At 55.5% G+C, this 47,293-nt stretch carries 36 protein-coding genes and 10 pseudogenes; 19 read left to right on the forward strand and 27 right to left on the reverse strand.

Going from position 1 to position 47,293, the window contains the following annotated elements; translation table 11 throughout:
- Positions 1-151, forward strand: a pseudogene (gene ssb1 / locus GM30_RS26200) (single-stranded DNA-binding protein SSB1); the annotation flags it as partial.
- A gap of 56 nt (positions 152-207) precedes the next feature.
- Here the strand turns inward: ssb1 and GM30_RS14005 are convergent.
- Positions 208-489 carry a YjcB family protein gene (locus GM30_RS14005; RefSeq protein WP_049849108.1) on the reverse strand — a complete coding sequence of 94 codons (282 nt, stop codon included), beginning with the start codon at positions 487-489 and terminating at the stop codon, positions 208-210.
- Between the two features lie 602 nt (positions 490-1,091).
- Here GM30_RS14005 and GM30_RS14010 point away from each other — a divergent pair.
- Together GM30_RS14010 and GM30_RS14015 are read left to right on the forward strand one after the other, a co-directional pair.
- Positions 1,092-1,937 carry a PAS domain-containing protein gene (locus tag GM30_RS14010; RefSeq protein ID WP_049849109.1) on the forward strand — a complete coding sequence of 282 codons (846 nt, stop codon included), beginning with the start codon at positions 1,092-1,094 and terminating at the stop codon, positions 1,935-1,937.
- A gap of 212 nt (positions 1,938-2,149) precedes the next feature.
- Positions 2,150-3,748, forward strand: coding sequence for an EAL domain-containing protein (locus GM30_RS14015; protein WP_049849110.1), 1,599 nt, complete (start codon positions 2,150-2,152; stop codon positions 3,746-3,748).
- On the opposite strand, the gene soxS is transcribed toward GM30_RS14015, so the two are convergent.
- The gene (gene soxS / locus GM30_RS14020) at positions 3,733-4,062 is read right to left on the reverse strand and encodes a superoxide response transcriptional regulator SoxS (RefSeq protein WP_015368734.1); all 330 of its coding nucleotides are present in this window, start codon (positions 4,060-4,062) and stop codon (positions 3,733-3,735) included. The two genes, GM30_RS14015 and soxS, sit on opposite strands and share 16 nt — an antisense overlap.
- Positions 4,063-4,148: 86 nt before the next feature.
- Between soxS and soxR the strand changes: the two are divergent.
- From soxR to GM30_RS14040, 4 genes and pseudogenes are all read left to right on the forward strand, one after another.
- Positions 4,149-4,614: pseudogene (soxR, locus tag GM30_RS14025) on the forward strand (redox-sensitive transcriptional activator SoxR).
- 269 nt (positions 4,615-4,883) lie between these two features.
- Positions 4,884-5,546: pseudogene (locus GM30_RS14030) on the forward strand (glutathione S-transferase family protein); the annotation flags it as partial.
- Between the two features lie 328 nt (positions 5,547-5,874).
- Positions 5,875-7,224 (forward strand): NCS2 family permease, encoded by a 1,350-nt coding sequence (locus GM30_RS14035; RefSeq protein ID WP_049849143.1) that lies wholly within the window; start codon positions 5,875-5,877, stop codon positions 7,222-7,224.
- Between the two features lie 149 nt (positions 7,225-7,373).
- On the forward strand, positions 7,374-9,020 hold the full coding sequence (locus GM30_RS14040; RefSeq protein WP_049849111.1) for a Na+/H+ antiporter: 1,647 nt from the start codon (positions 7,374-7,376) through the stop codon (positions 9,018-9,020).
- A gap of 35 nt (positions 9,021-9,055) precedes the next feature.
- Here the strand turns inward: GM30_RS14040 and GM30_RS14045 are convergent, their stop codons facing one another.
- A complete protein-coding gene (locus tag GM30_RS14045; RefSeq protein ID WP_049849112.1) occupies positions 9,056-9,946 on the reverse strand; it encodes a LysR family transcriptional regulator in 891 nt (296 codons plus the stop codon).
- A 102-nt stretch (positions 9,947-10,048) separates the two neighbouring features.
- Between GM30_RS14045 and GM30_RS14050 the strand changes: the two genes are divergently transcribed.
- Complete coding sequence (locus GM30_RS14050) at positions 10,049-10,459, forward strand: CidA/LrgA family protein (RefSeq protein ID WP_049849113.1); 411 nt, start codon at positions 10,049-10,051, stop codon at positions 10,457-10,459.
- Positions 10,452-11,134, forward strand: a pseudogene (locus tag GM30_RS14055) (LrgB family protein). The gene GM30_RS14050 and the pseudogene GM30_RS14055 overlap by 8 nt, the downstream one beginning before the upstream one ends.
- Positions 11,135-11,166: 32 nt before the next feature.
- On the opposite strand, the pseudogene GM30_RS14060 reads toward GM30_RS14055, so the two are convergent.
- The 3 genes and pseudogenes from GM30_RS14060 to acs form a co-directional block, all read right to left on the reverse strand.
- Positions 11,167-12,784: pseudogene (locus GM30_RS14060) on the reverse strand (cation acetate symporter).
- A complete protein-coding gene (locus tag GM30_RS14065; protein ID WP_049849114.1) occupies positions 12,781-13,095 on the reverse strand; it encodes a DUF485 domain-containing protein in 315 nt (104 codons plus the stop codon). Before GM30_RS14065 ends, GM30_RS14060 begins: the two are co-directional and overlap by 4 nt.
- 75 nt (positions 13,096-13,170) lie before the next feature.
- Positions 13,171-15,095, reverse strand: a pseudogene (gene acs, locus GM30_RS14070) (acetate--CoA ligase).
- A 415-nt stretch (positions 15,096-15,510) separates the two neighbouring features.
- Between acs and gltP the strand changes: the two are divergent.
- On the forward strand, positions 15,511-16,824 hold the full coding sequence (gltP, locus tag GM30_RS14075; RefSeq protein WP_049849115.1) for a glutamate/aspartate:proton symporter GltP: 1,314 nt from the start codon (positions 15,511-15,513) through the stop codon (positions 16,822-16,824).
- 53 nt (positions 16,825-16,877) lie between these two features.
- Here the strand turns inward: gltP and GM30_RS14080 are convergent, their stop codons facing one another.
- Together GM30_RS14080 and fdhF are read right to left on the reverse strand one after the other, a co-directional pair.
- Positions 16,878-17,549: a tetratricopeptide repeat protein gene (locus GM30_RS14080; protein ID WP_049849116.1), complete on the reverse strand. Its 672-nt coding sequence runs from the start codon at positions 17,547-17,549 to the stop codon at positions 16,878-16,880.
- Positions 17,550-17,820: 271 nt separating this feature from the next.
- Complete coding sequence (gene fdhF, locus GM30_RS14085) at positions 17,821-19,968, reverse strand: formate dehydrogenase subunit alpha (RefSeq protein ID WP_080993434.1); 2,148 nt, start codon at positions 19,966-19,968, stop codon at positions 17,821-17,823.
- 305 nt (positions 19,969-20,273) lie between these two features.
- Between fdhF and yjdP the strand changes: the two genes are divergently transcribed.
- Complete coding sequence (gene yjdP, locus GM30_RS14095; protein WP_049849119.1) at positions 20,274-20,579, forward strand: DDRRRQL repeat protein YjdP; 306 nt, start codon at positions 20,274-20,276, stop codon at positions 20,577-20,579.
- On the opposite strand, the gene phnP is transcribed toward yjdP, so the two are convergent.
- The 12 genes and pseudogenes from phnP to GM30_RS14155 form a co-directional block, all read right to left on the reverse strand.
- Complete coding sequence (phnP, locus tag GM30_RS14100) at positions 20,576-21,334, reverse strand: phosphonate metabolism protein PhnP (protein ID WP_049849120.1); 759 nt, start codon at positions 21,332-21,334, stop codon at positions 20,576-20,578. The genes yjdP and phnP overlap by 4 nt on opposite strands.
- A gap of 31 nt (positions 21,335-21,365) precedes the next feature.
- Complete coding sequence (gene phnN / locus GM30_RS14105; RefSeq protein WP_049849121.1) at positions 21,366-21,935, reverse strand: ribose 1,5-bisphosphokinase; 570 nt, start codon at positions 21,933-21,935, stop codon at positions 21,366-21,368.
- On the reverse strand, positions 21,935-23,071 hold the full coding sequence (gene phnM / locus GM30_RS14110) for an alpha-D-ribose 1-methylphosphonate 5-triphosphate diphosphatase (protein ID WP_049849122.1): 1,137 nt from the start codon (positions 23,069-23,071) through the stop codon (positions 21,935-21,937). Before phnM ends, phnN begins: the two co-directional genes overlap by 1 nt.
- A complete protein-coding gene (phnL, locus tag GM30_RS14115; protein ID WP_049849123.1) occupies positions 23,068-23,748 on the reverse strand; it encodes a phosphonate C-P lyase system protein PhnL in 681 nt (226 codons plus the stop codon). Before phnL ends, phnM begins: the two co-directional genes overlap by 4 nt.
- 114 nt (positions 23,749-23,862) lie before the next feature.
- Positions 23,863-24,621, reverse strand: a complete 759-nt coding sequence (gene phnK / locus GM30_RS14120; RefSeq protein WP_049849124.1) for a phosphonate C-P lyase system protein PhnK — start codon at positions 24,619-24,621, stop codon at positions 23,863-23,865.
- Positions 24,618-25,466, reverse strand: a complete 849-nt coding sequence (phnJ, locus tag GM30_RS14125; RefSeq protein WP_049849125.1) for an alpha-D-ribose 1-methylphosphonate 5-phosphate C-P-lyase PhnJ — start codon at positions 25,464-25,466, stop codon at positions 24,618-24,620. Before phnJ ends, phnK begins: the two co-directional genes overlap by 4 nt.
- Positions 25,459-26,454 (reverse strand): carbon-phosphorus lyase complex subunit, encoded by a 996-nt coding sequence (locus tag GM30_RS14130; protein WP_049849126.1) that lies wholly within the window; start codon positions 26,452-26,454, stop codon positions 25,459-25,461. Before GM30_RS14130 ends, phnJ begins: the two co-directional genes overlap by 8 nt.
- A pseudogene (gene phnH, locus GM30_RS14135) lies at positions 26,454-27,013 on the reverse strand (phosphonate C-P lyase system protein PhnH). The gene GM30_RS14130 and the pseudogene phnH overlap by 1 nt, the downstream one beginning before the upstream one ends.
- On the reverse strand, positions 27,010-27,462 hold the full coding sequence (gene phnG, locus GM30_RS14140; RefSeq protein ID WP_049849127.1) for a phosphonate C-P lyase system protein PhnG: 453 nt from the start codon (positions 27,460-27,462) through the stop codon (positions 27,010-27,012). Before phnG ends, phnH begins: the two are co-directional and overlap by 4 nt.
- Positions 27,463-28,143 carry a phosphonate metabolism transcriptional regulator PhnF gene (gene phnF / locus GM30_RS14145; RefSeq protein ID WP_049849128.1) on the reverse strand — a complete coding sequence of 227 codons (681 nt, stop codon included), beginning with the start codon at positions 28,141-28,143 and terminating at the stop codon, positions 27,463-27,465. It abuts the gene before it with no gap.
- Between the two features lie 189 nt (positions 28,144-28,332).
- Positions 28,333-28,767, reverse strand: coding sequence for a VOC family metalloprotein YjdN (gene yjdN, locus GM30_RS14150; protein ID WP_049849129.1), 435 nt, complete (start codon positions 28,765-28,767; stop codon positions 28,333-28,335).
- Positions 28,768-28,846: 79 nt separating this feature from the next.
- A complete protein-coding gene (locus GM30_RS14155) occupies positions 28,847-29,182 on the reverse strand; it encodes a zinc ribbon domain-containing protein YjdM (protein ID WP_038158283.1) in 336 nt (111 codons plus the stop codon).
- Positions 29,183-29,521: 339 nt separating this feature from the next.
- Between GM30_RS14155 and crfC the strand changes: the two genes are divergently transcribed.
- The 3 genes from crfC (at position 29,522) to proP (ending at position 34,578) form a co-directional block, all read left to right on the forward strand.
- Entirely contained in the window at positions 29,522-31,849 is a 2,328-nt protein-coding gene (gene crfC / locus GM30_RS14160) for a clamp-binding protein CrfC (protein ID WP_049849130.1), read from the forward strand.
- Positions 31,846-32,733 carry a diguanylate cyclase regulator RdcB family protein gene (locus tag GM30_RS14165; RefSeq protein WP_049849131.1) on the forward strand — a complete coding sequence of 296 codons (888 nt, stop codon included), beginning with the start codon at positions 31,846-31,848 and terminating at the stop codon, positions 32,731-32,733. Before crfC ends, GM30_RS14165 begins: the two co-directional genes overlap by 4 nt.
- A gap of 342 nt (positions 32,734-33,075) precedes the next feature.
- The gene (gene proP, locus GM30_RS14170) at positions 33,076-34,578 is read left to right on the forward strand and encodes a glycine betaine/L-proline transporter ProP (protein WP_049849132.1); all 1,503 of its coding nucleotides are present in this window, start codon (positions 33,076-33,078) and stop codon (positions 34,576-34,578) included.
- A 39-nt stretch (positions 34,579-34,617) separates the two neighbouring features.
- On the opposite strand, the gene ampC is transcribed toward proP, so the two are convergent.
- A complete protein-coding gene (gene ampC / locus GM30_RS14175; RefSeq protein ID WP_080993435.1) occupies positions 34,618-35,751 on the reverse strand; it encodes a class C beta-lactamase in 1,134 nt (377 codons plus the stop codon).
- Between the two features lie 143 nt (positions 35,752-35,894).
- On the opposite strand from ampC, the pseudogene ampR reads away from it, so the two are divergent.
- Positions 35,895-36,753: pseudogene (gene ampR / locus GM30_RS14180) on the forward strand (LysR family transcriptional regulator AmpR).
- Here ampR and GM30_RS14185 read toward each other — a convergent pair.
- From GM30_RS14185 to cbpA, 3 genes and pseudogenes are all read right to left on the reverse strand, one after another.
- Positions 36,750-37,636: pseudogene (locus GM30_RS14185) on the reverse strand (nickel/cobalt transporter). The pseudogenes ampR and GM30_RS14185 sit on opposite strands and share 4 nt — an antisense overlap.
- A 108-nt stretch (positions 37,637-37,744) precedes the next feature.
- Complete coding sequence (gene cbpM / locus GM30_RS14190) at positions 37,745-38,050, reverse strand: chaperone modulator CbpM (RefSeq protein ID WP_049849134.1); 306 nt, start codon at positions 38,048-38,050, stop codon at positions 37,745-37,747.
- Positions 38,050-38,967, reverse strand: coding sequence for a curved DNA-binding protein (gene cbpA / locus GM30_RS14195; protein ID WP_049849135.1), 918 nt, complete (start codon positions 38,965-38,967; stop codon positions 38,050-38,052). The genes cbpM and cbpA overlap by 1 nt, the downstream gene beginning before the upstream one ends.
- Positions 38,968-39,524: 557 nt before the next feature.
- On the opposite strand from cbpA, the gene GM30_RS14200 reads away from it, so the two are divergent.
- The 3 genes and pseudogenes from GM30_RS14200 (at position 39,525) to etk (ending at position 43,122) form a co-directional block, all read left to right on the forward strand.
- Complete coding sequence (locus GM30_RS14200) at positions 39,525-40,637, forward strand: polysaccharide export protein (protein ID WP_049849136.1); 1,113 nt, start codon at positions 39,525-39,527, stop codon at positions 40,635-40,637.
- Positions 40,625-40,929 (forward strand): annotated as a pseudogene (locus GM30_RS24495) (arsenate reductase/protein-tyrosine-phosphatase family protein). Before GM30_RS14200 ends, GM30_RS24495 begins: the two are co-directional and overlap by 13 nt.
- Before the next feature lie 21 nt (positions 40,930-40,950).
- The gene (gene etk / locus GM30_RS14210) at positions 40,951-43,122 is read left to right on the forward strand and encodes a tyrosine-protein kinase (protein ID WP_049849138.1); all 2,172 of its coding nucleotides are present in this window, start codon (positions 40,951-40,953) and stop codon (positions 43,120-43,122) included.
- On the opposite strand, the gene GM30_RS14215 is transcribed toward etk, so the two are convergent.
- A complete protein-coding gene (locus GM30_RS14215; RefSeq protein WP_049849139.1) occupies positions 43,119-44,045 on the reverse strand; it encodes a nucleotidyl transferase AbiEii/AbiGii toxin family protein in 927 nt (308 codons plus the stop codon). The genes etk and GM30_RS14215 overlap by 4 nt on opposite strands.
- Positions 44,032-44,814, reverse strand: coding sequence for a type IV toxin-antitoxin system AbiEi family antitoxin domain-containing protein (locus GM30_RS14220; RefSeq protein WP_193391781.1), 783 nt, complete (start codon positions 44,812-44,814; stop codon positions 44,032-44,034). The genes GM30_RS14215 and GM30_RS14220 overlap by 14 nt, the downstream gene beginning before the upstream one ends.
- A 485-nt stretch (positions 44,815-45,299) precedes the next feature.
- Between GM30_RS14220 and GM30_RS14225 the strand changes: the two genes are divergently transcribed.
- The gene (locus tag GM30_RS14225) at positions 45,300-45,767 is read left to right on the forward strand and encodes a hypothetical protein (protein ID WP_049849140.1); all 468 of its coding nucleotides are present in this window, start codon (positions 45,300-45,302) and stop codon (positions 45,765-45,767) included.
- Positions 45,768-46,093: 326 nt separating this feature from the next.
- Here the strand turns inward: GM30_RS14225 and GM30_RS14235 are convergent, their stop codons facing one another.
- Complete coding sequence (locus GM30_RS14235; RefSeq protein WP_049849142.1) at positions 46,094-46,786, reverse strand: hypothetical protein; 693 nt, start codon at positions 46,784-46,786, stop codon at positions 46,094-46,096.
- Between the last annotated feature and the right edge of the window lie 507 nt (positions 46,787-47,293).

The raw sequence follows: 47,293 nt of genomic DNA on the forward strand, positions 1-47,293 counted from the left end.
GCAGCAGGGCGGTTGGGGTCAGCCTCAGCAGCCGCAGCAGCAGGGTGGCGCACAGTTCAGCGGCGGTGCGCAGTCCCGTCCGCAGCAGCAGTCTGCACCGGCGCCGTCTAACGAACCGCCAATGGATTTCGACGACGACATCCCGTTCTGATCCCGAGTTCCGCGGTCATCAGGCAAAAAAACGCTTCCCCTGGGAAGCGTTTTTTATCAGGTTAATACCATCGGCCATTCTGGCGGTGCCTGGTTCATCACTTCAATCATCACGTCTTTAATGTTGCCCCAGGTGGTGGCGATATCAACCAGCGTGATGCCCAGTAAGCCGGTCGCGAACCAGCAGGCGGCGGCCACGCCGAGACCGCTGCAAATCACCGCCAGCCCGGCGTAGTCTGATTTGCGTAACTGAATGTTGAGCGTACTGGCTAAAAACATCAGCACTGCACTGAAAAGTGGCCAGCGCAACAGCACAACGCCGGTGGTGATCGATGCCATGAATCTTTCCTCAGAAAAACAGTTGCCTTTGACAGCGCGAACGTCATTGCAGGCTGGCTATCTCAAGGCATTTAGCGATTGAATGAAACGAAATTTCTTTTGCATTAGGTTGTGTGAACTATATCACATTTGCTGTTTTATTCGCCAGTTCAAAAAATGACTTTTTTCGCCAAATAATGTTGCGAGGCATCACGGGAACAAAGAATATATTCTCCGCTAATCACTCCCTTTATTTACGACCCTTCCATGCCAATTCAGAGGGATAGCCAAATCTGTACCGCCACAGCCCGCCTTGTACACTGTTGACAGGATTTACAGGCTCCTCCAGCTGGATTATGCTGCCGTGGACAGTTATTTTTTACTTGCAATAAGGCAATCAGCGGCTGGATTTACTGGGTTGTTTTGATTTCTTGTAAGCATTGCTGAACACCTTTCTCATGGTTGTATTCATTCCTGAACATTTGCGGCGCAAATAGGTTGCGTAGGCTGGGTCGTCGTCTGATTTTCATTGCAGGTTTATTCACTCCTCTTAACCTGTGATTGATAAAATGAATAATGAAACGCTACACACAGCAATAAATGATGCAGCTTTAGGGCTGCATATGCTAGCGCAACTGATGCCCGGGTTATCCACACATCAGCCGCTGCGTCCCTTGCTTTTTACGATTAACGCCTCGCTCGGTGCCTGCTTAACATGGACGATGATCGACGACGGCAAAGCGCCGCGGCTGGAGGTCGCGGGCGATCTGGCGTGTAATCATCAGCACGTCGCGCGTCTGCTGGCACACATCCGGCGTGAACCGGAACGCAACTGGCGTATTCGATACTGGCGCCATCAGGCGGGCAGATTGCTCTATCCCGAATCCCACCCGGACGCCGGAATAATACAAAGCGCCGCGTTATGCAAAATTCCATTACAGGGCGCCAGCCACAGAAACTATTTATTCGTTGCTTTTCCCCATTCGTTAACCCCCTCTTCGGTGATTAAAAGCATCGCTATTATTCTGGCGGAAAAACTCAAGGGCTATCTTTCAGAGGTTATTCTTAAAGAACGTACCGCCAGCGAATTGAATGCCATTATGGTGAAATATCAACTGATGCTGGACTGCGCGCCGATATTATTAAATTCGTTTGATGCCAGTCGGCGCTGTATATTATGGAACCGGGCCTGTGAACGATCGTTTGGCTGGACGCAAAACGATATTAACCATTACACCGATCCGCTGGCATTATTTTATCCGAACCCGGAGATGCGCGAGCTGGTCCGGCTTTCTTTTAGTCCATTCAATGATACGCCCGTGACGGAAATGCACACCCGTTACCCGGTACGGCGTGATGGCGCAACGCTGACGACGCTGTGGTCCAATATTACGATGAGCGATGGCGCGATATTGAATATTGGCGTGGATGTTACTGGCTTAAAAAAAAGCGCTAACAGGAGAATGTAACGTAAACTGGTGGATAATTATTGCCTCTAATAAAAACGTCGGCTTGTCTTCTGATTTGTCTTACGGTGGAATAAAATCGTCATAACGAAAGATGAAGATAATAGAGCAAAAAGACGGTTGCTAATGTTGTTTGATTCATGCAACGTAATCACCTGCAATCAAAGCCGTGGGCCAGACTTTCAGGCACAATGAAAACAGGGATATCGGGCTGGATGAATCGTAGGGTGCGAGACAAGGTGCTGCGCATTGTCGGCGTTATCATGGTGGTGTTGTTACCCGTGATGCTGGCGCTTTGGTTTGCGCAAATGCGGGCAATGTCGGAAACCACCGGGCAATTGCAGACCTTTGCACAGCTTGCGCTCAATAAAACCGAAATCGTGATTCGCGAAGCGGAGGTCGCCCGCAGCGCTGCCGAAGAATATCGCGGTGCCACCTGTACACCGCAGCATCAACAGGCGATGCTGAATGTTGTTCGCGGCCAGCTATACGTCTCGGATTTAATCTACGCTGACGGTAATCAGTTCTTTTGTTCGACCGCTCTCCATCCGGCGCAGCCATTTACCATGCCGATGCCGAGTTATCAGAAAAAGCCTAACGTCTCGATTTATTACTACCGCGATACACCGTTTTATCCTGGCTACCCGATGATTTACCTGCAGCGGGGTAATTATGTCGCAGTGGTAAACCCGCTCTCTTTTAGCGAAGTGATTTCCGAAGATACCTCATTGAGCTATGGCATTTACGATACTAAAACCAATTCCTTTTTCTCGGTAAGCGCCACGTCTGATCCGGTGGCGTTGCGCCCGTTAATTCTGGATAAAAATGCCTCATTCCGCAAAGAGGGGCGTTTTTATACTGTCGTTCTTTCCGATCGTCGGCCTATCGCGGTGATCGTTTCCACTCAGGATCGCCGTTATTACGAAAATCTTTGGCATCAGGTGACGTTAACGCTGCCATTGGGCGCGATTTGCAGTGTGCTCATTTTGCTGGTCTGGTCGCGGACCCGTCAGCAAATTAACTCGCCGCGACGTAAACTGCAGCGCGCGCTCAATAAGCGCCAGCTGCGTCTGCATTATCAGCCGATCATCGATATTAAAAACCACTGCTGCGTGGGTGCCGAAGCGTTGCTGCGCTGGCCGGGGTTTAATGGGCAGGTGATGAGCCCGGCGGTATTTATCCCGCTCGCTGAGAAAGAGGCGCTAATAGAGCAGGTGACCGATTACGTGGTCGAAGAAATGTTTGCGGAGATGGGGCAATATCTGGCAAATCACCCACATCTTTACGTCTCGATTAATCTTTCCGCGACGGATTTCCATTCGCCACGCCTGATATCGTTAATTTCGGAAAAAGCGCAAAGCCACGGCGTGCGTGCGCAACAAATTAAAATCGAAGTGACCGAACGCGGATTTATTGATGTGCCGAAAACCACGCCGGTGATCCAGGCGTTTCGCCAGGCGGGTTATGAAGTGGCGATCGACGACTTCGGCACCGGTTATTCCAACCTGCACAATCTCTATTCACTGAACGTCGATATTCTCAAAATCGATAAATCGTTTATCGATACGCTGACCACCAACAGCACCAGCCATCTGATCGCGGAACATATTATCGAGATGGCGCAAAGTCTGCGGCTGAAAACCATCGCTGAAGGGGTGGAAACCGTCGATCAGGTTTCCTGGCTGGCGAGGCGTGGCGTGCAGTTCTGTCAGGGATGGCACTTCGCGAAAGCAATGCCACCGCAGGAGTTTATGCAGTGGCTTGAGGTTTCGTCATGCCAGATTCGTCAGCGAATGCCTCAGGCGGAAATCTGATGGCGGTAGTCGCTCGGCGTGCGATCGAATTCACGGCGGAAGACCCGGGAAAAGGTTTGCTGCGAGACGTAACCTAAATCCATCGCGATATCAAAGATAGGGCGTTGCGTGGTCCGCAGCGCTTCCGCCGCCAGTAACAGCCTGCGCTGGCGAATATAATCTCCCAGTGTCTGGTGTGTCACGGTACGGAACATCCGTTGCAGATACCACTTCGAATAACCTGATTTTTTCGCGACCACGTCAATGTTAAGCGGTTGATCGATATGTTCATCAATCCATTCAATAAGCGTTTGAATAATATCCTGATGGGACATACAGGGCCTCTTTTTGCATTTTTCGATTCGTCGAACTGTCTGAGGGCGAGTATAATTCCTCAAGTTAACTTGAGGTAAAGCGCTTTATGGAAAAGAAATCACCCCGCATAAAAACCCTGCTGACGCCCGGCGAAGTGGCGAAGCGAAGCGGTGTTGCCGTTTCTGCTCTGCATTTCTACGAAAGCAAAGGGCTTATCAAAAGCACGCGCAATGCCGGGAACCAGCGGCGTTATCGTCGTGATGTGCTGCGCTATGTGGCCATCATTAAGATTGCCCAGCGCATCGGCATTCCGCTGTCGACCATTGGCGAAGCGTTTGGCGTGCTCCCGGAAGGGCACCGACTGAGCGCCAAAGAATGGAAGGAACTTTCATCACAATGGCGTGAAGAACTGAACAGCCGCATCCACACGCTGGTGGCGCTGCGCGATCAACTGGATGGCTGCATCGGTTGCGGCTGGCGGCTGTCTGTCGCGTACCGACTGCCCGCTGCGAAACCCGGGCGATAAGCTCGGCGAGAAAGGCCCGGGCGCGCATTTTCTGGAAGACGATTAAAAAACTAAAGCGCCACAAAGGGCGCTTTAGTCGTTTTCCGGTCTTTGTCTTTCGCTCTATCCCGCTGGTACGGGAGGGTTTCCCCCGACATCAGCACCCCTCATTGTCTCATCAGGGGTTGGAGGTTCCGGGTTGTGCTGACACTTTAAGTCTATGCAATAGATGCCTCTTCGCCAGCAACACCTGTGACTTTTTCGCCGAAATTTTTACGCCATTCACCCACAGTTCCTATAGTTAATTTGAACAAACTTTCTAAGAGGCTGTGAAACATGCTGATTGTTCATCATCTTAATCAATCACGTTCGCAACGCGTGCTCTGGGCGCTGGAAGAGCTGAACATGCCTTACCAGATTATCCGCTATCAGCGCGAGCCGGACATGCAGGCACCGCCTGCGCTGAAAAAGGTGCATCCGCTGGGAAAATCACCGGTACTGGAAGATAACGGCCACATCATTGCTGAATCCGGCGCGATCCTCGAATACCTGCAGGAGCGTTACGATAAAAGCCACCAGTTCCGCCCGCAGGAAGAGATCGATAAATTGCAGTACCGATTCTGGCTCCACTATGCGGAAGGGTCGCTGATGCCGCTGTTGCTGATGAAACTGATCTTCAGCCGTCTCGGCAAACCGCCGGTGCCTTTTGGGTTGCGCACGCTCGGTAACGCGCTCGGGAAAGGCGTTCAGAAGGCGTATCTCGATAAGCAGATTGCCACTCACGCCAGCTTTATCGAATCGCAGCTCGCCAGCCGTACGTGGTTTGCCGGAGAACATCTCAGCATGGCCGATATCCAGATGAGTTTTCCGCTCTTTGCGCTGCTGTCTCGTGGCGGTATTAACGCATTACCGAACATCGCAGCGTGGAAAAAACGTATTGAGATGCGCCCGGCATGGCAGCGAGCCATTCAACAGGGCGGACCGTTTGAGATCCCCGGCGACTGGTTTTTTGCCGCAAAAGCATACAAAAATGTTGCCGGATTGCGCATCGACGATAACGTTTGCGCATCTTCTGATGGTTTCTTCAGCAGCGGCAGCGATTTTTGGCGAAATGGCGCAAACTTCTGTTGAAAAGGGCCTGCTAAAAGCCAGATAATCGTTTGCCTTTTTTTAACTAGCCGTTTTGTCAGCGCGGAGTTAAACGTTTGCGTTTTCCCGGCACCCCTTGCCGCGAGGCTGCACATGGACAGGACGCTTAACTGGCAGTGGATGTTCCACCACGCCGACAGACGAACGATAAGATAAAAACTCTTAGGGGATGTTTTCTATGTCTACGCCATCTGCGCGTACCGGCGGTTCACTTGACGCCTGGTTTAAAATTTCTGCTCGTGGCAGTACCGTGCGTCAGGAAATCGTTGCCGGTCTGACGACCTTTCTGGCGATGGTCTACTCCGTTATTGTGGTGCCGGGAATGCTCGGCAAAGCCGGTTTCCCGCCTGCCGCCGTGTTTGTGGCGACCTGTCTGGTTGCGGGTGTCGGTTCGCTGGTGATGGGCCTGTGGGCGAACCTGCCGCTGGCGATTGGCTGTGCTATTTCGCTGACCGCCTTTACCGCCTTTAGCCTGGTGCTGGGCCAGCAGATCAGCATTCCGGTGGCGCTCGGTGCTGTCTTCCTGATGGGCGTATTGTTCACCATCATTTCGGCCACCGGCATTCGTAGCTGGATCCTGCGCAACCTGCCGCAAGGGATTGCCCACGGCACGGGGATTGGTATCGGCCTGTTCCTGCTGCTGATTGCGGCGAATGGCGTCGGTCTGGTTATCAAGAACCCGCTGGACGGCCTGCCGGTCTCCCTCGGTCATTTCGCCAGCTTCCCGGTGATCATGTCGCTGATTGGCCTGGCGGTGATCATCGGCCTCGAAAAAATGAAAGTGCCGGGCGGCATTCTGCTGACCATTATCGGCGTTTCCATCGTCGGGCTGATTTTCGATCCGAATGTGCACTTCTCTGGCTTCTTCGCCATGCCGTCGCTGAGCGATGAGACCGGCAAATCACTGATTGGCAGCCTTGATATTATGGGCGCGCTGAGCCCGGTGGTGCTGCCGAGCGTGCTGGCGCTGGTAATGACTGCGGTGTTTGACGCGACGGGCACTATCCGCGCGGTAGCTGGTCAGGCAAACCTGCTGGATAAAGACGGCCAGATCATCAACGGCGGCAAAGCGCTGACCACCGACTCCCTGAGTAGCGTGTTCTCAGCAGTGGTGGGTGCGGCACCGGCGGCGGTGTATATCGAATCGGCGGCCGGTACGGCGGCGGGCGGTAAAACCGGTCTGACGGCGATCACCGTGGGCGTGCTGTTCCTGCTGATCCTGTTCCTCTCTCCGCTCTCGTATCTGGTTCCGGCTTACGCCACCGCGCCTGCGCTGATGTATGTCGGTCTGCTGATGCTGAGCAACGTCGCGAAAATCGATTTCAATGATTTCGTCGATGCGATGGCCGGGTTGATTACCGCCGTATTTATCGTCCTCACCTGTAACATTGTTACCGGGATCATGATCGGTTTCGCCACCCTGGTGATTGGCCGCGTGGTATCCGGTGAATGGCGTAAGCTGAATATCGGCACCGTGGTGATTGCCCTGGCGCTGGTGATTTTCTACGCGGGCGGCTGGGCGATTTAAGTCGTCGAACCGTCAGGATAAAGGGTGGCTCAGGCCACCCTTTCTGCTTTTAGGGCACATCCTGTTTCCCTTGCAGGGATTATCATGTTTTATTATCAGACATGGACGAGTCCGTCTTTTTATAAGAAAACATCGCACACAGGGATAGCATGGAAATTTTCTTCACCATACTCATTATGACCCTCGTGGTCTCGCTGTCGGGGGTGGTTACTCGCGTATTGCCCTTCCAGGTGCCGCTGCCATTGATGCAAATCGCCATCGGTGCGCTACTGGCATGGCCGACGTTTGGCCTCCACGTTGAATTCGATCCAGAACTGTTTCTCGTGCTGTTCATTCCGCCGCTGCTGTTTGCCGATGGCTGGAAAACGCCGACCCGCGAATTCCTTGAGCACGGGCGTGAGATCTTAGGATTAGCGCTGGCGCTGGTGCTGGTGACCGTGGTGGGCATTGGTTTTCTCATTTACTGGGTGGTGCCGGGGATCCCGCTGGTTCCTGCGTTTGCGCTGGCGGCGGTGCTGTCACCAACCGATGCGGTGGCGCTGTCGGGGATCGTCGGCGAAGGGCGCATTCCGAAGAAAATCATGGGCATTTTGCAGGGCGAAGCGTTAATGAACGACGCGTCGGGCCTGGTGTCGCTGAAATTTGCCGTCGCCGTGGTGATGGGCACGATGGTGTTTACCGTCGGCGGCGCAACAATAGAATTTCTCAAAGTGTCGATTGGCGGCATCCTTGCCGGGTTTATCGTCAGCTGGCTGTATGGCCGTTCGCTGCGTTTTCTCAGCCGCTGGGGCGGTGATGAACCCGCGACGCAAATCGTGCTGCTGTTCCTGCTGCCGTTCGCCTCTTACCTGATTGCAGAACACATCGGCGTCTCCGGCATCCTGGCCGCAGTAGCCGCCGGGATGACCATCACCCGTTCCGGCGTGATGCGCACCGCGCCGCTGGCGATGCGCCTGCGCGCCAACAGCACCTGGTCGATGCTGGAGTTTGTTTTTAACGGCATGGTGTTCCTGCTGTTAGGACTGCAGTTTCCCGGCATCCTTGAGTCCTCGCTGGTGGCGGCAGAAGCCGATCCAAACGTCGAACTGTGGATGCTGTTCACCGACATCATGCTGATTTACGTCGCGCTGATGCTGGTGCGTTTTGGCTGGCTGTGGACGATGCAGCGTTTCAGTCAGCGTTTCCTGAAGAAAAAGCCGATGGAGTTCGGATCATGGACCACCCGCGAGCTGCTGATTGCCTCGTTTGCGGGCGTGCGCGGGGCGATTACCCTTGCCGGTGTGCTCTCCATTCCACTGCTGTTGCCGAATGGCGAGGTGTTCCCGGCGCGCTATGAGCTGGTTTTCCTCGCCGCCGGGGTGATCCTGTTTTCGTTGTTTGTCGGCGTCATTATGCTGCCGATTCTGTTGCAGCACATTGAGTCAGGCGACCATACCCGGCAGCGTGAAGAAGAGCGTCTGGCGCGGGCGGCGACCGCTGAAGTGGCGATTGTGTCGATTCAGAAAATGGAAGAGCGCCTGGCGGCGGACAGCGACGAGAATATTGATAATCAGCTGCTGACGGAGGTCAGTTCGCGTGTGATCGGCAACCTGCGCCGTCGTGCGGACGGGCGAAACGATGTCGAAACGTCGATGCAGGAAGAGCGCCTTGAGCGCCGGTTCCGACTCGCCGCGCTGCGTTCCGAACGTGGGGAGCTGTACCATTTGCGTGCGACAAGGCAGATCAGCAACGAGACGCTGCAGAAACTGCTGCACGACCTTGATCTGCTGGAAGCGCTGCTGATTGAAGACAAATAGCCACGTGTGGCCCGGTGGCGCAATGCTTACCGGGCTCACGGTTGTTTCGGTAGCCAGAACCCCTCACAACATTCCAGCCAGGCCTGCGCGCTGTGCGACAGGTAAACGCCTTCCCGCCAGATCATCCCCAGTTGCCAGCGCAGATCGCTGTCCAGCGGGATCCAGCACAGCGTTTGTTTATCCAGCCGCTGGCAAATCGGTTCGGGCAAAATCGCCACGCCGACGCCCGCCTGTACCATCGCCGCGAGAAAATCCCACTGCCCGCTGCGCACCGCAATGCGTGGCTTCACGTTGTGGCGGGTAAACAACTGCATCAGCTGACGGCTGAGGGCGAAATCTTCGTTGTAGATAAGCAGCGGATGCCGGGCGAGCTGCTCCGGGGTCACGCGATCGGTGTTAATCCATTCGCCGGAGCGCGGCGCCAGCACACACAGCGGATGGCTGAACAGCGGCAGCGTCGCCATGCCGTTTTCCTCTTCGACCGGTAGCGCGGTCATGGCGACATCCAGCTCACCGTTCATCACCGCCTGCTGCACCGTCAGCCCGCCAAACTCGGCGATTTTTAGCTCAACACCCGGATAGCGCTGGCGAAACAGGCTGATCGGTCCGGCCATCAGCATGCCGACCATCGGCGGGATACCGAGGCGCAGCACGCCGCTGTGGAGATGGTTGATGTCGCTGAGTTCCGCTTCCAGCTGACGAAATTCGCCAAGTATTGCCAGCCCGCGTTCAAACACTACGCGGCCGGTATCGGTCAACAGCAGCTTGCGGCCGTCGCGGATCAGCAGCGTGCAGTTCAGCTCATCTTCGAGGTTTTTCAGCATCTTGCTGATCGTCGGTTGGGTAACGAACAGCTTTTCTGCCGCACGGGTAAAGCTTTGCTGGCGGACCACTTCAACGAAATAGCGCAGCGTTCGGATGTCCATGATTATTCCTTCAGACTATGCTAATGATGATTTTAATTCATTTCAGTCATTGTCGCGTGCTCTCTATACTGAGCGTCTTCTCTTTCCGCAGGATTTCCTTTCATGGCTCTGGCCTTAGGGCGCGTTACGCCGCGAGTGTTGCATCATATTCAGGTTCCGGTTCAGGTTTTACTGTATGCAGGGTTATTTGTCGTCGCTGAGTATATGGTGAGCTGGCTGCATCTGCCGCTGCCCGCCAACCTCGTCGGCATGGTGATGCTGCTGGCGCTGATTGTCTGTCGCATCGTTCCGTTAACATGGGTCAGGGCAGGGGCGCGCTGGCTGCTGGCGGAAATGCTGCTCTTTTTTGTTCCGGCGGTGGTGGCGGTGGTGAATTACGCGCAACTACTGATGGTGGACGGCTGGCGTATTTTTCTGGTGATCGCCATCAGCACGATGCTGGTGCTTGGCGCGACGGCCTGGGTGGTCGACAGGGTGTATCGCTTTGAAATGCGCAGGCTGAATCATGACTAATTTTCAGCTTAGCGTGCTGTGCCTGGTAATAACGCTCGGGCTCTATTTTGCCAACAAGCGGCTGTATCGCCGCTTTCGAAAACTGCCGCTGATGCCGCTGGTGTTTACCCCCATTCTGCTGGTACTGCTGCTGGTGTTCGGCCATATCTCGTATCAGAACTATATGGGGGAAGCCCACTGGCTGCTGTGGCTGCTCGGCCCGGCAACCATCGCGTTTGCGGTACCGGTTTATGACAATCTGGCGATCATCAAACGCCACTGGATGTCGCTGTCCGCCGGGGTGATCACCGCCACGCTGGTGGCCGTCACCAGTTCCGTCTGGCTGGCGCGACTATTTACCCTGCCGGAAGCAATCCAGCGTAGCCTGGCGGTGCGCTCGGTCACCACGCCGTTTGCGCTGGCGGCGGCAAAACCAATCGGTGGTCAGCCGGATCTGGTGGCGCTGTTTGTGGTGGTGACGGGCGTGTTCGGGATGGCCGTTGGCGACATGTTGTTTCTGCGCCTCGCCATTCGCGAAGGGATGGCGAAAGGGGCCGGATTCGGCGCGGCATCGCACGGGGCGGGAACGGCACGGTCTTATGAGCTGGGGCAGCAGGAAGGTGTTGTGGNGTGATGATGCTGTCCGGCGTGGCGATGGTGCTGACAGCGCCGCTGGTGGGATGGCTGATGTTCTGACATGCCCCGGCCCGCAGGCCGGGGAATAACGCTTAGTGTGCGTGACCCTGCTCGATACCGAGTCCGGTCTGAGAACGAATAAACTGTGCGCGGAACTGCTCGCGTTCGCGAGCGCCTTCGGCGGAGTTATCCGTCGCAGAGAAGAACCAGATGCCGATAAACGCAATGGCAATGGAGAACAGCGCCGGGTACTCGTACGGGAAAATCGCTTTTTCGTGACCGAGGATCTGCACCCAAATTGTCGGGCCGAGGATCATCAGTATCACCGCCGTCAGCAGACCGAGCCAGCNACCAGTACATGGAGAGCAGAATGATCGGGAAGTTACAACTGGCGGCGATGGAGAACGCCAGGCCAACCATGAACGCGATGTTCTGATTCTCAAACAAAATCCCCAACAGGATCGCCACGATGCCCAGCACCAGAACGGTGATTTTGGACACCTTCAGCTCCTGACGTTCGGTCGCGCCTTTGCGGATCACGTTGGCGTACAGGTCATGGGACACCGCCGATGCCCCGGCCAGCGTTAACCCGGCCACTACCGCCAGGATGGTGGCGAACGCTACCGCAGAGATAAAGCCAAGGAACAGGTTCCCACCGACCGCATCGGCCAAGTGTACCGCCGCCATGTTGTTGCCGCCAATCAGCGCGCCTGCCGCATCTTTAAAGGCCGGATTCGCACCGACCAGCATGATTGCGCCGAAGCCGATGATAAAGGTCAGAATGTAGAAGTAACCCATAAAGCCGGTGGCATAGAACACGCTCTTACGCGCTTCGCGGGCATCGCTGACGGTAAAGAAACGCATCAGGATATGCGGCAGCCCTGCGGTACCAAACATCAGACCCAGGCCGAGCGACAGCGCGGAAATCGGATCTTTCACCAGCCCGCCAGGGCTCATGATCGCCGCCCCTTTCGGGTGTACCGCCATCGCTTCGGTAAACAGGTTGTTGAAGCTGAAACCAACATGCTTCATGACCATGAAGGCCATAAAGCTGGCGCCAAACAGCAGCAGCACCGCTTTGATGATTTGTACCCATGTCGTGGCGAGCATCCCGCCGAACAGGACGTACATCACCATCAACACGCCGACCAGCACCACGGCGACGTGGTAATTGAGGCCGAAAAGCAGCTCGATAAGCTTGCCCGCACCCACCATCTGAGCGATCAGATACAGGGCGACCACGACCAGCGATCCGCAGGCAGAGAGAGTGCGAATCGGGCCTTGTTTCAGGCGGTAGGAGGCGACGTCGGCGAAGGTGTAGCGGCCGAGGTTGCGCAGGCGTTCAGCAATCAGGAACAGGATGATGGGCCAGCCGACCAGGAAGCCGAGCGAATAGATCAGCCCGTCATAACCGGAAGTGTAAACCAGCGCGGAGATGCCGAGGAACGACGCGGCAGACATAAAGTCTCCGGCAATCGCCAGACCGTTCTGGAAACCGGTGATGTTGCCGCCTGCGGTGTAGTAATCGCGACGTGAGCGAACACGTTTGGAGGCCCAGTACGTGATGTACAGCGTCAGCGCCACGAAAATCAAAAACATGATGATCGCCTGCCAGTTCGTGGGCTGGCGTTGAACCGCGCCGGTAATGGCGTCGGCGGCATTTGCTGCCAAAGGAAGCGTGGCGGCAAGCGCCGTCAGAACTTTCTTCATGATACTTTCACCTCGTGCATTACGGCTTTATTCAGACGGTCAAACTCCCCGTTCGCCCGCCAGACATAAACACCGGTCAGTACGAAGGAAATCACGATGACACCAATTCCAATCGGGATGCCGCGCGTCACGCTGGTTCCGGCGTGAAGCGGCGTGCCCAGCCAGCCAGGCGCGAAGGCAATCAGCAAAATAAAACTGACGTAGATAATCAGCATGATGATGGACAGCACGAAGGCAAACCGTTGCCGTTTTTCGACTAACTCCCTGTAATGCGCACTATTCTCTATCTGCTGACAAATATCGTTATTCATCACAGAGTCTCCAGAGGTAGGTAGGGCTTTTGTTTTATCCCCTCTCCCTTGCAGGGAGAGGGTTGGGGTGGGGGATCAGGAAGGCATAGTGATGGCCTGCTTCTCTTCGAGCAGTTTTTCCACTACGCCCGGATCGGCCAGGGTCGAGGTATCGCCGAGATTGCTGGTATCGCCAGCCGCAATTTTGCGCAAAATACGGCGCATGATTTTGCCGGAACGCGTTTTCGGCAAGGAGTCAGTCCAGTGGAGCACGTCCGGCGTCGCCAGCGGCCCAATCTCTTTACGCACCCAGTTACGCACTTCGGCGTACAGTTCTGGCGTCGGTTCTTCTCCATGGTTAAGCGTCACATAGGCATAAATCGCCTGGCCTTTGATGTTGTGCGGGATCCCGACAACGGCCGCTTCCGCAATCTTCGGATGTGACACCAGTGCAGATTCAATTTCTGCCGTACCCAGACGGTGACCGGAGACGTTCAGCACGTCATCGACGCGGCCGGTGATCCAGTAGTAACCGTCTTCGTCACGGCGCGCGCCGTCGCCGCTGAAATACATATTCTTAAAGGTTGAGAAGTAGGTCTGCTCGAAACGCTCGTGGTCACCAAACAGCGTACGCGCCTGACCCGGCCAGGAGTCGGCGATCGCCAGATTCCCTTCGGTAGCGCCTTCCAGCGGATGGCCTTCGTTATCCACCAGCACCGGCTTAACGCCAAAGAACGGACGGGTGGCAGAACCGGCTTTCAGTTCGATAGCGCCGGGCAGCGGGGTTATCATGAAGCCGCCGGTTTCGGTCTGCCACCAGGTGTCCACTACCGGGCACTTCTCGTTACCGATTTTTTTCCAGTACCACTCCCAGGCTTCCGGGTTGATCGGCTCGCCGACGGAACCGAGAATGCGCAGGGAAGAACGGTCGGTCCCTTCGATGGCTTTATCCCCTTCCGCCATCAGCGCGCGGATCGCTGTCGGCGCGGTATAGAGGATATTGACCTTATGTTTGTCCACCACCTGGCACATGCGCGCCGGGGTCGGCCAGTTTGGTACGCCTTCAAACATCAGCGTGGTGGCGCCGCAGGCCAGCGGCCCATACAACAGATAGCTGTGTCCGGTTACCCAGCCCACATCTGCCGTACACCAGTAGATTTCGCCCGGGTGATAATCAAAGACGTATTTAAAGGTGGTCGCGGCATAGACCAGATAACCGCCGGTAGTGTGCAGCACACCCTTCGGNNCGGATCTTCGGCGTTCAGCTCAGCCGGGGTGTTTTCATCGCTCGCCGTGTTGATGAGGTCGCTCCACCACAGGTCGCGACCGTCGTTCCAGTCGACGTTGCCGCCGGTACGTTTCAGTACCACAACGTGCTCCACGCTCTTCACGTTCGGGTTTTTCAGTGCGTCGTCGACGTTTTTCTTCAGCGGAATACCGCGTCCGGCGCGGATACCTTCGTCGGCGGTGATCACCAGACGGGAGTTTGAGTCGATAATGCGCCCGGCGACCGCTTCCGGCGAAAAGCCGCCAAAGATGACCGAGTGAATGGCGCCGATCCGCGCGCAGGCCAGCATCGCCACCGCCGCTTCTGGCACCATCGGCATATAGATAGCGACAACGTCGCCTTTCTTAACGCCGAGGTCGAGCAGAACGTTGGCAAAACGACAGACATCGCGATGCAGCTCGCGATAGGTAATGTGTTTGCTCTGGGTGGCGTCATCCCCTTCCCAGATGATGGCGGTTTGATCGCCACGTTTGGCCAGATGGCGGTCGAGACAATTTGCCGCCAGGTTCAGCGTGCCGTCTTCGTACCATTTAATCGAGACGTTGCCTGGCGCAAAGGAGGTGTTCTTTACCTTTTGATACGGCGTGATCCAGTCAAGGATCTTTCCCTGCTCGCCCCAGAAGGTCTCCGGGTCAGCCACGGACTGCTCATACTTCGCCTTGTACTGTTCCGGGTTAATCAGGCAGTTGTCCGCAATGCTGGCGGGAATAGCATGTTTGTGTATTTGGCTCATGGCTTTTTTTCTCCTTGTAAGATGTTAATAATATGTCAAATAAACGTTAATTACAGAGGATCTATCACCTTTGTTTATTATTTGCGCGACGGATCACGCAATCACTGAATCGTATGAAAATGCATCAAATGAATCTTAGATAAGAAATAATTGCGGAAAGGGATTTATAGAAATGGTGAATTTAAAAAGTTTTTTATAACAAAAGGTTATGCACTATAAATGAAATAAAGTTGCACGTTTATGCACTTCAACAGACAAAAGCTCCATTCTGAAAGGGTTGCGCAGCATGCCATGCAAATGATACTGATATTGCGCGTTAAAAAACCCCACTAACAAACGCAACACAATTCATACCCCTTTCAGCAGCTGTCATTCATTTAAGGAATGACTGCTCTCATTGAGGAAGTCTGTAGTCATGAAAACAAAAAAAGTCAGCCTGGCCTGGCAAATTCTGCTGGCGCTGGTGCTGGGCATTCTGTTGGGCAGTTATCTGCATTATCAAAGTGATAGTCGCGAGTGGCTTATCGCCAACCTGCTATCTCCGGCCGGAGATATCTTCATCCATCTGATCAAAATGATTGTGGTGCCGATTGTGATTTCGACGCTGGTGGTCGGGATTGCGGGCGTGGGTGATGCGAAGCAGCTCGGGCGTATTGGCGCGAAGACCATTCTCTATTTCGAAGTGATCACAACCGTTGCCATTGTGCTCGGCATTACGCTGGCGAATGTGTTCCAGCCTGGCGCGGGCATTGATATGTCGCAACTGGCGACCGTGGATATTTCGAAATATCAGAGTACGACAGCGGACGTGCAGAGCCACGCGCATGGCCTGATGGGCACGTTGCTGTCGCTGGTGCCAACCAATATTTTCGCTTCGATGGCGAAGGGCGACATGCTGCCGGTGATTTTCTTCTCGGTACTGTTTGGCCTGGGATTGTCGTCGCTGCCTGCATCGCACCGCGAACCGCTGGTCACCGTCTTCCGTTCCATCTCTGAGACCATGTTCAAAGTGACGCACATGGTGATGCGTTACGCGCCGATCGGGGTGTTCGCGCTGATTTCCGTTACCGTCGCCAACTTCGGTTTTGCCTCGCTGTGGCCGCTCGCCAAGCTGGTGGTGCTGGTGTACGTGGCGATCCTGTTCTTTGCGCTGGTGGTGCTGGGGCTGGTGGCGCGCATCTGCGGACTGAGCATCTGGACGCTGATCCGTATCCTGAAAGAAGAGCTGATTCTGGCTTATTCAACGGCCAGCTCCGAAAGCGTACTGCCGCGCATTATCGAGAAAATGGAAGCCTATGGCGCACCTGCGTCGATCACCAGCTTTGTGGTGCCGACCGGTTACTCCTTTAACCTCGATGGCTCCACGCTCTACCAGAGTATTGCGGCCATTTTTATTGCGCAGCTGTATGGCATTGACCTTTCTATCGGTCAGGAAATCATTCTGGTGCTGACGCTGATGGTGACCTCGAAAGGGATTGCCGGCGTGCCGGGTGTTTCCTTTGTGGTGCTGCTGGCGACGCTGGGCAGCGTCGGTATTCCGCTGGAAGGTCTGGCGTTTATCGCTGGTGTTGACCGTATTCTCGACATGGCGCGTACGGCGTTGAATGTGGTGGGTAATGCCCTGGCGGTACTGGTGATCGCGAAATGGGAACACAAATTTGACCGCAAAAAAGCGCAGGCTTACGAGCGCGACGTGCTGGGCAAATTTGATAAAACAGCGAATTCATAAATATATAAGCCGGGTGACGCACGGCGCACCCGGCCTGTCAGTGGCTGAGCCGGTTACTCATTGCTCAGCCGATCAAACTCCTCACAGCCGGTATCAAACCCCTCCATACAGCTCAGATTGAGCCACTGCAGCGCCTTCTGCTTGTTCGGCGTGATAAACCCTTTCTCTCCCTGCAGGAACATCATCCCGGCCCAGTATTCAGCATAGCCGGTACGCGACAGGGTTGAGCTGCGTTTGAAGTAAACCGCCGCTTTGGCATCATCTTCAGGCAGTGGTCCGCCGTTGGCATAGATGAGTCCCAGCAGCATTTGCGCATCAACGGCGGCATCGCTTTCGATATTCTGGGCGGCGCTTTCCAGCAACTGGATGGCGCGAGGATAGTCCGGTTTGCCGGCCTCGCTGTTCACCAGAATGCGTGCGAGGATAATATCGCCGTTTTTACTGCCAGCGACGCTTGCCTGTTCGGCCAGCGTTTTCGCCCCGGCGATATTCTTTTTCAACGACATTTGCGCCAGCAGGGCGATCGCATCGGCATTGCCGTTTTGCGCTGCCTTTTCAGCCCAGAAGTGTGCCTTCTGTTCATCGCCGGAGCTGTAGTACGTGTCAGCGAGAAGGTACTGCGCATGCGGATCGCCCGCCTGTGCCTGCTCCTGAAACTGACTGCCGATGTCGTCTGCATGTAATGGAAATATAAACAAAAAAAGTAAAAAATAGAGATATTTCATTTTTAGTTATCTTCAGAGTACAGAGCGCGCAGTATAATTGGATGGCAGGAAAAATAAAACGGCTGCGTAAGACTTCTGATAAAGCGAACCGTGATTAATTAAGGAAAAGCTCAGGATTGTCAGGAAAATAACTCACACCGCCTAAGTTTACTCAGTAAATATCTCATTCAATTAAGAAAAAATGACATTCCGTGGAATCAGTATTGCCTGATTTTAATATAAAAAAGGGGTGAATTAATTCACCCCATATCATTAGCGAAAATAATTAATTTCAGCCCATCGCGGTTTCACGCAGGCGGGATTTCAATTTATTATATTCATCGATCACATACTGTTCCGCGGCGCGCTGATCGGCTATGGGCTCAACGCGGACGGCGCAATATTTATACTCCGGCGTTTTGGTTATCGGGCTCAGGTTTTCCGTCACCAGCTCATTACAGGCACCAATCCACCATTGATAGGTCATGTAAACCGCGCCTTTGTTCGGGCGGTCGCTGACTTTCGCACGGGTGATAATTTTGCCTTTACGTGAGTTCACCCACACCAGCGCTTCATCTTCAATGCCCAGACGCTCGGCGTCAGCGGTATTGATTTGCGCGTAGCCGGGTTCATCCGCCAGCGCCGACAGTGCGGCACAGTTACCGGTCATGGAACGACAGGAGTAGTGGCCCACTTCACGAACGGTGGAAAGTACCATCGGATACTCATCGCTGAGTTTGTCGATAGGGGCGACCCAGTCGCAGGTGAAGAATTTTGCCAGCCCGTTCGGGGTATCGAATTTCTCTTTGAAGAGATACGAGGTGCCCTGATCGGCGTCAGATTCATCGCGGCACGGCCACTGGATATAACCCAGCTCACCCATTTTTTCATAGGTGGCGCCGAAGAAGTCCGGGCACAGATGCCGCAACTCGTCCCAGATTTCCTGGGTGTTGTTGTAGTGCATCGGGTAGCCCATACGCGTGGCGATTTCGCTGATGATTTGCCAGTCGGTTTTCAGATCCCATTTCGGCTCAACGGCCTTAAAGAAACGCTGGAAGCCGCGATCTGCCGCCGTGTACACCCCTTCATGCTCACCCCATGAGGTGGAAGGCAGGATGACATCCGCCGCCGCGGCGGTTTTGGTCATAAAGATGTCCTGCACAATCACCAGCTCCAGATCCTCAAACCCTTTGCGAACGGCAGAGAGTTCGGCATCGGTCTGCAGCGGATCCTCGCCCATGATGTAGGCCGCACGGACTTCGCCATGCGCCGCGCGATGCGGCAGCTCACTGATGCGATAGCCCGTATGGGCAGGCAGACTTTCCACACCCCAGGCTTTGGCGAATTTCTCGCGGTGTTTTTCTTCTTTGACGAACTGATAACCCGGGAACGTATCCGGCAGCGCGCCCATATCGCAGGCACCCTGAACGTTGTTCTGACCGCGAACCGGGTTCACGCCGACGCTCGGCTTGCCGAGGTTGCCGGTTAACATCGCGAGGCTGGTCAGCGAACGAACGGTTTCCACGCCCTGGTAGAACTGAGTCACGCCCATGCCCCACAGGATCGCCGCTGATTTTGCCGTGGCGTACATTCGAGCGCACTGACGAATCTGCTGCGCGCTGACGCCGGTAATGTCTTCAACCGACTCCGGCGTGTAGCCCTCAACGATTTTACGATATTCTTCAAAGCCTTCCGTACGGGTGGCGACGAACGCGTTGTCGTATAGATTTTCTTCGATGATGACATGCCCCATGGCGTTGAGCAGCGCGATGTTCGAGCCATTCTTCAACGCAAGGTGCATATCCGCAATGCGCGCCGTTTCAATTTTGCGCGGATCGCAGACGATAATTTTCGCCCCATTGCGTTTGGCGTTAATCACGTGATTCGCCACAATAGGGTGTGAATCTGCCGGGTTGTACCCGAAGATAAACACGAGATCGGTGTTATCAATCTCTGTGATGGCATTACTCATGGCGCCATTACCGACCGACTGGTGCAGACCTGCAACCGAAGGGCCGTGTCAGACGCGAGCGCAGCAGTCGACGTTATTGGTACCAATAACGGCGCGCGCGAACTTTTGCATCACATAGTTGGTTTCATTACCCGTTCCGCGTGAAGAACCTGTCGTCTGAATGGCGTCCGGGCCGTACTTCTCTTTAATGGCGCTCAGACGGCTGGCGACGTAATCCAGCGCGTCGTTCCAGGAGACGGACTCCAGTTTGCCGCCGCGCTGTCGGCGAATCATGGGGGATTTCAGACGGGGGGTGAGGATTTGCGTATCGTTAATGAAATCCCAGCCGTAATACCCTTTCAGACAAAGCGTACCCTGGTTGGTTTTCCCTTGCGCTGCCTCAGCCCTGACGATTTTGCCGTTATCCACGACCAGATTGATTTTGCAACCTGATGCGCAGTACGGGCAAACCGTGACGACTTTTTTCATCGGTCTCGCTCCAGTTAATCAATTCACGCTCTCGCGCTTTCATACTGATTATGCATCTTCTATGCCATGTTTTTATTGTGGGTATCCCCTGATATTACGGGTGACTTTTGGGCGATGTCATGACGAAAAGCAGATTATCGTCAGATTTGACGTGTCGAAACGGGGGGCGGGAGAGACGTTTCTCGAAATGATAATGCGGCTGACAAAATGATAAGCGCCTGCCCGGCGCAATTGAGAATCCTCCGCTACACGCGCTTTTGGCGATTTACTACTGTGGGTTCAGCCCGACACTGAGACTTAACCCTATGAAACGTCACTTAGCAGCGATACTGTTCAGCCTGCTTTCACTGAACAGCCAACTGGTTCACGCGGATGTCATTGACGATGCGATCGGCAATATTCAACAGGCGATCAACGACGCCTGGAAACCTGACAGCAACAACAACCGGGGCTATGATGACGATCGCGACGACGGCTGGGAGCAGCAGATGAGCGACGATCGCCGCCGGCAGTATGACGACCGCCGTCGCCCGTTTGAGGATCGGCGTCGTNNGGAGCGACGCCAGCTGGAGGATGAAGAGCGCCGTTTTGAGGACGATTACGCGCGCTAGCCCAGCACGATTTCCATACCATCGAACCCCGCTTCAATGCCCTCCGGCAGCGGATGCGTCATCATCCAGACATCAAAGTGATGACTGATATGCGTGAGGATCACGCGCGGGCAGCGCGTCTCTTGTTTGATCGCCACGACCGCATTGAGATCGTTATGGTTACGCGGCGTTTCGTCGCGTGGCTCATGGCTGCAGTCAATCACTATCACCTGCGGGTGATTATTGAGCAAAAACGTCAGCGTTTTGTCAGGCAGCCCGGCGGTATCGGTAAGCCAGGCAACGCGGCTATGCGCTGACTCCAGCAAATAGCCGAAGGTCAGTTTTGAGTGGGTGAGCGGCAGCGGCGTGACCCGCAATCCCTGCAGTTCAAACACCACGAACGGCTCCACGGTGTGGCTAAAATCGAGAATTCCAGGGTGTTTAAACAGATCGTCGCAGCCCTGTTCGTCCGGCGGTCCGTATACCGGAATGGGTTCGCCAATGCCCCAGCGCAGCGGGAACAGGCCCTGCACATGATCCATATGGTAGTGGGTGAGTAAAAACTGCTGAAAGCTGCCGGCGGGGTGATGCTCCATCAAGTCAGGTATTCCGGCGTCGAGCAGGGTGACGGCATCGTTGTAATTCACCACGCCGCTACAGGGGCGGCGACGATGCTGAGGATGCTGACTGGCGCGGCGGCAGGCGGCGCAATCGCAGCCGAAGACCGGAACTAACTGCGCGCCTCCGGTGCCGGTTAAGCGGAGAATCAGACTCATCATTCCTCCTTACAGTGCGTACTGACGCAGTTTACAGGCAGGCATGGGGTTTCTCTTGTGGCGCAACGGGCTGATGGATCAGGGATAAAAAGGTCTCCACTGACTGTAGCAGACTGCCGTCGTTATTCAGCATATGGCAGTTGTCCGGCGTATAGCGCGCCGCCCGCGCCAGACGCTGGTCAATGTCGATGGCGTTCTCGCGACCGCGACGCTCAAGCCGCTCGCGCAACACCTCTGGCGAAACATGCAGGCAGACGGGCAACAGCGCCGTTCCGTAGCGCGCTTTCGCCTGCGGCAGATGCGCCCGTGAGCCGTTGACCACCACGTCAAACCCGGCATGCAGCCAGACGTCAATCTCCACGCCGACGCCGTAATAAAAATTATTGGCGTGCCAGCTCAGCGCAAACAGCTGCTGTTCGGCGCGGGTAAAAAATTCCTGCTCGCTCAGCGCAACATGGTTTTCGCTGCCTGCGTTCCACGGCCGGGTGATGTAGCGATGCGCCACCAGAATGCGCGGATGCTCCAGTACGCGCAGTGCTTCCAGCAGACTGTCTTTACCGGAGCCCGACGGCCCCACTAACCAGACCAGCTTTCCCACCATCAATAAACCCTCTTGCCCTGACGCCAGACATGGTCGATGTGAATGTGTTGGTTTTTGCGGTGCGCCAGCACCAGGTCGGCGCGTTTGCCTTCGCCAATGACGCCGCGATCGTGCAGGTTCAACGCCTGCGCCGGGTTTTTCGTCACCAGACGAATGGCCTGTGGCAGCGTGAAGGCATTGTCGTCATCGTCCGCCACGCGGAACGCCGCATCCAGCAGGCTTGCCGGATAATAGTCGGACGACAGAATATCCAGCAGGCCGAGCGAGGCCAACTGATGCGCCGCGACGTTGCCGGAGTGCGAACCGCCGCGCACAATATTGGGCGCGCCCATCAGCACGTTCATGCCGTGCTGGCGTGAGGATTCTGCGGCTTCGAAGGTGGTGGGAAATTCGGCGATCACGCTGCCAATCTGATGTGATTCGACAACATGTTCGTGAGTGGCGTCGTCATGGCTCGCCAGCGCAATGTTTCGCTGACGACAGAGGGCGGAGATGGCTTCACGGTTGGGCTGCGACCAGCGGGCCGCCAGCTGTAGCTGCTCTTCTTCATAGCGCGCCATCTGCTCGTCGGTAAGCTGGTATTTGCCCTGATAATATTCGCGGTATTTCTCCAGGTTGGCGAACTGGCGCTGACCTGGCGAATGATCCATCAGCGACACCAGCGTCACCGGCTCGCGACCGACCAGCTTTTCGAACAGCGGCAGGGTGGTGTGGTGCGGCAGTTCGCAGCGCAGATGCAAACGGTGTTCGGCGCGGTTTACGCCGCTTTTTTGTGTCTCTTCGACGGCGTTAATCATCTTTTCGAGATTTTCCAGCCGGTCGCCGCCGTCGCGCACGTCGCCAATCGCCACCGCATCCAGCACGGTGGTGATGCCGCTGGACACCATCAGCGCATCGTGGCTGCTCATGGCGGAATGCGCAGGCCAGTCCACTTTCGGACGCGGGGTGAAGAATTTATCCAGATTATCAGTATGCAGCTCGATAAGCCCCGGCAACAGCCAGCCGCCTTCACCATCCATTGCTTGCGGCAGACGGCTCTGCGTCTGGGCAAAAGCACGGATGACGCCATCCTGGACGTCAACAGATCCATGAACCACTTCATCTTCCAGCACTAACTTTACTTTATTGATAATCATGATGTTGCACTCATCGGATGGAGACGATCGGCGACGTGATGACGTACCGCGTCGTCATGGAAAATACCGACAATCGCAGCCCCGCGCGCTTTGGCTTCGGTAATCAGTTCAACGACAGCCGCACTGTTCCTGGTATCCAGCGATGCCGTCGGTTCGTCGAGCAGCAGAATCGGGTAATCAACGATAAAACCGCGGGCGATGTTGACGCGTTGCTGTTCGCCGCCGGAAAAGGTTGACGGCGCCAGATGCCACAGGCGTTCCGGCACGTTGAGCCGCGTCAGCAGGCGGGCGGCTTTGGCGGCGCATTCGTCGCGCGGAACGCCGAGATTAATCAGCGGCTGCATTACCACGTCCAGCGCGGAAATACGCGGGATCACCCGCAGAAACTGGCTGACCCAGCCGATGGTGGATTTACGCACTTCCACCACTTTTCGCGCGGGCGCAGTGACCAGATCGACCCACTCGTCGCCGTGTTTAATGTGAATGTGGCCGTCGTCGGGCAAATAGTTAGCGTACAGGGAACGCAGCAGCGTGGATTTACCGCTGCCGGAGTGGCCGTGCAGCACGACGCATTCCCCGGCATCAACGGACAGCGACGCGTTCTGCAACACCGGCAGACGCACGCCGTTCTGGTGGTGCAGGACGAACGTTTTACTCAAATTCTCTACATGAATCATAGTGGCCTCGTGGTCCGGGTTGCCGGGTGGCGCTTCGCTTACCCGGCCTACGAATGTGCGGCTTTTGCAGGCCGGATAAGGCAAAGCCGCCATCCGGCACAGCAAAAACAACGCTCAGTTCTGCAATACCGATGACACCAGCAACTGGGTATAGGGATGATGCGGGTCGTCCAGCACGCGGTCGGTTAACCCACTTTCCACCACCTGACCTTCTTTCATCACCATCAGGCGGTCGGCCAGCAGGCGTGCGACGCCGAGATCGTGGGTAACAATCACCACCGCAAGGTTCAGCTCCACCACCAGTCCGCGCAGCAGATCCAGCAGACGTGCCTGCACGGAGACGTCCAGTCCGCCGGTGGGTTCGTCCATAAACACCAGTTTCGGATGGGTGACCAGGTTGCGGGCGATTTGCAGACGCTGCTGCATGCCGCCGGAGAAGGTGGTCGGCAGGTCGTCGATGCGTGACGCGGGGATCTCCACCTCTTCAAGCCACTGCTGCGCCGTGGCGCGAATATTGCCGTAATGGCGCGCGCCGGTGGCCATCAGGCGTTCGCCGATGTTGCCGCCCGCCGAGACCTGACGGCGCAGACCGTCCAGCGGATGCTGATGCACCACGCCCCACTCGGTGCGCAGCAGGCGACGGCGTTCCGCTTCGCTCATGGCGTACAGCGAACGTTGCTGATACACCACCTCGCCCTGCTGTGGCGTCAGGCGTGCCGAAATCGATTTCAGCAGCGTGGTTTTACCGGAGCCGGATTCGCCGACGATACCCAGCACTTCGCCCGGCCAGAGCGCGAACGACACGTCGCTGAAGCCTTTGCCCGGCGCGTACAGGTGGGTCAGGTTATTGACTGAAAGCAGCGGTTGGGTCATTTGCTTAACGCCTCGCTCTGTTGGCGGCAGTAGTCGGTATCGGAGCAGACAAACATCCGTTTGCCGGTGTCATCCAGCACCACTTCATCAAGGTAGCTGTGGCGTGAGCCGCAGATGGCGCAGGGTTCGTCCCACGCCTGCACGGTAAACGGGTGATCGTCGAAATCGAGGCTCTCGACGCGGGTAAACGGCGGCACCGCGTAGATCCGTTTTTCGCGCCCGGCGCCAAACAACTGCAGGGCAGGCATCATGTCCATTTTCGGATTGTCGAATTTCGGAATCGGCGACGGATCCATCACATAGCGGCCGTTCACTTTCACCGGATAGGCGTATGTGGTGGCGATATGGCCGAAACGGGCGATGTCTTCATACAGTTTCACCTGCATCACGCCGTACTCTTCCAGCGCGTGCATGGTGCGGGTTTCGGTTTCGCGCGGTTCGATGAAGCGCAGCGGCTCGGGGATCGGCACCTGATAGATCAGGATCTGGTCTTCCACCAGCGGCGTCTCGGGGATCCGGTGGCGGGTCTGGATCAGCGTCGCTTCGTCAGTGCGCTCGGTGGTCTCAACACCGGTAACGCGTTTAAAGAAATTGCGGATCGAGACGGCGTTGGTGGTGTCGTCAGCGCCCTGGTCGATCACCTTCAGCACGTCGTTTTCGCCGATCACGCTGGCGGTGAGCTGGATCCCACCGGTTCCCCAGCCGTAGGGCATCGGCATTTCACGGCCGCCGAACGGCACCTGATAGCCGGGGATCGCCACCGCTTTAAGCAGCGCGCGGCGGATCATGCGTTTGGTTTGTTCATCAAGGTACGCAAAGTTGTAGCCGGTCAGTGGGTTAGCCACGGCAGTTCTCCCGTTGCAGACATTTCAGCAGCTCCAGTTCAGCCTGGAAATCAACGTAGTGCGGCAGCTTGAGGTGCGAGACAAATCCGGCGGCCTCAACATTATCGGCATGCGCCAGTACGAACTCTTCGTCCTGCGCCGGGCCAGCAATTGATTCGTCGTAGTCCGGTGCCTGCAACGCGCGATCCACCAGTGCCATCGCCATCGCTTTGCGCTCGCTCATGCCAAAAGTCAGCCCGTAGCCACGGGTGAAATGCGGCGGCTCATCGTCCGGCGCAACAAAGCCGTTCACCATTTCACATTCAGTCATCAGCAGTTCACCGACGTTCACGGCAAATCCCAGCTCTTTCGGCACGATGTCAATCTCAACGTAACCGCTGCGGATCTCCCCGGCGAACGGATGGTTGCGGCCATAGCCGCGCTGGGTGGAGTAGGCCAGCGCCAGCAGATACCCTTCGTCGCCGCGCATCAGCTGTTGCAGGCGCGAGGCGCGTGAGCAGGGGTAAACCGGCGGCGTGCGGGTGATGTCATCCGGCATCGTATCGGTATCTACTTCCGCTTTCGCCAGCCCCTGTTTCGCCAGCAGGCTGAAGACGTGCGGCGTGGATTCAGGCGTGGAATCGGCGGTATTCAGCACCGGCGTTTCGCCGTTTGCCAGCAGGGTGAAATCAAGCAGACGGTGGGTATAATCGTAGGTCGGGCCAAGCAGTTGCCCGCCGGGCACGTCTTTATAGACGGCGGAAATGCGGCGTTCGAGGCGCATCTCTGCGGTCTTTAGCGGCTCGCTGACCGCCAGTTTCGCCAGCGTCGTGCGGTAGGCGCGCAGTAAAAAAATNTCGGTCATCACGCGGTCAACGGCGAGATTCAGCTGCTGCTCAATTTGCGCCACGCTCAGTTCAGGCAGCCCGGTATCGCCCCGGCGCCGGTGTTCCTGCAGATTATGGGCGGCGGCTATCGCTTTTTCGCCCCCTTTGACGGCAACGTACATCAGCACACCTCGACATGGGTGGTCCGCGGGATCGCCAGCAGGCGTTCGCCGCAGGTGAGGATCAGGTCAACGCCCAGCGGGAACGGGTGCGGGCGCTCGGTCAGTTCGTGTAACAGGCACTCCGGCAACTGCGGCGCAATCATGCGTTCTTCGGCAATACCCGCGCCGGTCAGACGCAGCATGCGCCCGCCGCTCAGCCCGGCCACCTGCACAATCAGCGTGGCGCTGGTTTCCGGCGCCACGGCGCTACCGGCGCTCATCGCGTTCAGTTGATCGGCGCTCAGCGCGTCATCCGCCACGGCGAACACCGCCTGCTGCGGCTGATCCACCAGCGGCGCGTTGGTATGAAAACGTAAGTTCTGACGGGCGATATCATTGTTCACCGCCGCGGACAGCCATACCGGCGTGTCGTTATCCGCCAGCGTCAGCAGCACGCTGGTGGTGGCGAGATTGAGCGGCTGCCAGCCCTGTTTCAGTTGNNGCTCATCGCTTTCAGCAGGCGACGAAAACTGTGTTGGGCATCCTGCACCGGAAGGGTAAAAGCCATCTGTAATGTCATGCGTTATCTCCGCGAACCAGCGTAAAGAAGTCGACCCGGCTGGCATCGACTTCGGCGCGGCGGGCGTTAATCTGTGCCGTTCGCGCTGCCTCCAGTGGGTGAATCAGGGTTTCCATTAAGGACTGAAAATGGGATTGGGTTTGTAGCAGGGCGTCGATAACCGCGCAGCGTTCCGCGTGTGGTTTATCGCGCCCGAGCACCCAGCTGTAGCCGAGGGTGCCATCCGCGAGACGGATCACCGCGCGGGTCAGGGTGGCGTCGCCAGCAAAAAAGCGATCGCCGGTGCCGCCCATTCGCGCCTGGATCTGCACCAGCCCGGTTTCCGGGGCGCGGATCAGCGCGTAATCGGGCGACAGTTTCAGCGCCTGCATCCGCGCGCTGAGCGCGGTGGGGTCGCTGTGTGACAGCGCCGACATCCAGCGCTGACGGGTTGCGGTATCGAAATGCATTCAGTGCTCCATAGTGAATTCAATCATGTCGGCGCGGGTCAGGCTGACGGAGTATTCCGCCGCGTTGATCTCGCCGTCACGGTGGTTCAGGGTGCGCACGCAGAGCAGCGGCGACAGGTTGGGGATCTCCAGCACGTTGCTCTCTTTGGCCTGGGCGCGGCGGGCGCTGATACGCGTCTGGGTGCGTTTCAGGGACACGCCCAGCCGCTCACGCAGAAAGTCATGCAATGAACCGCTGTTAAAGGTCTGCAGTTCTGGCCAGAAGCGCATGTCGGAAAAGTAATGGTCGATCAGACACAGGGCGATGCCGTTCACCCGGCGCAGCGTGCGCAGGTGGATGACGTTGTCGCCCTCCTGCACGCCGAGCGCGTCGGCGACGTGGCCCGATGCCGGACGCAACACCGACAATAGTTTTTCGCTGGTGGGATGGCTGCCCTGATCGAGCAGGTTCTGGCTGAATCGCGCCTGGGAATTGAGCGGGTAATCGAACGGACGCATCAGCACCAGCACGCCGATACCCTGACGACGCTGCACCCAGCCTTTTTCCACGAGCTGGTCGATGGCGCGGCGCAGGGTGTGGCGGGTCACTNAGCGGTAGTGGTTGCGTAGCTCCTGCTCAAGTTTCGCGGCAATCTCCTGATAACGCGTCGGGTAACTGGTCGGATGTCTGGACAAGTGCATAGCCATCAAAGCCTCGCTAATCAGTTTACGTGCCTAAGGGAAATCACAAATTGCATGCACAATGCGGCCTCCATGAGTTGGCCCCATCGTGGCGGATGAATGTGACATTTGGGTTATGTGGGCATTACTGAAAGATGAAGAGTTGACGACGCGAAGATGACGGACAGGCGACGCCTGCCCGTCAGGGGATTAATGTTGTTTGAGGACGTTGATCATCCACGGCACACCGAATTGATCGACCACTTTTCCGAAGCCGTGCGCCCAGAAGGTCTCCTGCCAGGCCATTTCAATTTTACCGCCCTGAGCCAGGCTGTCGAACCAGCGTTTCCCTTCTTCGGTATTCTGGGTGTCGATGACCAGCGTAAAGCCGGAATAGTTCGCCTGCTCGCTCATCAGGCCATCGCTCATCATGATGTCGCTTCCGGCGATGCGGACGTTGGAATGGGCGATAGCATCGTCCGGGAACGGCGTTGCCGACGCGCAGCCGTCTTCGTTGTTCTGCGCCTCTTTGGGCATTTCGCCGAAGGTGATTTTGTACGCCAGTTCTGCACCGAGCGTTTGTTGATAGAAGGCAATGGCGTCAGCACAATTGCCTGCGAAAGAGATGTAGGGACTTAACGGCATAATCATTACCTCAGGTAAGAGAAGCCCGTTAAGTGTAGTTGGGGTTAACCCGGTAAACGAAGCGCCCCCGGGTGACAAACTAGTTCTTCTTCACAAACTCGGATTTGAGTTTCATCGGGCCAAAGCCGTCAATTTTGCAGTCGATGTTGTGATCGCCTTCGACCAGACGAATATTCTTCACTTTTGTGCCAATTTTCAGCATCGAAGAGCTGCCTTTTACTTTTAAATCTTTGATCACGGTGACGCTGTCGCCGTCGGCCAGCAGATTGCCGTTCGCATCTTTCACGATCAGCGCATCGCTCTCCTGAGCCGGTTCAGCATCATTCCATTCGTGCGCGCATTCCGGACAGACGTACATACCGTTATCTTCATAGGTATATTCGGAATTGCATTTTGGGCAGTGTGGAAGTTGCATTAAAAAAGTCCTCTTAAAATGGCAGATCGCCGAAAATAGGCCTAATTATACCGCAAATCCACACTTTTGTCGGTGCTATTTCACAAGCGCGGCGGCACCGTGCGGGAAAGCTCGCGTTACCGATATGAAAATAAATAACGATATGTTCTGAATATTTTAGAAAATGCGCTACGCTGTTAATCTCTGCTTTATCTAAAGCACCGCCAGAATAATAAATTAATGAGCACCAGAACAAACATAAAATATTATAAAAACGAGTAATTATAAAAATAATATCTGGGTAATAAAAGTTCAGAGAAATAAAAGTAATATAATTTGCGTTAAGGAAATTCTTTAACCATGTACACACAGACAATATATGAGCTAAGCCAGGAAGCCGAGCGCTTACTGCAGTTGGCTTTGCGACATCTACAGAGTTTGAAAACCCTGCCGGTGAGTGATCAAAACGCTCAGGCAGCCCCGCGCCCGTTGCATTTCAGCCCGGAGGGGATTAGCACCCAACAGGCGACGTTGAATAACGAATTACGAAAGATCACCCGCCTGGAAATGGTGCTGGCGATTGTCGGCACCATGAAAGCCGGGAAATCAACCACCATTAATGCGATTGTCGGGACTGAGGTTTTACCTAACCGCAATCGGCCGATGACGGCAATTCCAACGTTAATTCGCCACACGCCCGGGCAAAAAGAACCCGGCCTGCATTTTACCCATCCTGAACCTATCGATCGGTTAATGCAGGAATTGCAGAATAAAATCAGCCACATCGACCGCAACGTGCTGGCAGAAAAGCTTGAGTTAGATAAGGACATGAACACGCTGCTCGACAGAATTACTCACGGCGTGGCGTTTGAAAAACACTATCTTGGCGCGCAACCGATTTTCCACTGCCTGAAAAGCCTTAACGATCTGGTGCGGCTTTCTCAGGCGCTGGAGGCGGAATTTCCCTTCGCCGACTATGCCGCGATTGAACATATTCCGGTGATTGAAGTGGAATTTGTCCATCTCTCCGGTATGGGGCATTTCCCCGGCCAGTTGACGCTGCTGGATACGCCTGGGCCAAACGAAGCCGGGCAGCCGCATCTGCAAAAAATGCTCAACGAGCAACTGGGGCGAGCGTCGGCGGTATTAGCGGTGATGGATTACACGCAACTGAAATCTGTTTCTGATGAAGAGATGCGCCAGGCGATTGCGGCGGTCGGGCAGTCGGTGCCGCTGTATGCGCTGGTCAATAAGTTCGATCAGAAAGATCGCAACAGCGACGATGAAGACCAGGTGCGGGCGCTCATTTCTGGCACGTTGATGAAAGGGTGCATTACCTCGGGGCAGATTTTCCCGGTGTCGTCAATGTGGGGTTATCTGGCAAATCGTGCGCGGCATGAGCTGAACGTCCACGGCAAACTGCCGTCGCCTGAGGAGCAGCGCTGGGTGCAGGATTTTGCCGAAGCGGCGCTGGGGCGACGCTGGCGCAATGAGGATCTGCAGGAGGTCGGTAAAATGCGTCACGCGGCCGATCTGCTGTGGGAAGATTCGCTGTTTGAGCAGCCCATTTATAAATTGCTGCACGCGGCGCACACCCATGCCTCGCTGTTTGCGTTGCGCTCCGCCTCGCACAAACTGCTCAACTATGCGGTGCAGGCGCAGGACTATCTCGATTTTCGTCATCAGGGCATGACGGTGGCGTTCGATCAGCTTCAGCACAATATTGCCGGGCTGGAAGAGAGCATGGCGCAGTTTGAAGCGCGCAGGTACGGCGTTACCGATGAGGTGCATCATGAGGTAGTGGAGGCGCTCGCCGGTGTTGAGGCCTTTATTACTGAGCAGCAGGCGAGCGCGTTACAGCAGGTAGAGCGCTGGTTTGGAGAAGAGAATCTGCGTAGCCTGAGCGGCGATGTGCCGGTTGAACTGCGAACGGGTGACGGTGAAGACGCGGGTCAGGTAGTGCTTAATGCCGAAAGCGAGGCGCATTGTCTGCTGAGCAAGATTCGCCAGGGCTGTGAGAGCGTGTTGCTCACCACCCAGCAGACGCTAACGCGAGAGCTGTCGCAGCGCTTTGCGCAACTGGAAATCAGTCTGACACGGACGCTGGAAGAGGCGTTGCGTCCCATCGAACTGCACATTAAGGAAGAGCTGGGCAAGGCCGGATTCCGGGCGCGGATCAGCCTGCCGCCGTTTCGCGCCGGGCTGGTGGATTTTAACATTCCGCTGGTATTTGCTGATGCGATTGCCCGTGAAGATACGCCGGTCAGCGCGTTACCGCGCGGAGGAGTGCGGGAGTCCGTTACGCGCTGGCTGAATAACCCCGGCTGGGGATGGGACGACTATGTGATGACGCAGGCGCGGTACGTGATTGATATTCCTGCCCTGAAGCACAAGCTCATCTTCCATATTTCTCAGTTTTGCGAGCAGATCCTGAAAGCGCTGGGGGCGCAGGTGGACGTGGCGGTGACCGCCGGAATGACCACCTTTTTCGCCGGATTTTCACAGAACCTGGCAGGATTGCAGAAGAACCTGCAGGAAAGCCTCAACCTGCGCCAGCAGCACCAGTCCGCGGTCATGACGCTTAATCTTCAGCTTCAGCAAAGTCTGTCCACCGTCCGGTGGATCCAGGAGGATGCGCGTCTGCTTCGCGATGATATTCAGACACTTTTTGCGGTCGAACAGACATGAACAGGCAATTACTGGAAGGTCCGGGGCGGCATCTCGAATCCATTCACCCGAAATTTATTGTCGAGCTGGTGCTCGGCATCGACAATCCGCGCCCGGGTTCGGTGGTGCCGCAACAGCAACTGTTTCGCGAGCGATTGCTGAAAGAGGTGGTGTCGCAGGTACAGCTGGCACCGTGGGCGATGACCGGCGCCCCGGGCGATAACCCGGCGATCCGCCTGGCGCTGGCGGAAAAACTGGCGGGGATGTTTGACCCCGGCCATCTGGCGCTTACGCGCATGAGCCAGTATCTGCTTTCCTTACAAGAGAAAGGGCGTGCATCAACGGAACTTCGCCAGCAATACGGCGTGGTTGCCGGGCATTTTCTGCAACGCGCCGGGCATAAGCAGCGCGCGCTGTCACAGCGTGGACTGATGGTGCATGCGGGCGAGCACAGCGATCAGGTGTTTACCCGCTGGCATGCGGGCAGCTACGACGGCTGGTCGCTGGCGGGCCGCTGTTTTATCGCCCTGGAGGAACTGCGCTGGGGCGCATTTGGCGACGCCTGCCGCCTGGCGAACAGTGAAGTCAGGGCGCTGCTGAAAGAGAATCTGCTGACCATGGCCAGCCAGTATCTGGCGGAGAGTATTAGCGCTTCGCCGGAGACGCGTCATTTTTATCACCAGTGGCTGGCATCACCTACTTCTGCGTCACTGATGGATCACCGGGAAATGCTTGGCTGGCAGGGGAGCTGGTGCTCTGCAGAAAAACACCCGGTCAGCTGGTCCATCACCCAAACCTGGCAAACCATCGCCCTGGGCATGCCACGGCTCTGTTCGGCAAAACGTCTGGTGGAGGCGATGCTGGAAGAGATGTTTACAGATGACATGCTGGCCGCTCCGCTGTAGCCGGGCGCTGTCAGCCTGCGCGTAAACCCCTTTACGTTTGTTAATGCAAGGTTACGTGACGTAATCAATTGCGTGAAGTTGATCACAAATCTAAACGCTGGTAGGGTAAAAAAGCAGGGTCCGTGTTTTGACCACGTCAAACGGCGATCCTGCCCTATCTTTGACTGCCAGAGCAGGCGTCAACAGGTTCGGTTGTACAAGGGTTGACAGCTTGTGCAGGCAAACCTGCTACGCTTGAAATGAGGAGCACAGCATTTCGCCGCTCCACTACCGCACGATTGCGAACACCCCTTTGTTTGCCCCTCACATGTGCGCTCACGGCGAAATTTACGAGGAAAATGAATGCTTAAAAGGAAAAAAGTAAAACCAATCACGCTTCGGGATGTCACGATTATCGACGATGGTAAATTGCGTAAAGCGATCACAGCCGCGTCACTCGGCAATGCCATGGAATGGTTCGATTTTGGTGTTTACGGTTTTGTGGCGTTTGCCCTGGGTAAGGTCTTTTTCCCCGATGCCAATCCCAGCGTACAGATGATTGCCGCCCTGGCAACCTTCTCCGTTCCCTTTCTGATTCGCCCGTTGGGCGGTCTGTTTTTCGGTATGTTGGGCGACAAATACGGTCGCCAGAAAATCCTGGCGATCACCATCGTCATTATGTCTCTGAGTACCTTCTGTATCGGTCTTATCCCGTCGTACGCCTCCATTGGCATCTGGGCGCCGGTGCTGCTGTTGCTGTGTAAAATGGCGCAGGGATTCTCGGTTGGCGGGGAATATACTGGTGCGTCCATCTTTGTCGCCGAATATTCACCGGATCGTAAACGCGGTTTCATGGGCAGCTGGCTGGACTTCGGTTCAATCGCGGGCTTCGTAATGGGCGCAGGCGTGGTGGTGCTTATCTCGACGGTGGTCGGTGAGGCCAACTTCCTTGAGTGGGGCTGGCGTATTCCGTTCTTCCTGGCGCTGCCGTTAGGGCTGATTGGCCTCTATCTGCGTCATGCGCTGGAAGAGACGCCGGCGTTCCAGCAGCACGTCGATAAGCTCGAGCAGGGCGATCGTGAAGGGCTGCAGGACGGGCCGAAGGTCTCCTTTAAAGAGATCGCCACTAAGCACTGGCGCAGCCTGCTGGCCTGTATCGGTCTGGTGATTTCCACCAACGTGACCTACTACATGCTGCTCACTTATATGCCGAGTTACCTGTCGCACAACCTGCATTATTCCGAAGATCACGGAGTGCTGATTATTATCGCCATCATGATCGGCATGCTGTTCGTGCAGCCGGTGATGGGGCTGCTGAGCGACCGTTTTGGCCGTCGTCCGTTTATCATCATTGGTAGCGTGGCGCTGTTTGCGCTGGCCATTCCGGCCTTCGTGCTGATTAACAGTAATGTGATTGGCCTGATTTTCGCCGGTTTGTTGATGCTGGCGGTGGTGCTGAACTGTTTTACCGGGGTGATGGCGTCATCGCTGCCGGCGATGTTCCCGACGCACATCCGCTACAGCGCGCTGGCTGCCGCGTTTAACATTTCGGTGCTGGTGGCGGGTCTGACGCCAACCCTCGCCGCATGGCTGGTGGAAGCCTCGCAGAACCTGATGATGCCCGCGTACTACCTGATGACCATCGCCGTCATCGGCCTGATCACCGGTATTACGATGAAAGAGACTGCTAACCGTCCGCTTAAAGGCGCGACCCCTGCGGCCTCTGACATTCAGGAAGCGCGAGAGATCCTGCAGGAGCATCACGATAACATCGAGCAGAAAATCGAGGATATCGATAAAGAGATCTCGGATCTTCAGGAAAAACGCTCACGGCTGGTGTCGCAGCATCCGAAAATCAACGAGTAACCGTANNAAAGCCCGATGTTATCGGGCTTTTTTACCTGCTTACTGCAGCGCCTTCAGAATGGCATACCCGGCTTTCACCCGTTCCGTATTAGGATAGGCTTTATTCGCCAGCATCACGATGCCGAGCTGTTTTTCAGGAATAAACGCCACATACGCGCCAAAGCCGTTGGTGGAGCCGGTTTTGTGTACCCACGAGGCAGCCACGCGCGGCGCAGGCGGTTCGATGGCGACAGCCGGAAGCGGCGCCAGTGCCACTTTGTTATCACTGCCGTTGATCACCGTGTCGGCTTTTACCGGCCAGTTCAGCATCTCCCAGCCTAACCCCTGATACATACTGCTAATCCGCCAGTAACGCGACTGCGCCAGCGTAATCGCATTGCTCAGCGTACGATCCTCAAGCTGCTGCGGGTTCATGTTCGCCTGCAGCCAGCTGGCGATATCCACCACGCTCGATTTTAACCCCACCGCTTCGGCGTTCAGCATGCCGGGCGTGAGGCGAATCGGCTGACCGTCGCGATAGCCCCAGGCGTAGTTTTTCGCATCCTGTTGCGGGACGTTGACCCAGGTATGCGTCAGCTTCAGCGGCTGGAGCACGCGTTCCGTCAGTGCCTGTTCATAGCTCAGCCCGGACGGCTTCACCGCCAGCGCGGCAAACAGGCCGATGCTGGAGTTCGCGTACAGCCGACGGGTGCCCGGCGCCCACTGCGGTTGCCAGTGCTGGTAAAAGTTCAGCAGCGACGCCATGTCTTTGGCGTCAGCCGGCACCTGCAGCGGCAGGCCGCCTGCGGTGTAGGTCGCCAGGTGCAGCATCGTGATCCCTTTCCACTGGCTGCCGGTCAGCTCAGGCCAGTATTTTGTCGCCGGATCGCTGAGGCTGATTTCGCCCCGGCTGAGGGCATCGCCACCCAGCACCCCGGCGAAAGTTTTACTAACGGAACCGAGTTCGAACAGCGTCTCCCTGGTGACCGGACGATCCTGCTTGATGTCGGCCTTGCCGTAGGTGTAGTAATACGGTTGCCCTTTATAGATTACGGCTACCGCCATGCCCGGAATCGCCTGCGCCTTGAGCAGCGGCGCGNTTTTGCCGATTTGCGCGGACGTCAGCGTATTTTCGGCGGCGAAAGTGGCCGTGGTGAGCGTCAGCGCAGTGACCGCCAGCGCGGTGTTAAGCATTTTTTGCATGAATGAATTCCTTCCTTAGCATAAGTTGACGAGGTGTCCGGGCCCTTGAGACGCGCTCAGTCTGTGGGATTTGACAACCGCTGGCAAACGATTAAATTTAGCATCTGCCTGAAGTTTTTCTTACAGATGACACCATGACCCGAAGCTATATCCCTCTGAATGCGCTACGGGCGTTCGAAGCCGCCGCCCGACACTTAAGTTTTACTCACGCGGCCATTGAGCTGAATGTCACCCATTCGGCGATCAGCCAGCAGGTGAAAGCGCTGGAAGCGCACCTCAATTGTCAGCTGTTTGCCCGCGTGTCGCGCGGCCTGATATTGACCACCGAAGGGGAAAATCTGCTGCCGGTGCTCAATGATTCGTTCGACCGGATTGCCGATACGCTGGATCGCTTTGCCGCCAGTCAGCGGCGGGGAAAGNNCAGGCTTTCTCTTTCCCCGACTGGAGCATTTTCGCCGCCGCTTTCCGCATGTTGATTTACATCTTTCCACCCATAACAACCGGGTCGATCCTGCTGCGGAAGGGCTGGATTACGCGATCCGTTTTGGTAGCGGGGCCTGGCACGGCACCGAGGCGATTTTTCTTTGTGACGCGCCGCTGTCACCGTTGTGCTCACCCGCGTTGGCAGCAGAACTGCAATACCCGGCGGATGTGCTGAGATTCACGCTGTTGCGTTCTTATCGGCGTGATGAATGGAGCGCCTGGCTGCAGGCGGCGGGGGAGCGGGAGCCTTCACCGACGCACCCGGTGATGGTGTTTGATTCTTCTGTCACCATGCTGGAAGCGGCGCAGGCGGGCGCGGGCATTGCCATTGCACCGCCGGGAATGTTCACGCATCTGCTCAATACCGAACGCGTTGTTCAGCCATTCAGCACGCAAATTAGTCTCGGCGGATACTGGCTGACGCGGTTACAGTCGCGCCCCGAAACGGCGGCAATGCGTGATTTTGCCGCGTGGATCGCCATTCAGGCGGGTCAGCCGCAGGGGGATTAGCACCCGGCGGCAATAAAATCGCCGTTGGCGCTGATTGGGATCACCGTCAGAAACAGGACGGTGGCGAAGAGGATCAGAATGACACCGCCCGCTACTTTCACCAGCGGCACCAGCCAGTGCAGTTGCGAATTATCCGCGCCAAAAAAGGCCACGGTGCGGTTGCGGGCGTAGCGGACGGCCAGCGACAGCCCCATGATCGACAGCGCTGTACCGAAAGACATGGTCATCACCGCGGCGATGCCCCAACTGACAATGCCCAGCGCGTTGGAAAAGAGCAGGATCATGATAGCGCCGCTGCACGGCCGGGCACCGATCGCCAGGATCACGCCGAGCCGGGTTTTCCAGTCGGCTTGCGTGAGATCCACCCCGACCCGCAGTCCGCATCATGCTGATGCACCGGCGTCAGGCTTTTGATGGTCAGTTTGCGCGGCTGCAGGCTTTTCAGCGCCTGGTAAATCACCAACGCGCCAAAAGCGCCAATCAGTACGGCGCTGATCTTCTCGACATACCAGCGGCTCTCGCTGAGATCGCCGGACGCCAGATTAAGCCCCACCGCCAGAATAAAAACGAACAGGATCGCGCTGACGCCCTGCATCAGGCTGCCGAGAAACGGCACCACCCGGGCGGCGAGCTGGCTCTCTTTGTTAGTGCTGAGGTAGGTGGTGACGATAAATTTGCCGTGTCCGGGGCCGATGGCATGCAGAACGCCATACATAAAGGCACCGGTCAGCAGCCACAGGCCGCCGCTGTACTGATGATTATTCAGTTGCAGCAGGTACATCACCAGATAACGGTGCAGGGTAATTTGCGTACTGAGGCACCACTGGATAAACGCCGGCCAGTGCGCGTGCAGCGTAATCACGGCGAGCAGGGAGATCACCATAAACCCGCCGATGCCGGAAAGGCGGAGGTTGCGCGCGAGGCGTTGTGTGCTCATAAGAGTGCCCCCAGTGATGGCCTCCCTGAAGTATATCTCAGCGGAGGCGATCGATCAGGAGTGGATAATAAAACGCGCCAGCCGATGGTGCAGCAGGCGATTCTCTTTCACCAGACGCGCATTTTCTTCGAGCAGCGCCAGCGCCACGGCGATACCCGGCCAGTCGAGTTCCAGTTCGTTACGCAGGCGCACAGCGCGATGCACCGTGCTCACTGCGCGGTCGTCAAACCGCCAGGTGTCATCCTGACTGTCACAGGGCTCAACCACGCCCAGACCGACGATTTCATTCAGTTCGTCTTCTGACACGCCGGTATGCAGACAAAATTCAGTAACCGTGAAGGTTACGGTAACGTTAGCCATTATGCTTTACCCCACTCTTTGCGCGGATCGAACGCGGCCTGGGCTTGCGCCAGTTGCTGCCAGAGTCCTGCGCTCTGCTCATCCGGTTTCGGTGGCATGACAATTTTGATCACCGCGTACAGATCGCCAGTGGCGTTTTTACTCACCAGCCCTTTGCCCTTGATGCGCAGCCGTTGCCCCGCCTGGCTGCCGGGGGGAATGGTCAGCAAAATGTTCTCTTTCAGCGTCGGGATAGTGACTTTGGCACCGAGTGCGGCTTCCCATGGCGCCAGCGGAACGACAATCTCCAGGTTGTGACCGACAATATCGAACAGCGGATGCGGCGCGATGTGGATAACCAGCCACAGATCGCCGTTCGGGCCGCCATGCTCGCCGGGCGTGCCCTGGCCTTTCAGGCGAATGCGCTGCCCGTCGACGACGCCTGCCGGAATCTTCACGTTCAGCGTTTTCGGGATTTCCTGCTCAACGAGACCAAAGGCGTTATACACCGGCAGCCTGAAGCTGATAGTGCGGGTCTGCGCTTCCAGCGTCTCTTCCAGGAACACCGCCACTTCTATTTCCACATCATGCCCCCGCGCGGCATGCGATTGCTGCGACTGGCGAGCGTGCTGGCCGAAGATCGACGAGAAAATGTCATCGAACTCTTCCTGACTGTAATGCTGTTGCTGCTGCGTTTGCTGGCGACCAAACTGCGGATCGTTGCGGTGCTGCCAGAGCTGGTCGTATTCGGCGCGGCGCTGATCGTCTTTCAACACTTCCCAGGCTTCTGCGAGATCCTTAAAACGCGCTTCGGCATTCGCTTCTTTACTGACATCGGGGTGATATTTTCGCGCGAGGCGGCGATAGGCGGTCTTGATGGTTTTGAGATCGTCCGTCGGCTTAACCCCCAGAATTGCGTAATAATCCTTTAATTCCATGGTGTTATCTCATTTTATTCTTAGCCGGAAGATACCGGTTGCCTGACCCGGTACCGTCATTAATCTTAGAATAAATAAGGCAATTCGCCTGGTCAAATGGACGCGTTATCATTACACGATGTGTCTGACGTTCGGAAATACGTGAACAGTATTATTTTTATTCCACACACGATGAAATATAAGCATCGCTACTGAGAACCTTGTCTGAGTAATTCACCCTGCATGTGCATATTCATGTTTCATTCAACCGATGGCATTTATTTTATTAAGTATTGACGGGAAACCCTTAAAAATACTTAGTTATATTTACAACCCTTCGGACGGCACGTAGTATGTTTTAGTGTATAATTTTGCGATTCTTTTGCGTATTCAATAATTTATAAATAGTTGTTTTTAATAAAAATAAACTCTGCCGCTTTCAATACATTAATAATATTTAGGGATTGTCTTTTCAGATCTTAATACCGCTCTGATTCGCTTGTTTCATGCGAAACGTACCGTAAGGAAAAATAATGAGCAGGAAGCCCAGGGTTGAGAAAACCATTTTCACGTTACCGATGCTGATGTTCGTGCTGGCGGTGCTTAGCGGCTGTACGGTTATTCCGGGCCAGGGATTAAGTACGCACGGCAAGAATGTCATTGAGTCTGCGGACAAGGATTACGATCTTAATAAGATGGTAAATATTTATCCGCTGACGCCGGGCCTTGTCGAACAAATGCGCCCGCCGCATATCCCTGCCCGCGCCAACCCACAGCTCGATAAGCTGTTGCAGGACTATGAATACCGCATCGGCATTGGCGATGTTTTAATGGTCACCGTCTGGGATCATCCTGAACTCACCACGCCCGCCGGGCAGTACCGCAGCGCCAGCGATACTGGCAACTGGGTCAACGCCGACGGCGCTATTTTTTATCCCTACGTGGGCCGCCTGAAGGTGGCCGGTAAGACGTTGACTCAGGTGCGGGAAGATATCACCGCGCGCCTCGATACCGTGATTGAGAGCCCGCAGGTGGATGTCAGCATCGCCGCGTTCCGTTCGCAAAAGTCCTATGTCATTGGTGAAGTCGCCAAATCCGGTCAGCAGGCGATCACCAATATTCCCTTAACGATTATGGACGCGATCAATGCCGCGGGCGGCCTGACCGAGAATGCCGACTGGCGCAACGTCGTGCTGACCCATAACGGTAAGGAGAGCCGCATTTCGCTGTACGCGCTGATGCAGCGTGGCGATCTGACGCAGAACCAGTTGCTGTACCCCGGCGACATCCTGTTTGTGCCGCGCAACGACAGCCTGAAAGTGTTCGTGATGGGTGAAGTGGGCAAGCAGAGCACGCTGAAGATGGATCGCAGCGGCATGACGCTGGCGGAAGCGCTGGGCAACGCCGATGGCCTGCGGCAGGACATGTCTGATGCCACCGGCATTTTTGTCATCCGCCCGGTAAACCGTTCACCCGGCGGCAAAATCGCCAGTATTTATCAGCTTAAGGCGCAGGACGCCTCCGCCATGGTGCTGAGCACAGAATTCCAGCTTGAACCTTACGACATCGTCTATGTGACCGCCGCGCCGGTAGTGCGCTGGAACCGCGTGATTTCTCAACTGGTGCCGACCATCACCGGTGTGCATGACCTGACGGAAACCGTACGGTACATCCGCACATGGCCACGTTAAGGTTTCGCTCCATTCTGGTGCTGTGTACCGGAAATTTGTGTCGCTCGCCCATCGGTGAGCGGCTGGTGCGGCAGGGGNGCGCGATGTCGATCTGATCCTGGTGATGGAGCCAGCGCACATTGAACAGGTGACGGTGATGGCGCCCGACGTGCGGGGAAAAACGCTGCTTTTTGGTCAATGGCTGGACGGCAAAAAAATTCCCGATCCCTACGGCAAACGTCGCGAAGCGTTCGAGCATGTGTATGGCCTGCTGGCACAGGCCACTCAGGAATGGGCGAAGCGGCTCAGCTAACCAAACGAGATATGTTGTTTTATGTCGACGAAAAACCTTCACCCACAGGCCATGCCCGCGGGCGACAATGAGATCGATCTGGTTCGCTTGTTTTTCGAGCTGCTCGATCACTGGAAGTTGATTGCTGGCGTGACGATAGTGTTCACGCTGGGCGCGCTGGCGTACGCGCTGTTTACCACCCCGATTTACCAGGCGGACGCGCTGGTGCAGGTGGAGCAAAAGCAGGGCAATGCGCTGCTCAACAGCCTGACGCAGGATCTCCCTGGTAGCTCGCCGGATTCCGCGCCGGAGATCGAACTGCTGCAGTCGCGCATGATCCTCGGCAAAACCATTGATGATTTACGGCTACGCGATGTCGTGGCGCAGCGCTATTTTCCGCTGCTGGGCCGTGGCTGGGCGCGGCTGACGGGAGACATTCCTGGACGGCTGGCGCTGAACGGGATGGTGATCCCACGCCGTGACGGCCGTGCGCAACGGCTCGTGCTAACGGTAGAAGATAACGGTCATTACCGGGTGGATGGCGCGGATTTCACCGTCACGGGCGTGGTGGGCGAACCGCTCATTCACAATGACCTCGCCCTGACCGTGTCGGATATTCAGGCCGCGCCGGGCACCGAATTTATGCTGACGCAGCTAACTGAGCTGGAGGCGATTAACGCCCTGCAGCAGCGCTTTTCGGTGAAAGAGCGGGGCAAAGACAGCGGCATGCTGGGGCTGACGATCACCGGGGACGATCCGGAGAACATCGTCCGCATTCTCAACAGCATCGCCAGCAATTATCTGCAACAGAACATCGCCCGCCAGGCGGCGCAGGATTCAAAAAGTCTGGAATTCCTGCAGGAGCAACTGCCGCAGGTGCGCAACGAACTGGATCAGGCGGAAAATAAACTCAACGCCTACCGCAAACAGCAGGATTCGGTCGACCTCAACCTTGAAGCGAAAAGCGTACTTGAGCAGATCGTCAACGTGGATAACCAGCTTAACGAGCTGACTTTCCGCGAAGCCGAAATCTCCCAGCTCTACAAAAAAGATCACCCGACCTACCGCGCGTTGCTGGAAAAGCGTCATACGCTGGAGCAGGAGAAAACGCGGCTCAACAAGCGCGTGTCGGCGATGCCGCAGACGCAGCAGGAAGTGCTGCGCCTCAGCCGGGATGTGGAGTCCGGGCGTATTGTGTATCTGCAACTGCTTAACCGTCAGCAGGAACTGAGCATTGCCCGCTCAAGCGCCATTGGTCATGTGCGCATTATTGACCCGGCAATGACGCAGCCGGAGCCTGTCCGGCCGAAAAAAGCGCTGATTGTGGTTCTGGGGCTGATGCTCGGCCTGTTTTTCTCCACGGGGCTGGTTTTGCTGCGTACGCTGCTGCGCCGGGGCATTGAGTCGCCGGAGCAACTGGAAGAGCAGGGAATCAACGTTTACGCCACCGTGCCGCTGTCAGAGTGGCTGGCGAAAAAAGCCCAGGTGCGACGCCAGCATTTTTTCTCATCGCGCCTGCGCCACCACACCCGCAACATCCCGTTTTTGCCGGTCGATAACCCGATCGATCTGTCCGTCGAGGCGATTCGTGGTCTGCGTACCAGCCTGCATTTCGCGATGATGGAGACCGCGAACAACATTTTGATGATTTCCGGCGCCACGCCGGACAGCGGCAAAACGTTCGTCAGCACCGCGCTGGCGGCGGTGATTGCGCAGTCCGAATCCAGAGTATTGTTTATTGATGGCGATATGCGCCGGGGATACGTCCATGACATGTTCGGCATTGAGAATGACGTCGGGCTGTCGGACGTGCTGTCCGGCAAATCAGAAATGACCGAAGCCGTGCAGCGTTTTCACAAAGGCGGGTTCGACGTCATCACCCGCNCCCCGAACCCGGCAGAGCTGCTGATGCGCGACCGTTTCCGCCAGTTGATGGCCTGGGCAAATACGCATTACGATATGGTGATCATCGATACGCCGCCGATCCTCGTCGTCACCGATGCTGCCGTAATTGGCCGCTCCGTTGGCACCAGTCTGGTTGTCGCGCGTTTTGGTCTGAACAGCGTTAAAGAGATCAGCGTCTGCGTGCAGCGCCTGGAGCAGAGCGGAATCAACATCAAAGGAGCGATTCTGAACGGGGTGATCCGCCGCGCCAGCGATTACTATGGCTACGGGTACAGCCAGTATGGGTATCGGTATACGGATAAGGGTTAGTGGGTGTCGAGAAGCCCTTCCAGCTTGCTGACTGCCGCCGTAAATTTCGCTGGACTTGTCTCGTTCAGCACCGACAGATTACGCCGTTTCCAGCGTATAGCCGGGAGATGCTGAATGTCAGGATAGCGATACAGCGACCAGTCGGGATTGTTTTGCTTATAGCTAAGTAAAAACTGGCGATCCTGTTCCGTAAGGTGTGATTTCAGCGCATGAGGCAGCAATGTCGTGACTGACAGAAGTGATTCCAGTGAGATGTCCAGTTGTGTCATGCCAGCAAATTCTTGTGCATAAAGCGTGGCAATCCGGGCGGCATCCCAGTTAGGTGACAGCAGTTCGGCAATGGGACGAGGGTGTCCTGCCAGATAACAAAGGAAGCCGTCAAAGATTTCACGCGTCAGGCCGGGTTTCTCGAGCATCATCAATACATCAAACAGATCGCGGGGATGTTGACGGTCAAGCGCGGCACAGATTTTACCGCCATAAAGATCTGCCAGCGAAACGACATTCATGATGGTGAAGCCATACTCCATTTCCGCCTTCTCACACACCGGTATTTCCGCTGGTGGCAACAGCAACCCACGCCAGACCGGGCTGACTTCAATCTTGATTTGTGCATCCGTCGTGTTAACGATGATGCGTTTTTCATCGGCTTTATTCTTCTGTCGGATAGCCGAGATTCCCGGTCTGTTGTTTAGCGAGTCCGTAATACGCCGCAATGCATCATTGATGGCCGCCAGATCGGTATGGCGATCAACAAAGGAGGTATAAGTCAGATCGATATCCACCGACAGACGAGGGAAATCCTGCACAAACAAATTGATTGCCGTACCGCCCTTCAGCGCGAAGCAGGATTCCTGCGCCACATGAGGCAGAGCAGTCATCAACAGCCGGACTTGCCGGGCATAACTATCACGAAGATCCATCTTCAACTCCTTCCGGTTTAAATGCGCGGGGAACGGTGATGTGGTAATCCGGCTCCAGCCAGCCGCCGGGGACGATTTGCCGCTTTCCTGTGCCTGTCTCTATACCACGTTGATCGAGATACTGAAAATACGGATGCGCATTATGTTGAGCCAGGTAGAGCATCACGCGATTGGTTTTAACCGAATGGCTGGCACAAAGTAGCGCCTGCAATTTGCGCGGGCTGAGGAGATTCATCCCCTGAAAAAGGGCGTCTGCATGTTCGAAGGAGATCAGCGAAGGAACGCCGCTGGCAATTTCATAAGCCGCCAGTTCCGGGGAACTGCCTGTTAATCGCCTGTCGCCGATACTCAGTTTCGTTGTGAAAGGCGCTGCATCGGTGGTGAGACATGAGGTATACAGCGTGACAAAGGTGACGGCCTGTTCAAATGCGGTAAACCACCCAGGCAACCTGGCGTAAGCCGGAAGCGCGAGCCAGATCTGCTGCCTGCCCGGTTCGGTATAGTGGGCCTGTCCCTGTAGCGCAAGGCTGGTCAGCCCCGCCACCCGAACGGGTTTTTCCCACTGCATTTGCAGGCAGTAAACCGCGTCTACCCAGTCTGATTCGCGACCCGTGCGGCAATAAACTCCGTGCGCGATGCGACTGAGCCAACCGTTCTGAACATAGAGGTACGAGAGCTTACGATCTATGCCATGACGGGTAAGCCATGTCTGTAACAGGACCTGACCCGGAAGTGTATTCTGCATCAGCCAGTTTAGATAGTTCGCCAAGTGTCGCCTCTGCATGGACAATATTGAAAATTATTAAACCACTGTAAATTCACCAATGACGCAAAACAAGCGCTAGTTTGCTTATTGGCTGAATTGTCGATTTAAAATCGACATAACGGATAATATATAAACCTTGGATGACGTTCTTTACCGTTTTGCGAGCAGAATTCCAGATCCGAACTCTGTTCCGCTCGCCACCGTTAAACCGCTTGCGACCGCGTACCGATAGCAGTATCTTTCTCCCGCACCTGCAAAATCAGGTGTCGGGATTAGCCTCCTGAAGAGTGTTACAGGCGACACGTGACGCGCCAGCGTCTTTTTTGTGTCGTGCGCACGGCTACACCTCAATGGCGGGCCGGGCGGGGGCGTCGAAAGACGCGCCGGTTCCCTGTAACGCCGGTAAGGCTAACCCCGCCCGGTTCCGTCACCCGTGAGATTAGCCTCTCCAGTGGCGGACATATCACCCGTTACAGGAGGCTGCCACGATGGCGACGATCCCTACCCAGACTCACCCGTTACTTTCTGTTCCTTTCACTGCCACCACGGATTTCACTGTCCTGGCCGATCACTGTGAAAAATTCGCCGAAACCCTGATTGAAAACGACGATAAGGCACTGAAAATGGCGCTCTGCGCCCGACTCAGCGCGTGCCTGACGCTGTTACAACCGACGCTGAATGATCCTGTGCCGCACCATCTGTTTGAAAGTCTGACGATTGATACGCTTCCACCCCTGAAGCCCGCGTTTGACCCGGATTCAGCGTTGCTCTGTGATTACTGCCTGACACTGGCGCGATTGCTGTCCGGGCAGGCGCTGGTGCCCGAAATGGAAAAGACACTAACCGGGTTGCTGTGTGAGCTGGTCTGGTTCTTCGCGGCGGATACCAAAAAACCGCGCTGGATAAGGACAAGTGAAGGGGTGTTATCGATTGAGGAGGTGATGGAGGGGGTGTAGATCCACAAGGTCCTGCTATTCAACTAAAGCGGGGCGCTCAGGAATTGTATCATTGCCGATAATAGGTGATCCATTATCGGCAATTAGCGACAAATGGGCTGGATGCGACATTTGGGTTTTTTTAAGAATTTCACCTGGAAGGCTTAGCTGTGATGAATATAAAAACGAAAACAATTACAGCAAAGATTACCGTCGTTTCTATGGCAAATGAGGGAAATACATTCACTGCAAATATAAGAAATATCAGTATGCTTATTGCAGGTAAGTAGGTTCTTGAAAAAAACGAAGCCTGTGTCTTTAGAAAATTCTTTAGAAAGTTGAACATATTATTTCATCATGTTGGATATTATATTTGCTATCTGTGAATCTGACAGATGTTGATGCCCGAAAGCATGTGCTTTTATGAATACAGGTTCCACAATAAAATACATCATATCTAATTTTCTTAGACAGAGTGCATGGTAGTACAACGGGCTTTGGCGCTTAAGCCTGTCTGCGCTTTCTGCTGCTTGCTGAACATATCCGTAAAGCCCTGCTGCACCTACCGCGCCGCTAGACAGTGCACGAACCTTTCCGATGACAGGAGGACTAAATCCCAGGCTCAGACACACCGAAGAGGTGATTCCGAGCGTAAAAGACTCAGCGGTAAAACTACTGGCAGAAATGTTTGTCCCCAGCTGAAGCAATTGCCCCTTTATAAAATCCAGTTGCTCATAGGTTTTATGCCTGAATAGTTGACTGAAATACTCACTCATGAGGTCATACACAATCCGGCGATCCCGGATTAACTGATACAAACCTTCCGCAAAACGTTTATCCTCATATTTCAACTTTGTACATACATCCTGATAATTATCAGTAAAACAGGAGGCGTAATAACTCAGTCGTGTAGCGCCGTCTTGCATTCTCGCTGCTGATTCTAAAATCTGGTCTTTAACACCGGCAAGGGCTTTGTCGAGCATTAATGCCATCAGTTTGTCAGCCTGCATTTCTTTAATAATCAAATCACTTTCATACATACCTGTTCTCTGTGGTAAATCAATAATTGAAAGGAAAAGTTAACATGGATAGTCTGGAATAAGAAATAAAATTCCACACGGTTAAAGTGATATTATTTAAAAAAAATATTAAATTGATAATAATATTCTTTAGAGTGATGGTTTAAGAAAAAGAGAGTGGATAATTCAACGTCNNTGGTCAAAGAGGGAGCCAAGTGGGACGAATAATCCGGTTTGAGATACGAAGAGTTTCTGATTTTGCATCAAATTTGTGAAAAGATACGACAGCGACTAAAGGACGGCGGCTAAGAGCGAAGACCACTATAAAGGTAGTGTAAGCATCCCGGTAAACCGAACCATTCACATTTAGAGATCTTCGCGGCGGATACTAAAAAACCGCGCTGGATACGGACAAGTGAAGGAGTGATATCGGTTGAGGAATTGAGGGAGCCGATATTAACTTTGTAATATTCCGGTAGCTTCTGTGGCGAACCAGCGCGCAAAACGTAGCGCGTTAACCACTCAGTC

Source organism: Trabulsiella odontotermitis (assembly GCF_001188485.1).
Taxonomy (GTDB): Bacteria; Pseudomonadota; Gammaproteobacteria; order Enterobacterales; family Enterobacteriaceae; genus Trabulsiella; species Trabulsiella odontotermitis_A.

Bases quoted from the DNA above. Each gene is read 5' to 3' on its own strand.
- GM30_RS14005 (WP_049849108.1), bottom strand. From the start codon at position 489: ATGGCATCGATCACCACCGGCGTTGTGCTGTTGCGCTGGCCACTTTTC.
- GM30_RS14225 (WP_049849140.1), top strand. From the start codon at position 45,300: ATGGCGACGATCCCTACCCAGACTCACCCGTTACTTTCTGTTCCTTTC.
- phnN (WP_049849121.1), bottom strand. From the start codon at position 21,935: ATGGTGGGAAAGCTGGTCTGGTTAGTGGGGCCGTCGGGCTCCGGTAAA.
- phnK (WP_049849124.1), bottom strand. From the start codon at position 24,621: ATGACCCAACCGCTGCTTTCAGTCAATAACCTGACCCACCTGTACGCG.
- gltP (WP_049849115.1), top strand. From the start codon at position 15,511: ATGAAAACAAAAAAAGTCAGCCTGGCCTGGCAAATTCTGCTGGCGCTG.
- GM30_RS14165 (WP_049849131.1), top strand. From the start codon at position 31,846: ATGAACAGGCAATTACTGGAAGGTCCGGGGCGGCATCTCGAATCCATT.
- GM30_RS14015 (WP_049849110.1), top strand. From the start codon at position 2,150: ATGAATCGTAGGGTGCGAGACAAGGTGCTGCGCATTGTCGGCGTTATC.
- phnL (WP_049849123.1), bottom strand. From the start codon at position 23,748: ATGATTCATGTAGAGAATTTGAGTAAAACGTTCGTCCTGCACCACCAG.
- GM30_RS14200 (WP_049849136.1), top strand. From the start codon at position 39,525: ATGCTGATGTTCGTGCTGGCGGTGCTTAGCGGCTGTACGGTTATTCCG.
- GM30_RS14010 (WP_049849109.1), top strand. From the start codon at position 1,092: ATGCTAGCGCAACTGATGCCCGGGTTATCCACACATCAGCCGCTGCGT.
- crfC (WP_049849130.1), top strand. From the start codon at position 29,522: ATGTACACACAGACAATATATGAGCTAAGCCAGGAAGCCGAGCGCTTA.
- GM30_RS14065 (WP_049849114.1), bottom strand. From the start codon at position 13,095: ATGAATAACGATATTTGTCAGCAGATAGAGAATAGTGCGCATTACAGG.
- GM30_RS14080 (WP_049849116.1), bottom strand. From the start codon at position 17,549: ATGAAATATCTCTATTTTTTACTTTTTTTGTTTATATTTCCATTACAT.
- phnP (WP_049849120.1), bottom strand. From the start codon at position 21,334: ATGAGTCTGATTCTCCGCTTAACCGGCACCGGAGGCGCGCAGTTAGTT.
- phnM (WP_049849122.1), bottom strand. From the start codon at position 23,071: ATGATTATCAATAAAGTAAAGTTAGTGCTGGAAGATGAAGTGGTTCAT.
- GM30_RS14215 (WP_049849139.1), bottom strand. From the start codon at position 44,045: ATGGATCTTCGTGATAGTTATGCCCGGCAAGTCCGGCTGTTGATGACT.
- GM30_RS14235 (WP_049849142.1), bottom strand. From the start codon at position 46,786: ATGTATGAAAGTGATTTGATTATTAAAGAAATGCAGGCTGACAAACTG.
- soxS (WP_015368734.1), bottom strand. From the start codon at position 4,062: ATGTCCCATCAGGATATTATTCAAACGCTTATTGAATGGATTGATGAA.
- cbpM (WP_049849134.1), bottom strand. From the start codon at position 38,050: ATGGCTAACGTTACCGTAACCTTCACGGTTACTGAATTTTGTCTGCAT.
- GM30_RS14155 (WP_038158283.1), bottom strand. From the start codon at position 29,182: ATGCAACTTCCACACTGCCCAAAATGCAATTCCGAATATACCTATGAA.
- phnG (WP_049849127.1), bottom strand. From the start codon at position 27,462: ATGCATTTCGATACCGCAACCCGTCAGCGCTGGATGTCGGCGCTGTCA.
- GM30_RS14050 (WP_049849113.1), top strand. From the start codon at position 10,049: ATGGCTCTGGCCTTAGGGCGCGTTACGCCGCGAGTGTTGCATCATATT.
- yjdN (WP_049849129.1), bottom strand. From the start codon at position 28,767: ATGCCGTTAAGTCCCTACATCTCTTTCGCAGGCAATTGTGCTGACGCC.
- GM30_RS14045 (WP_049849112.1), bottom strand. From the start codon at position 9,946: ATGGACATCCGAACGCTGCGCTATTTCGTTGAAGTGGTCCGCCAGCAA.
- proP (WP_049849132.1), top strand. From the start codon at position 33,076: ATGCTTAAAAGGAAAAAAGTAAAACCAATCACGCTTCGGGATGTCACG.
- GM30_RS14040 (WP_049849111.1), top strand. From the start codon at position 7,374: ATGGAAATTTTCTTCACCATACTCATTATGACCCTCGTGGTCTCGCTG.
- GM30_RS14035 (WP_049849143.1), top strand. From the start codon at position 5,875: ATGTCTACGCCATCTGCGCGTACCGGCGGTTCACTTGACGCCTGGTTT.
- cbpA (WP_049849135.1), bottom strand. From the start codon at position 38,967: ATGGAATTAAAGGATTATTACGCAATTCTGGGGGTTAAGCCGACGGAC.